The organism is Pseudoalteromonas sp. APC 3358, from assembly GCF_030408075.1.
GTDB lineage: Bacteria > Pseudomonadota > Gammaproteobacteria > Enterobacterales > Alteromonadaceae > Pseudoalteromonas > Pseudoalteromonas arctica.
Genome location: NZ_JASDCE010000001.1, coordinates 115,344 through 173,014 on the forward strand (window position 1 = coordinate 115,344; position 57,671 = coordinate 173,014).

Genomic DNA, 57,671 nt, shown 5'->3' on the forward strand with positions numbered 1-57,671 from the left:
TTTTTACTTGCGGTTCCTCGTTTAAAACGTGCTAAATAATTAAAATTAACGGTAATGTGGATGGCGTAAACCAGCCGCCCACATTATTATTAAACTTTGCTGTTTAAAGTAATACTCGCCAAACCATCGCAAGCCAAATTGAAAACACACAAGCACAACCTAGTAAAAACACTTTAAAACGTGCGCGTACGTTATTTTCATCTAAATGAATAACACTATGCACAATACGTGTTGCTACAAATAAACAGGCCAGTATAGCCACAAGTGTACTGGCGCTATTTAGCTGTAGTGCAAGTAAACACCCCGCGTAAAAAAGCACAGGTATTTCAAACTGATTTGAAAAGTTTCTATCTGCAACCCTAATAGTGTCGCCAGCCTTATCTAATTGCATTGTTTTAAAATCGCTTAAATCTAATTGTTTGTTTTTAGCTGCTGCAAAGCGCCTTTTACCCATAATGAGCATGACAACCAGTGAAAGCGTAACTTGTGCAAACATGGCAAGTATGATGATTTTTTCCATTGTTTTTCCTTATTATTATTTAGAATTTGCGTATCTTTTGATATTGAATGATTTTTAATCTCGCAAGGTTGGCAGACTCCCAACTAATATCCGATTATGAAGACATTTTTCACAATGTGTTACACAAAATAGCGTTATTTTGTAGAAAGTTATTAATTGAAAATGTTAGTTTAGCTTAACTATATTGCTTTGAATTGGCGCACGCTATTTTGCGCAATACTTTTTAATGGAAAACAAAAATGAAAAAGATTATTGGTTTTAGTGCTATCGCACTTGCAGTTTTAAGTGGTTGTTCAAATACAGCTTCGGTTTCTGTGGCGCCTCCGGCCTCTTTATTATCAGACACGTTAGTTGTAAGTCCTAACGATAACCGCGAATATAAAACACTTAAATTAGCAAACGACATTGAAGTTATTTTAGTGTCTGATCCTGGTGCTGAAAAGTCAGCAGCGGCACTAAGTGTAGGTGTAGGTTTACTACACGACCCGATGTCGCAACAGGGTATGGCGCATTATTTAGAACACATGCTGTTTTTAGGCACTGATCGTTACCCAGATACAAAAGGGTATTCTGATTTTATGACCAAAAATGGCGGCGCGCACAATGCATATACTTGGCTCGATATTACTAATTACATGTTTAAAATTAATAACGACGCGTTTGATGAAGGGCTAGACCGTTTTGCCGACTTTTTTAAAGCACCTAAGTTATACCCTGAGTACACAGACAAAGAAAAAAATGCAGTAAACGCAGAGTGGTCAATGCGTCGCGAAATGGACTTTTTTGGTCAATTTAAACTAGCGCGTAAAATGATGGGCGATCACCCGGCTAATCGCTTTTTAATTGGTAATCTAGAAACACTTGGTGACAAAGAAAATAGTTCTCTTCATAAAGAAACGGTTGATTTTTATAATAAATATTATTCTTCAAATGTCATGAAAGTAGCGCTTATTTCTAATTTACCTATTGCTGAAATGGAGCAAAAAGCACAAAAATACTTTGCTGATATAAAAAATAAAAACATCGAAAAACCAACAGTAACTGCAAAACTTGATTTTGATAACGCTGGCGGAAAACGCGTGTTTTATGCACCAAATGAAGATGTAAAACAGCTACAACTTGATTTCACCATTGCTAATAATAATAGCGAATTTGCCCTTAAACCAAACCGATTTGTAGCGTATTTACTAAGTAATGAAATGCCGGGCAGCCCAGCGCAATTGCTTCGTGACAAAGGGTGGGTATCTCAGTTGTCAGCTTCAGCTGCACCAAATCAATATGGTAACTACGGGTCATTAAACGTAAACGCAGAGCTTACAGATGAAGGCATGAAAAATCGTGACGAAATAGTTGCGACTATTATGCAGTACATCGATTTAATTAAAAAAGAGGGCGTTGATAGCAAGTACTTCAACGAAATTCGTACATCACTAAATAATCAATTTAAGTTTTTAGAAAAAGGTGATGAGTTTAGTTATGTAAGTTCACTTACGCAAAGCATGCAAGACTATCCGTTAAATCACGCTATTAATGCACCTTACTATTATGCAAAATTTGACGCTGATGCTGTAAATAAAGTACTTGAGCAGTTAAATGCCGATACTCTTCGTATTTGGTATGTATCGCAACAAGAAGAGACTGACTCGCAACTACACTTTTACGACGGCAAATACCGCATTAGTGATATTGGCGATGATGAAATTGCCAGCTGGAAAAAACCAAGCGAATTTAAGTTAGCACTACCAACTGTAAACAATTTATTGCCTGAAAATTTTGCAATAAAAACTCAAGCATTTAAAGAGCAAAAACACCCTGAGCTTGCTTACGATAAAAATGGTGTAAAAGTATGGCGCCAAGCAAGTCAAAAATTTGCAGAGCAGCCAAAAGGGCTTGTCGAAGTTTATATAAATACTCAACCAGGTTTGAACGATATTAAAGCAGAAGTACTTTATTCTGTTTGGGCTGATTTATACAATATTCAACAAAGTCAGTTAAGTACCGAAGCAGCAATCGCTGGTATGAGTGTAAGCCTTGCGCCGAGTAATGGTCTTGTTTTATCTATGAGTGGTTTCACAGATAAACAAGATGTATTGCTTAAACAAGCTTTAACCGGATTAAAAGCCGATGAAACAGCACAAGCATTTAGCCAAGCAGTTGATCGTTTTAAACGTAATTTACTAAACCAACAAAAACAGTTTCCTTATGCACAAGCATTTGGCGAGTATTCAAAACTAACGCGTACAGGTGGTTTTGATACAGACGCACTTATTAAAGCCGCTGACTCAGTGAGTGTTGCCGACTTAGCACAATTAAAAACAGCTACGTTTGCACAAAACGATTTACGCGTATTTAGTTACGGTAACTACAATCAGCAAGATATAGACGCGATTGCAGACGAATTAAGTGCAACGCTACCAAGCAACCATAAACGCAGTGAATTTGCGCGCAGCAAAGCGTGGTTGCCTCAACCGGGCGAAACGCTGGTACTGCAAAAAGATATAGATGTAGCTGACGTAGCTGTAGTTGATATGACCGTTCACCCTGTTGCGGGTTACAAACAAAAAGCAGAAGCGGCTGTATTACAAAGCCACTTTAGAACAGTTGCGTTTGATAAAATGCGTACTGAGGAGCAACTTGCATACGCAGTAGGTGCATTAGCTCGCCCAATCGAGGATTACTCAGCAATTGGTTTGTATATTCAAACACCGGTTAAAGGTCCTAAAGAAATACAAGCTCGTTTTGATAAGTTTAAAAAAGAATACGCAGTTGAACTTGATAACATGAGCGAAGAGACTTTTGAGCAGCTTAAAAATTCAACCCTAGTATCGCTTAAAGAGCAGCCTAAAAACTTAAGTGACGAAATGAGCCCACTTATAAACGATTGGTACCGTGAAAATTTTACCTTTGATTCTAAGCAAAAGCTGATTGATGAAGTTGAAAAAGTAACGCTTGCAGATATAAAAGACTACTACAAGCAAACAATGCTTAATCCTAATGCGGCACGTTTAAATGTGCAATTACGTGGTACTAAGTTTATAGAAAGTGACTTTGCCGATTTACCAAATCAAACTAAAATCACAACGCTTGATGCCTATTACAATGGTATTAAACTACAAAAATAAGCTTTATTTATACAGCTAAAAATAAACCCCAATGTATTGCTACATTGGGTTTTTTATTTAAGCAAATTTAAGCCATTATTAAAAAGCCTATAACAGCTAATGCCGCAGCAATTAGCGTGTAAGGCAATTGTGTAACGGCATGGCTCATTAAATTACAACCAGAGCCTTGCGCTGCGAGTACGGTTGAATCTGAGTAAAAACACGCTTGGCTACCAAAAGAAGAAGCCGATAATAGCGCACCAATGACCAGTGGTATGTTTGCATCAACCGCATTTGCCAGTGGCATAACAATCGGAATTGATACAGCAAAAATACCCCAGCTAGACCCTGTTGCAAACGCTAAAATAGCCATTGAAATAAATACCACGGCTGGTAAATATGCAGCAGTCATATAAGGGCTTAAGCTGCCAATAACAAACTGAGGCAAACCAATTAAGTCGCATACATCTTTAAATATAAACGCAGCTATAACAGTACCAATCGCGGGGATCATACTTTTAAAGCCATCAAGCATGCGTTCAATCATTTCACTTACGCTCATTAATTTTTGTAGCGCATAAAACGGGAGAGTGACCGCCATTGTTGCTAGTAAGCCTTTGTATACGTCTATTTCAAAGTAAACAGTAAATGCAACCAGTAAAATAATCGGCACCAAAAAGTTACGTAATTTACCTTTAGGATCAGCATCTTCAAAGTTTTCTTCAGCTGCTTTTACTGCATATTCATCCGCTGTTTGAACGTCATTGTATTGAGCAGGGTCGACTTGAGCTTGCTCAATTTGTGCCATTTGTTCTGCTTTTTTCATTGGACCAATCGCAGGAATAATACCCAGCACAACAAGTAAAACAACAAGCACTGCAAACCACGCATAAAACATATACGGTATGGCTTGGATATAAACTGCAATCCCTTTGCCTTCTTCAGCAATACCGTTATCTACGAGTAAGCCACCAAAAAAAACCGCCCAGGTAGATAAAGGGACAAGTACACAAATTGGTGCAGCAGTAGAGTCTACAACATAGGCAAGCATCTCACGGCTCACTTTAAATTTATCGGTAATGCGTTTCATGGTTTCACCCACGGTAAGCGCATTTAAGTAGTCATCAATAAAAATAACTACACCCAAACAAAAGGTCATAAACAAAGATGAACGCTTACCTTTAGTGTATTTAAGGGCTAACTTGCCAAAAGCCGATGCGCCACCTGTGCGCACTAATAGCGCGATTAAAGCGCCAAAGCCACCACATACAAGTATTAGCCAGCCAATGGTTTCGTCTGTCATTACTTTTAGCGATGTACTCGCAAAGTTAGTAAGTACCTGTGTAGGATCGGCTATAACTAAACCAACTAAAGCACCAATAAGTAAAGATAAAATAGGGCGGCGTAATACAACAGCCAATACAACCACCACTAACGGTGGTAGTAAACTCAACGCAGAAGATTCAAGCATTTAAGTATTCACAAAATTAAAAGCATGCATAAAAATTAAATTAATTTTCAAGCCGCTTATACAAAAACAAAGAAGATGATAAGTTTGTTGTTAAATCATTTTCCAAGTCACTGCTTTTGTACGCGTGGGAGGGACACATAAACAGTTATGTTAAATAGCTGTTTAAATGAAACGCGTTGGCTTTGGCGCCAGACGGTGCAAGGAGTGCAAACCGCTATTGTTGTGCCTGTAAAAACATCGGCGCAAAAATAATCCGCTTTTTAATTTCAGTCAACAAAAAGTTACATGCAAAACAAAGTTTTTTAGAGGAGCTTACATTGAACGCTGTATTTAAAACAAATCGACTGTTGTTGCGCCATGCAAATGAGCTTGATGCAGCTATTTTACTTAAGCTAGTTAATCAGGCGAGTTTCATAGAGCATATTGGTGATAAAGCAATCTATACCCTTGATGATGCCAAGTCGTACATCAATCAGTCATTTATTGCTTCTCATGTACGCCAAGGCTTTGGGCCTTACGTTATTACTTTGCATAATGCTGTAGTGGTTGGCGTTGTTGGGTTTTATAAACGAGCAGCGTTACAACAACCTGATTTAGGTTTTGCTCTTGTAAGTGGTTTTGAAAAAAAAGGCTATGTTTTTGAAGCGGCCAGCTCACTTTTGCACCATAAGCATGAATTTGGAATTACAAAACTGTGTGCAATAACATCACCTGATAATAGGGCATCGCAGAGTGTGTTGTTAAAATTGGGCTTTAAAATAGAGGGCAAGGCGGTTATCAATAATGATAAAACCGCCGTAATTATATTTTCACTTAATGATTAAAGTCTTGCTTGTTCTATTTGTTTTGCAACATTTAGGTTTATATTTAGCCATGTTGCTTCAAGCGTTGAAACTAAACCGTCGTATCCATCATCATCTATAGGCACTAGGTTTGAAAAATTATGAATACTTATAAGACGTCGGCCTGTTTCAGGGTGTGTGTAATATAAACGCCAAAGCCCTGAAATATCAGCGTTACCTTCCATGTCGCCATTAAAGTGGTGAATTTCGTATTCAAGCTCATAAAACGTTTGTTGATCGAGTTCAGTAATTACCGGCAAGCCCTTTATTACCATCCAATTTGGCATAGCATTAAAAAGAGTTTGCTGGGCTGTTGCAGTGAGCATTACATCCGGCGATTCGCCCCACAGGTTGTAATTTGCGGCATGAATTTGGTTGCTATCTATTTTCATAGCAATACCTAAATTATTTAAAGCACCTCTAAGTACAACTGTTTGTATTCTTAATTGTGCGTCTGTGTCTGTCACATTTCGAGAAGAGGCACCAATAGGCTGCTCAAACTGGTAATACTGTGTCGCAGTTTGTATTGATGAACTACAACCTGCCAATAGTAATAATAAACTTGCAGTTAAAAATAACGATTTCATTATTGCTTCCTTGGTTTTGGATCTGCTGGTAATGATTTATCAAAAATTAGCATATTAGGTTGCTCGTTTAATCCGCGAGTTAGAGGCTGTAGGCCCTCGCTTAAACGTTTAAACTCTTTTAATGTTTGCTGTATTTGATGATGAAGTTCAGAACCTGCTTGGTAACTGGCCATGGTTTTATCAAATTGGCGCATAGTTACTTCAAACTGCTCCATACTTTTTGTCATCTTTTCGAAATTACGATTAAAGTCGCCTGGTAAGTTTTGTGTATCTTTTTGGCTTAGTAGCTCTCGCATTTCATTAGCAAGCGCTCGGTAATCGGTAAATGTGGCTTGCATTTGTTCTAAGCTATCTTCAACTTTTAAGTTATTTACTTTATTAAGTACGTCAGAGACTTGGTCGGCTAATACGGTTATGCCGCTAGAAATACTCGGAAAAACATCATACTGCACAAGTTTACCTAGGTGCGCTTGCGGTGCATCTGGGTATATATCAAAATCAACGTACACTGCACCCGTTAATAAATTACCAGGCTTTAACGAGGCGCGCATACCACTTTCAATCCAGCCTTTTAAACTACCTTGCCAATACTCTTTAGCTGAGGCACTGTCGTGATACAAGCGTCCGTATTCTACTTTTATAAGTACTGGAACCGCCGTATTATGGTTTCTAAAGTGGGCAGGTTTACCGTCAATAATTACATTGGCAGGGGTTTCAACAACAGTACCTACACGCATACCTCTATATTCGACAGGAGCACCTGTGCGTAGTCCTCGAACTGATTGTTCAAATTCAATGAGGTAGTAATCAAAATCGTAAAAGCGCTCTTCTAGCGCTTCTTTATAGCTTTGACTTAATGAAAAGCTATGCCCATCTTGTGCTATTTCACCCGGGGCCTGTTGTTCAGGTAAGCCAACCGAAATACCGCCTTTTAAAAGTTTACTTAAAGAGCCCGTATTAATATTGATGCCATCGGCAGATAGGTCAATTTCAATCCCTGCGTTCACCCAAAAAATAGAGTTCATGGTGATGAGATTTTGATAAGGTTCTTTAATAAATACGCCGTACTTCATTGCTTGGTTTTCCCAATCAAAAGTGGCGGTTTCTATTTGCCCTATTTTATAATTTTTGAAAAATATACCGGTACTCACATCAAGCACTTCAGCGTTGTAACTCATTAATTTGAAACGGCCACCTTTCACATCTTTACCAATGAGGGCGGGTTCGTCTTGTAATTTAAAACGCTCTTTTAGCTCTTTACTTTCACCGGGTGAAAACTCTAAATATACACCAGACAATAGCGTACTCATTCCGCTAATACCCGTTTCATCAATGCGTGGCTTTACGACCCAAATTTTGGCATCGTCAGTTAATAGGTTATTGTAGTTTTTGTCTATTTGCGCACGGGCAATAACGCTGTCTTGGGTGTCTGATAGTCGAACATGATCAATTTGACCTATTTTTACACTGCGCACTTTTATTTCAGTTTTACCTGCAATAATGCCCTCAGCTTGTGGCATTTCGATAAAAATTGTAGGGCCTTTATTAGCTTGGTATTGGTATAACATCCACATGCCCACTAACAGCGCAATTGCCGGAATGATCCAGATAGCGGAAATTTTCGGTTCTTTTGTTATTTCGGCAGTTTCGGTCATGCTTTGTTCTCTGATTTTTTGTTTTTAGGGGAATCCCACAACAAGCGTGGGTCAAAGGCATGGGCAGCCATCATTTGGCATATTACCATAACTGTAAAAAATACAATGCCTAATCCTGGTGTTACTGACATTAAATTACCCAGTTGAACTAAGGCAACTAAAATAGCAACCACGAATACATCTATCATCGACCATTTTCCAATAAACTCAGTCAGTTGATAAATTCGGGTGTAACTTTTTGTATGTCTATTGGCAGGTCTCGTTACCATAAAGCATAAAAAGCTCAATACAAAAGCTTTAGCAAGTGGCACCACAACGCTGGCTAAAAATATAATAGCGGCAATAGGGTAGGAGCCACTTTTCCAAAGAGTAATAACACCACCAATTAAAGTCGAAGGAGATTCATCCCCAAGACTAGTGGTATGCATAATAGGCAAAACATTAGCTGGAATATAACAAACAACAGAGGTAATTAGCCAAGCTGCTGCTTTTTGTACGCTGTAAGGATTTCTAACGTGCGTTTTTGTATGGCAACGCTGACAAATATTACCGGTACATAGTTGATGGCACACATGGCAGGCTTTAATATTTTCATCTATTGCACGTTTAGCATGCTCTGCGCCTTCGAGTACTTTTACAGGCTTTATTTGAGCCCATAAGCGTGGGCGATTTAGGTGAACAAGCGCGGCTATGTATAAAATAACAAACCCCACATAAGCCCAAAAACTCGTGCCAAAGCTAATATCAGCCAGCGACATGATTTTAACCATACTAACAAGTACGCCAATTAAAAATATTTCCGACATAATCCACGGTTCTAACGCAAGGGTGAACTTTAGTAGTCGCCTTGCTATGCCCTCTGGTAATGTTTTTAAAAGCCCAAGATGCAAAGGAATTAAAATAAGAAGCAAACCCATAGGCAGAGCAATAATGCTTAAATCAATAAATAAGCCAAGCAGTTCACTATCGTAATTAAATAAAATTCGAGCCGCGTCGGGCAGTGTAATAGTTTGAGTAATACCACTACTGCTAAAAGAAATAAAAGGGTAAAACATACTGCTCAGCAGCATTAATAGTGCGCTAAAGCTTAGTGCAACTATACGACTATCGTGATTAACATCGGCTTCGCAAAGTTTATGGTGGCAATGTGGGCATATCGCCATTTGTTTTGCGATTATGCGAGGTATATCTATGATCAGATCGCAGCAGGGGCATACAGTTTGCAATTTAATACCAAGCAAGAAGAATATTTCTTCAATTTTGCTATATTTAATACATTAATACAACGCGTTCTGCTATCAAGCTGTTCGTTATATAAAGGAAGCGTGTGAAATATTATTTTTACTACATATTAATGTGGCTCTTTATTTGCTCGAAAAATGCTGTGGCTATTAATAAAGAGCGAGAGGTAATGATCGCTGCGAGCGCATCAATTCCACCCTATGTTTTTGTAAAAACGGACTCGGGTATACACCTAAATTTAATAAAAGCCGCGTTAAAGGCCAATGGATTTGCTAATATTAATGTGCAATATATGTCGAATAAACGCGCTGAGCATCAATTACATAATAAAGGAGTAGATATACTTTTAAATTATGCTGGAGGAATTAGTGCCGGTATTTATCCAAGTAAAACGGTACTTAGTTATGAAAATGTAGCTATTACACTCAAGCGAAATAAATATAACATTGATAAAATAGAAGACATGTTTAATAAAAACGTTCTTGCTTTTCAAAATGCAACGGCATATCTGCCTCCTATATTTAAAAGGAATGTTAAACACTTTAGCTCATATCAAGAGGTTATTAATCAAAAAGCGCAGGTAGATAAGCTGTTAAAAGGTTGGGTTGATGTAATTGTGTTAGATAAGCGTATTTTTTACTATTATTATAATCAACATAAATCCCCCGAAGCTGTACAAATTTACACTTTATTTCCAAAAGCAGATCGACCTGCTTATTTTAATAACCTCGTTTTAGCTACTGAGTTTGATATTGGTTTGGCGCTCATCAAGCAAAATGGTACTTATAAAAGGATTGTTGATGAAGGCCAAACCCATTCATCAATCAAATAAAGCCACTGTTTGACGTGTAAGCGCTATTAGCTCACCCGACTGCGACCATATACAGCCATCCTCTAAACCGTAACCATCTTTTGAATGATGAGTGATTGCTTCAAAGCCAAGCCATTCTCCAGGTGTTAAGTTTGGCTCTTGCACAAATTCTAAATACCACGACATGCTACTTGCAGGAGCGGGTTGTTTAAACATTTGTAAAAGTGTTGGCGGCCATGCATCGGTAAGTGCAATCACATGGGCCTCTGTAATTTGCTCTGGGGTGTGCTTAAAGCGCATCCAGCCACCTAAGTGAGAGGTTTCTGCACTACTAAATGGCATACCCCCTTGCTGTGGGCATAAATCAACATGTTGGAAAAATTCAGGCATCTGACCTTTTATAAAAGGTAATGTATGGCGCTCATCTACTGGCTTTAAACCCAAAGACTTCGAAACAGGCACATTAATACCCGACTCTCTACTTTTAGCAAAACACGCTTGTACAATTACGCACACTTGTTCATTTTGAATCGCTTTGGCGAGTACCTGTGTACTGCTTTTACCTTGGCGCAGTATTTCAATTGATAAAGAAAAAGGAGTATCGGCAAGTAATGGTCCTACAAAATTAGTACTGAGTGAAAGTAAGCGACGATCATCCGTTACCTTACCTCTGATTGCTTGATACAACAGTGCGGCTGAAAGCCCACCAAAAGCAGTTCTGCCTTGGCACCAGTTTTCTGGAAATTGCATTGTACTATTTAATTGTTCTGTATTTTCGGCTTGACCAATTTTTTCCGCTTGTTGAAGTAGTTGCTCAAAATGCATAGAAGATATCCTTTTATAGTGCGATTTAATAAATTTATAACACAATCAAACTAGTCAGACCAGTAATTAAAAGCGTCCCTGGCGGTGTAAAAATCACCATTCCTTACAATTATTAGGGTTATTTTGTAAATAAATCACAAAAAATGAATTTTTTTTCATTTTTACAGTTGAAATAAGTTTGGAGCAACCCTATTTACTAGTCATCGAACGTTTAACGAATATTGAAGTTGGAGAGATTTCATGGGTAAAATTATTGGAATAGATTTAGGTACTACAAACTCTTGTGTTGCAGTACTTGATGGTGGCAAAGCACGTGTTATTGAAAACGCGGAAGGCGATCGCACAACCCCGTCTATTATTGCTTACACGCAAGACGGCGAAACATTAGTAGGTCAATCTGCTAAGCGTCAAGCGGTTACTAACCCGACAAACACATTATTTGCAATTAAGCGTTTAATTGGTCGTCGTTTTGAAGACGAAGAAGTACAACGCGATATCGGCATAATGCCGTTTAAAATTGTTAAAGCTGATAACGGCGATGCATGGGTAGAAGCGGGCGGCGAAAAACGCGCTGCACCACAAATTTCTGCTGAAGTACTGAAAAAAATGAAGAAAACAGCTGAAGACTTCTTAGGTGAAGAAGTAACTGAAGCCGTAATCACAGTACCTGCATACTTTAATGATTCACAACGTCAAGCTACGAAAGATGCTGGTCGTATTGCGGGTCTTGAAGTTAAACGTATTATCAATGAGCCAACGGCTGCGGCACTTGCTTACGGTATGGATAAAAACCGTGGCGAAAACGTAGTTGCAGTATATGACTTAGGTGGCGGTACTTTCGATTTATCAATCATTGAAATTGATGAAGTTGAAGGCGAGCACACTTTTGAAGTACTTGCTACAAACGGCGACACTCACTTAGGTGGTGAAGATTTCGATAACCGCGTAATCAACTACTTAGTAGCTGAATTCAAGAAAGATCAAGGCTTAGACCTTAAAAATGATCCGCTTGCAATGCAACGTGTTAAAGAAGCTGCTGAAAAAGCAAAAATTGAACTTTCATCTGCACAGTCTACAGAAGTAAACCTTCCGTATGTAACTGCTGATGCATCTGGTCCTAAGCACATGAACGTGAAACTAACACGTGCTAAGCTTGAGTCACTAGTTGAAGATTTAGTAACTAAAACAATTGAGCCACTTAAACGTGCACTTGCTGATGCTGATTTATCAGTAAGCGACATCAACGACATTATTCTTGTTGGTGGTCAAACACGTATGCCTTTAGTACAAAAAATCGTTGCAGAGTTCTTCGGTAAAGAGCCTCGTAAAGATGTTAACCCTGATGAAGCAGTAGCCGTAGGCGCAGCGATTCAAGGTGGTGTACTTGCTGGTGACGTTAAAGATGTACTATTACTAGACGTTTCTCCATTATCTCTAGGTATTGAGACAATGGGTTCAGTAATGACTGCATTGATTGAGAAAAACACGACGATTCCTACTAAGAAATCGCAAACTTTCTCAACAGCTGAAGATAATCAATCTGCTGTAACAATTCATGTACTTCAAGGCGAGCGTAAACGTTCAAGCGACAATAAATCTCTAGGTCAATTTAACCTAGAAGGTATTCGTCCAGCACAACGTGGTACACCACAAATCGAAGTAACATTTGATGTTGATGCCGATGGTATCTTACATGTATCTGCGAAAGATAAAGATACAGGTAAAGAGCAAAAGATTACGATTCAAGCATCTTCAGGCTTAAGCGATGACGAAATTGAAGCGATGGTTCGTGATGCAGAAGCACATGCTGAAGACGATAAAAAGTTTGAAGAACTTGTAGCTGCTCGTAACCAAGCTGACGCTTTAGTTCACGGTACACGTAAGCAAATTGAAGAAGCTGGCGATGCATTACCAAACGAAGACAAAGAAGCAATTGAAGCTGCTGTTGTAGATTTAGAAGCTGCAATTAAGAGCGACAATAAAGAAGAGATTGAAGCTAAAACTCAAGCTCTTGCTGAAAAGTCTCAAAAACTAATGGAAATTGCTCAAGCGAAAGCACAGCAAGGTTCAGCAGACGCTGGCGAACAACAGTCAACTAAGCAAGACGACGACGTTGTTGATGCAGAGTTCGAAGAAGTGAAAGACGACAAGTAATTGTTGCTACCGCTTCTCGCTAGCCAAAAACACTTAACTCAGTTAGGTGTTTAGGTTAGGATGAACAATTGAGGCGCGCGAGCAATAGCTTGTCGCGCCTTTTGCATGTATTCAAGGTTTAAAAATTCAATGATAAATCGATGCGATTTATCGGTTTATCCAGCAGCTTACGCTGTAAACAGAAAAGAGTAGTGTGATAGATATGTCAAAACGCGATTATTACGAAGTCCTCGGCGTAAGCAAAGATGCGAGTGAGCGAGACATAAAAAAAGCGTATAAACGCTTAGCGATGAAATATCATCCAGATCGTACCGCAGGCGATAAAGATCTCGAAATAAAATTTAAAGAAGTTAAAGAAGCGTACGAAATTTTAACCGACGATCAAAAACGTCAAATGTATGACCAACATGGTCACGCAGCCTTTGAACAAGGTGGTGGCGGTGGTCACGGTGGTTTTGGTGGCGGACATGGCGACTTTGGTGATGTATTTGGCGATGTATTTGGCGATATTTTTGGTGGCGGCGGTGGTCGACGTCAATCTCGTCAACAACGTGGATCTGATTTACGTTACAACATGGACTTAAGCTTAGAAGAAGCTGTTCGTGGTAAAGAAGTTGAAATTAAAGTACCTACATGGGTTGGTTGTGAGCCATGTGATGGCAGTGGTGCTAAAGTGGGTTCTAAGCCTAAAACATGTACTACATGTCATGGTGCTGGCCAGGTGCAAATGCGCCAAGGTTTCTTTGCTGTTCAGCAAACGTGTCCAACGTGTCAGGGACAAGGTCAAATTATTTCAGACCCTTGTAACAGTTGTCATGGACAAGGCCGCGTAGAAAAAACTAAAACGCTTTCAGTTAAAATTCCAGCTGGCGTTGATACAGGCGACCGTATTCGCTTAACGGGTGAAGGCGAAGCCGGAATGCATGGCGCGCCGTCGGGCGACTTGTACGTGCAAGTATCGGTTCGTGAACATGAAATATTTGTACGTGAAGCGAATAATTTATATTGTGAAGTACCAATTAGCTTTACTACAGCAGGCCTTGGTGGCGAAATTCAGGTGCCAACACTTGATGGTCGTGCAAAACTTAAAATACCGTCTGAAACTCAAACGGGCAAAATGTTCCGTATGCGTGGCAAAGGTGTTAAGTCTGTACGCAGTGGTGCACAAGGCGATCTAATTTGTAAAGTGGTAATCGAAACGCCAGTTAATCTTAACGAGCGTCAACGTGAACTACTTCAAGAGTTAGATGAAAGCATGGGCACAGATAGCTCTAAAAACCGTCCTAAAGAGCAAGGCTTTTTTGACGGTGTTAAAAAGTTTTTTGATGATTTAACTAAATAAATTTAAATTATTATGAACAAAAAAACGACGCTTTTAGCGTCGTTTTTTTTGCTTTAAACTTAATTTTTGTTACTGTGAATAAAAAAGATGAAACAGCATGACACCAGCAATAGATCTACTTAAAAAGCAAAAAAAAACCTTTGAAGTACTCAGTTATGAGCACGATAAGAATAATAGCCACTACGGGCTTGAAGCCGTTGAAAAGTTAAATTTAGACAGTGCACAAGTATTTAAAACCATAGTACTTGAAACACATGAAGGGCAACTGATTGTTGCTGTAACGCCTGTATCTCAACAAGTTAATTTAAAACAGTTAGCTAAATTATGTGGGGCTAAAAAAGTAATTATGGCTGCCCCACAAAAAGTACAAGTTAGTACCGGTTATATTTTAGGAGGGGTGAGTCCGCTTGGACAAAAAAAACGTCTAGCTACATTTATTCATAGTAGTGCTTCTCTCTTTGACACTATTTATGTGAGCGCCGGAAAAAGAGGCTTAGAAATAGCACTCTCGCCAACTGATTTAGCCTTATTGACCAATGCAAAATTTGGCGATTTATAAATTTTATTTTTATAATTACCTTCTATACCAAAAATTAATTTAAGTAAGGCCATTTGCTCAATCCCCTATTTATAACTACATTGGGAGTATCTTTATACCGTTAATATTTAATACCAAACGGTATTACACTTTTTGTATACGGCTATTTGTATGAACCTTTTAGATGTAGATTATTTTGCGATACTAGTGGCTGCACTGTCTTCTTTTATGCTTGGTGGTATATGGTATTCAAAAGCTCTCTTTAAAAATGCCTGGCTAGAAAGTATAGGCTTAACTGATCTGGATTTACAATCGGCTAACCCTAAGTTGATATTTGGTGGCAGTTTTTTTTTAGTTTTTATAGCGGCTTTAATGCTATCTCTTTTTTTAGGTAAGGATGCAAGCGTAGGTGAAAGTATAGGAACCGGCTTCGTGATCGGCTTTTTTTGGATCAGTAGTTCATTTGGATTGAGTTATATATTTGAGCAACGCCCTCTAAAGCTTTTTTTAATTAACGGGGGGTACCATATTTTACAATTTTCGTTAATGGGGCTCATTTTAGGGATATGGCCGTAAGATTTAAATAATCAGCAAATCCAAATTTGATCCTTATCTACGAGTAGAGTAGTTTTATATAATCCCATTATACAATTGGTAAAGAAACTAATGAAAATATTAGTTGTTGATGATATGCCACTCATGCGACACGTATTAATTAATATGCTTAGAAAACTAGAGTATAGCAATATCGTTGAAGCAACTGATGGATTGCAAGCTTTGGTATTTCTGCGTAATCAACATTTCGATTTGGTTATTACTGACCTTCATATGCCAAAAATGGATGGCGTTAGTTTACTTACTAACATTCGAAAAGATAAAGAACTTGCTGATATTCCCGTTTTAATGGTTACTTGTGAAGACAGTACAGATAAAGTTAAGCAAGTTATTGCAGCTAAAGTATCAGGATTTATAGTCAAACCTTTTAATATGAATGTATTGTCATCTCAGTTAAACCGCTTCTTTTTTAAAGATTAGGATGTGTTTATTTTATAAAGGTTATATGTAATGGGGCTTTATAGATTAAGTCTGCCGTATCTAAATTCTAAGTCAGAGGTGGTAACCTTCACCCATCTAAACTGATATAATTGCTAATTACTCTTTATATAATACCGCAGGACGTAATGGCAAAACCCAACAAAAAAGGCCCTACTAAAACGGTTGATATTTTTTGCTCTGCTTGTAAAGCCTCTTTATTTAAATATCGAAAAGGGGGGAAAGGAGCATTAGTTAAGTGCTTTAAAGAGCGTATTAGCCAAGACTTTACAACAGAGGCTTGTATTTGCCCTAACTGTAGCCGGCCATTTGCCCGAGAAGCGATTATTCGCGGTGCGCCGGCCTATAAAATAATTGGCGGCAAAGTAACCTTTAAATAAGGTATATGAAGTAATACTAAACCGCAATAATACTTAATTAAGCGAATAAGTATAAAGCCTTGTGCATGCGGACATATGGCCTTGTTAGAATTTACTATATTGATAGAATCGCCCGGTTTGCTGTTTCAATGAATGAAAAAATACCCTCCCCATGGATCGGGCCAGTTTATTGGGTTATTTAAAAATGGATAAAGGATAGTTTCGTGATAGCACTCTTATTTGACATCATAGGCATGACAGGTACTTTTTTAGTAGTTGGTTCATTTTTTTTACTGCAGCTAGGTAAAACATCTCCAGCTAGCTTAACGTATAATATGATGAATTTAACAGGGGCAATTTTACTGTTAATTAGCCTTTGTTATAACTTTAATTTAGCGAGCTTTGTAATCGAGATATTTTGGATTGCAGCGTCGTTAATTGGCTTATATAAATATGTTAAAAATAGATCAACATTAGCTACAAATTAATTGTTTTTTAATTTAATGCTAAACAGATCGCTGTAAACATAGTTGTTTACGGCGATTTTTGTTTTTAAACACTTTAAAACTGTTGTTAACAAAAAGTTTATATCTCTGCTAGAGATTAGCCGTTACACTAGCGCCCTAAAATTTTCTTGGCTATTTTTTGCGAGTTCTTCATGTTTTCTTTTTCTAAAAAAATCATTACTGTTTGTGTGTTACTCGTACTTATATTAGTTGTTACGTTTTGGCTTGGTCGTTCTCATGATGTTGAGCAAGCAACCTACCAGGCTGAGCGCCAAGTTACGCAATTAAATAACTATATTGATACTGAGCTTGCTCGTTTTTCTGCTATTCCCCAGTTACTTACCTATAACTCGTTAATGATAGACTTTGTAGATGCGCAGCCACAGCACTATAACGCTATTAATAACTACCTTGCTGATATTCAACAAGCCAGCGGTGCCTCAGATATTTTTGTTCTAAATACTCAAGGCGAAGTTATTGCCAGTAGTAATTGGCAAGCAGATTATACTTTTTTAGGTAGCAACTTTGCGTTTAGACCTTATTTCAAACGTGCATTTGCAGGCGAAAAAGTAGCGTACTTTGCATTAGGCATGCGCTCTAAAGAGCGTGGTATTTACTTTTCACAAGCAGTATATCGCGACAATAAAGCCATTGGTGTTGTTGTGTTAAAAGTGAATGTAAGTAAATTTGAGGATGACAGAGAGCTTCTAAATACTTCAAAGGGTAGTCACTTTTTTTTGCAGCTTGCAGATGAGGTAATTGCAATGTCAGATATGCAAACGTGGCGATTAAACAGCTTCACTGAACTTGATATAACTATGCGCAGAGATATTAAATCTCGTCGGGCTTATTTAGATCATCAGCCTTTGTATATTAAGCAGTTTCAATTTTCTAATGAAGGTATTAAACATTTAAAAATAGATAAAAAACTTTACGTAATGTCGCAAAGACCTTTACGATATTTTAATGCCACGATGAACGTACTCGTTGATATAACAAAAGTTAATTCAGCTCAACTGCCTCGCTTATTTTGGGTATTTATTATCTGTAGCTTAGTTATTATTATTAGTTATATTTTATTAACTCGGTTTGCGGGTTATAAAAAGCTGGTGTACTCCAGACATAGCCTTGAACTTGAAGTCCTTGAGCGCACTCAGGCTTTGGAAAAAGTACAAACGGCTTTAGTGCAGTCTGCAAAGCTTGCGACAATAGGACAGCTAAGTGCAGGAATCAACCACGAAATAAACCAGCCGCTCAGTGCTATTAATACTTATTTAGCTTCAGCAAAGCGTTTATTAGCTAAAGGAAATACTTCAGCACTTGGTGAAAGTTTAGTCGTGATTGAGGGATTAGTTGATCGAGTGCACCAAATTGTAGGTCAGTTAAAGCACTTTAGTAAGCCTTCAAAAATGCAACTTAGACCTTACCCTCTTGCAGGGCTTGTTAATAACGCTTTAATGATTTCTAGCGCACAGTTAAAGCAAGATAACGTACAAGTAGAGCCTCCTCAGTTTGATGAAACAGTCGTTGTATGGGTCGATTCGCTTAAGTTTGAACAAGTACTCGTTAATTTAATTACTAATGCTAGCCAAGCTATGAATGGCGCAATTATTCGTAACTTAAGTTTTCAGCTGGAGTGTTTTGAAGAGCGAGTAAAACTGTCGATTTTAGATACTGGCTCTGGTATTGAGCAACATGCATTTGGTAATTTGTTTGAACCTTTTTATAGTACTAAATCAAGTAAAGGTTTAGGCCTTGGTTTATCTATATCAAAACAAATAATAGATTCGTTTAATGGTTGTTTGAGCGCGCACAATCGAGTTGAAGGCGGGGCTGAATTTATAATTAGCCTCTCTAACAGGCAGGAAAATAAAGATGATTGATAGCTCCCCATGTAATCACATAATAGTCATTGATGATGAAGCAATGATCAGAGACTCTTTAAAGCAATTGCTCACTCTCGAAGGATACACCGTTGAGTGCTTTAATGACGCAAGTACCGCTCTTAGCAAACTCAATAGGCGCTTTGCTGGAGTTGTGCTGAGCGATATAAATATGCCGAACATGGATGGCTTAACACTTTTAGAGCAAATAACGGCTTTTGATAGTGAGCTCCCTGTAATATTTTTAACTGGTTACGCTGATGTATCGATAGCAGTTAAAGCGATGCAATTAGGTGCGTATGATTTATTTGAAAAACCAGTTAACGAACATCTTCTTGATTGCATAGCACGAGCGTGCGACAAACGAAGCCTTGTTATGGAGAACCGCGCATTAAAAGTGGCTGTACAGAAAACCTCAGCCCCAGGTGTACGCATACTAGGTGACACACCTAAAATGCAACACATGATGCACTTATTAAACACAATTATAGATACCCCAACCGATGTAATGATTGAAGGTGAAACTGGCACAGGTAAAGAACTTGTAGCGCGGTATCTACACGATCAAAGTAATCGCTCTAGCTGTAATTTTGTTGCTATTAACTGTGGCGCAGTACCAGAGCAGTTAATAGAAAGCGAATTGTTTGGTGCAGCAAGTGGTGCATATACAGGGGCTACTCAAAGTCGAAAAGGTAAGTTTGAATATGCACAAGGTGGTACGGTCTTTTTAGATGAAATAGAAAGCACTCCAATGGCACTGCAAGTTAAGTTATTACGCGTATTAGAAGAGCGAAAAGTAACACCTGTAGGCGATAACAAAGCAATTGATTTAGACATCAGAATTGTTGCAGCTACAAAAGTAGACTTACTTGCGTTAGTTGAAAAGGGTGATTTTAGAGCTGATTTATACTACAGACTTAGTTTGGTTAACGTTAATATTCCGCCATTACGAGAGCGAAAAGCTGACATATTACTTTTGTTTAAACACTTTAGCTCTATTGCTGCAACTCGCTATCATAAGCCGCCGGCGGCAGTAAATTACGAAATACAACAGCGGTTAGTTGCCTATGACTGGCCGGGCAATGTGAGAGAGCTAAGAAATCAAGCAGAGCGAGCTGTATTACTTGGTGCCGAACTTGCCTTTGCTGAAGTTAAAACACAACAATTAGGTGGCTTATCTCCCGATTTAAGCTTATCTGAAAAAGTCTCTTTTTATGAGCAGTCACTTATTGAGTACGCGCTTGAGCAAAACCACGGCAGTATTAAAAACACCATGGAAACACTGCAAATTGCCCGTAAAACACTTTACGATAAAATGAGTAAATACAATCTTAATAGAGATATGTTTACTGACTAAATGTGTGGGTTTGGTGACAGGACCTACTTTCTTATGTGTGGTAATTCACACGTTTTTATTTAAATCAAACGATTTATTTTAGTAAGCTATTGAAATAGATTGCTTTTATACACTTGGCAGTAAAGTTGCCTTATTAGCGCTACAACAAGTAGATTCTAATAATTAGGGCACACGATGACAAAAACTACACACACCTGTATTTTATTTCTATCCTATGGTTGCTTAGCTACGTTTTCACACACATCTTTTGCTGCAGAGTACGCTGTATACGGTAAAGCTGAAGTACAAATTGCCAGTACTGATACGGGCATAATGCGTTATGCCGAAGAGGGTACTCAAATTGAAGCGCCATACTCGCGTATTGGTATTAAGGGCGATCATAAACTTAACGAATATTTAAGTGCTGTTTTTAAATATGAGGTACAAGTTAAAGGTTTTGAAGAAGATGATACGCAAGAGCCTTTCACAGCACGTAATACTTACTTAGGTTTAAAAGGTGCTTTTGGTGAGGTAGTTGTAGGTCGAAACGACACTCGCTTTAAATACTCTGAAGGAAAACTCGATAACTTTAACGAGACTCAAGCCGACATAGCTCAGGTTATTGCGGGGCAAGACCGCCTCGGTGACACGATTACTTATACTTCAAATTATTGGTATAACACGCAGTTTTCACTTACGTATGCCCCAAAAGATGATAATAAAGATAATGAAGCAGGTTTTGCTGCTACGCTTATTTATGGCGATCGTAATTTAAATAACACCCCGTATTATGTGTCATTAAGCCATGTTGATTCACTTAATAATATAACAGCAAGTAGAATCGCAGGCGTTTATAAGTTTAAGCAATTACAATTAGGCGCCCTATACCAGCATTCAGAATCAGTAGATGGTACTAAATCTGGTAATGGTTATGTATTGAGTGCAAGTTATACGTTTGATAAGTGGGTGCCAAAAATTCAATTTGCTAAAGATGACTCAACTCTTCGTCAAGCATCTGAGGCAACGCAATGGAGTACGGGCCTTGACTATGTATTTGATAAGCAAACAACAGCTTACCTTTTATATACCGATCTTAATTTAGAAGAACAAGACGACAGCAGTGTTGCGCTTGGTCTTAAATACAAGTTTTAGAGGCTAGCCATGACAGATAATATATTGACGCAAGAACCAGGTAAGAACAGACATTTTCAATGGCTTTTTTTAGTACTGGGCCCTTTAGTAATGCTATTAACATGTTTACTCGATCCACCAACGGGTATGTCTGTAGCCGCATTTAAAACCGCAGGTTTAGCGTTTTGGATGGCATCGTGGTGGGTAAGTGAAGTTGTACCAATTCCGGCAACTGCATTGCTACCACTGGTAATATCACCACTGGCTGACATAGCAGCAATAAAAAGTGTGGCCGCGCCGTATGCACACCCGTTAATCTTTTTATTTTTAGGCGGGTTTTTAATCTCAATTGCTATGGAGCGTTGGGGGTTACATAAACGTATTGCGCTAAGCACTATGCTATATGCGGGTAAAAAACCAAGTTTACAAATTTTAGCTATGATGCTGGTAACCGCATTTTTGTCGATGTGGATGTCTAATACGGCTACAGCCGTAATGATGCTGCCTATTGCACTTTCGATTACCAGTTTAGTTAAGCAATCAGACCCGAGTAATGAAGGGTTTGGTAAGGCTTTACTGTTATCAATCGCTTATGGTGCAAGTATTGGTGGTATTGCTACTTTAATCGGTACTCCGCCTAATGCCTTAATGGCTGCTTACTTGTCAGATAGTTACCAAATAGAAATTGGCTTTGCTCAGTGGATGATTGTAGGTGTACCTCTGTCTTTAAGCATGCTAATTATTAGCTGGGTTTGGCTTACTAAATTTGCGTATAAAGTAGATGCTAATGTTAAAAACGATCAAAAAATTGATACGAAAGCGGTATTTTCAACGCAGTTAAAAAACCTTGGAGTAATGCAACGTGCAGAAAAAGGCGTGTTGTTTGTATTTGTACTTGCTGCACTTTGTTGGATATTTAGACCTTTATTAGGTGATATAACAGGTCTTAATATTTCAGATACTACAATTGCAATTGCAGCGGCATTGCTGTTGTTTGTAATGCCAGCGAATAAAGACAAAGATGAGCGTATTCTTGATTGGCATCACGCGTCAGAGGTACCGTGGGGTGTGCTACTTTTGTTTGGAGGCGGATTGACATTAGCATCTCAAATAAAATCATCAGGTCTTGCTGATTTTATTGCCCAAATGATAGAAGGTGTAAGTACTATTCCACTTGTTATGAGCGTACTTGTTGTTGTGGCATTAATTACGTTTTTAACGGAGATCACGAGTAATACAGCGACTGCTGCTGGCTTTCTTCCTTTGTTAGGACCCGTTGCAGAATCTATAACAGGTTCGCCACTTGTATGGGTTATTCCTGCCGCTATTGCATGTAGTTGCGCATTTATGATGCCAGTAGCGACACCACCAAACGCTATCGTTTTTGGCTCTGGGCAAATTCAAATGCGCGACATGATAAGAGCAGGGTTTGTGCTAAATATTGTCGCCATTGTATTAATTACGCTAGTGACAATGACTATCGCAGCGCAAGTATTTGGCTTTTAAAGCTGTGCTAAATTAGTTCCAACCAGTAGTTTTGTTTATATTTACAATTTTAAACAAAGCTACTCTTTATACTTATTTATATTGCTCAAGAAGCTCTTTTTAGATAATTAGTGTTATTGCTCGAAAAACAGAACAAGGTTATAGTCTGCGGTAACTTTAAAAATTGAGTAATCTATTTTGAGCACCGACACATCACAGGCAATGCCTTTAATTCCCCAATTTGATGAATTGCAAAAAAGCTTTCTCGAAACACCTTACTTGCCAATTGATAAACGTCTCGTTTTATTAAAAAAACTCCGTGTACGTATTGTTGAACTTGAGCAAGAGCTAGTGGATGCTGCTTCAAAAGACTTTGGTTACAGAACTGCTTTCGATACTCTACTTGGCGATATATTGCCTACGGTTCAAACCCTCACGCACATTATCAAAAAGCTACCAAAATGGGCAAAGCCAAGTAATCGCTCTGTAGGTTTAAGTTTGTGGCCTTCAAAAGTAAGTGTTAATTACCAACCTAAAGGTGTGGTTGGTATTATTGCACCGTGGAATTACCCGATTCAGTTAGCGTTAGTACCTGTGCTTACTGCCATAGCTGCTGGTAATAGAGTGATGCTCAAATTAAGCGAGTTTACACCGCATACAAACGTCGTTATCGAAAAAATATTTAAAGACGACATGCAAACGCATTGCAAAATAATACAAGGCGGTAGCGACGTAGCCGCGCAGTTTTCATCACTGCCATTTGCTCATTTATTATTTACGGGGTCATCGGCCGTTGGTAAATTAGTAATGGCTTCAGCGAGCCGTAATTTAACACCAGTAACGCTCGAGCTCGGTGGTAAATCGCCAGTTATTATTACGCAAAATGCCGATATTAAAAAAGCGGCGCAAGCTTTACTGTTTGGAAAAATGGCCAACGCAGGGCAAATATGCGTTGCTCCCGACTACGTATTTGTACCCAAAGAGCTTGAGCATCAGTTGGTTCAGCAATTATGCGAGCTTTATAAAAAGCACTTTAAAGACGGTGTTGAAGGTAAAAACTTAACTTCTATTATTAGCGATGCACACTATAAACGTTTAGCAACCTATTTAGAGCAAGCCCAAGAGCTTGGCGCAAACATTATTAAGCCACTTGAGCAAAACCAGCAAGATGAGCAAAAACATCGTATGGGGCTGCACTTAGTGACTCAAGTTACTGACGAAATGCAGCTTATGCAAGATGAGTTATTTGGCCCAATACTACCAATCATGAGCTATGACAAACTTGATGATGCAATTGACTATATTAAAGCCCATCACCACCCGTTAGCGCTTTATATTCTAGGGCAAGATAAGCGCGCTCAAGAATACATTATGAAGCAAACAATCAGTGGCACTGTGGCAATAAACGATACGTTAGTGCAAGTAACTGCTGACGATGCCCCTTTTGGTGGTGTAGGGCACTCAGGAATGGGGCATTATCATGGCATAGAAGGGTTTTTAACGTTTAGCCATGCTAAAAATACGTTAGTATCGGGCTCGTTTAATCCTCGTATTGTTATGCTGCTAAAACAAAGCAAACTTCTTATTAAGCTACTAAAGTGGCTTTACATAAAATAAGAGGGTGTTGATTTTGTAAAGTTGAATAGATTTTGAATCTGCTAAATCAAGATATATTAAAAAGGCTGAATTACGTTATGTAATTCAGCCTTTTTAGATTAGTTTCAAACTAAGGTCTTAAACTCTTAAACTTTAAAATAAGACTTTAAAATAAGACTTTAAAATAAGCGACCTTCGCCAGCATAGGTACCCACTTGTATTTTTGCATAAATGGCATCGGCTTTTTCTTTAGCTTCTTCAATTTCTTTAGGCAGCATTTTACGCTCATCAAGTTTGCGGCTATGACTCGCTTGCATATTGCCGTTGTACTCAGCGATAGTATTCCAAATGTATGACTTTTCTAAATCTTTTGGCATACCTAGCCCTTCAAAATACATTAGCGCTAAATTGAATTGTGCTAAAGAGTAATTGTTTGCAGCTGCTTTTTCGTACCAGTTGCGTGCCGCTTCATAATCTCGCGTAACGCCCACGCCATTAGAATACATTACACCTAAATTAAACTGAGCCGCAGGCAGGTTTTTATTGGCTGCTTTTTCAAATAAGGTAACAGCCATTTGGTGATCAAGCTTTACGCCTTTACCTTCGTCGTATAAAACAGCTAACGCAAACATTGAATCCGGATGGTTCTTTTTAACGCCTTGTTGATAAAGCGCAGCTGCCTTGCGGTAATCGCGTGTTACACCGTATCCACCTTCGTATAATTTAGCTAGTTCGTAAATTCCTGGCGCAAAACCTTTATCTGCAAGGTATTGAAATTCTTTTAGGGCGACTGCAAATTCACCTTCGTTAGCTGCTCTTATGCCATCTTCTAATGTTGCATGAGCGAAAGGGCTGGCAAGTAAAACGCCAGCAAGAACGAGTGCTTTCAAATTAAACTGTGACATATTAATGTCTCCAATTAGTAATAGTTACGATAGGTTTTAGGGCCAGTATATCTTGCCGCGATTAAATAGCGCCTAAATAGAACAAGTTTTAATCCCGAAAGGTAAACAGACTTTAGTTAAATGCTAAATTATTAAATTTTTGCACTATTTACGCATTTTAAACGTTTAAATACTCAATGCATTTAAGTAGAGACTAAATCGGTTATTATAAATAGATGCAAAAAAGGGTGTCTACTGTTATGTTTTACGCCAGCTTTAGCGCAAACGCAAGGCGATACCTTATCAGATCGTGCGTATAAAATGTAAATAATAGCGCGGTGGACTTTTAAGGTAAGTAAACGAGTTTAAGAAGTGTAAGATACAGATTTTATAGAAAATTTAAAGAAATAAAAAAAGCCCGTTAGGGCTTTTTTGAGTCATATTAACCGTCACTAATATGAGCAATGTAGCAAGTAAATGTGATATTTGATGTTATTACTTGGGTCGAGTAAGTAATAACACGAAGCGGCACGCTCTTCTTTTAATGTGTCAGCATCCTTGCTGAATATTCTTCCGTAGGCACTGAGGTCGTTACACTGTGTTTGTGCGAACGATTATCAGTTAGATCTAAATGCAAGTCAATACTTAAATGATAATTATTATCAAATGAGTTTTGAGCTTTGCCATAATCTAAATAATAGAGAAGGTTATGCTTAATAATTTCAAAGCAAAAAAACTAAAACAGATATGCCTTGCTGTAAGTATGTTGTTTTTATGTAGTTGTTCGGCATCTTTTACTTACAATAATTTGAGTTGGCTTTCATCGTTTTGGGTTGACGATTATGTTGATTTAAATAAAAAGCAAAATACACAGCTAAAAAACATAATTACAACAACACAAAATTGGCACCGAACTACCCAGTTACCCGCCTACAGACAAGACATACAAAATATAAAAGTATTGTTTAACCAAACATTGGAGGCTAAACAATTAAAAACACAGGTTGTGCTTGCAAAACAACATTGGCAGAACCTACTTGGGTACGCAAAACTGCCTTTAGCTGAGCTTGGAGCAACCTTATCAAGTGAGCAAAGAGGTGAGCTTTTAGACAATATCCAAATAAAAATTAACGACGAACGCGAAGAATTTAACGAACAAACCCCGCTTGAGCGAAAAAGTGAGCGTTTGGAAGAGCAATTTGAATACTACGAGCAGTGGATAGGCAAGCTTAATAAACAACAAAAAGCACTGATTAAATCAACTAATGAACAACATCAAGATGCAGGAGCGCTGTGGTTAGAGTACAAGCAAAACCGTTTGAATGCAGCCAAACAGGTATTTACAAATGCTGAAATTACAAAAAAAGAATTTATAAATCAGTTAAGTACGGTTATTGAAGAGCGCGAACTTTATATGAGCGACGCACTATTGAAAAGCAATGAAGCAAACTTAAATTTATATATAAATTTACTCTACGAATTAAACCTAACTCTAAATGATAAACAACGCCAAAGCGTTAATGATCAATTTGATGAGTTAATTGAGACCTTAAACGATATAATAGAAAACTAAATTGTGCGTGAATTATTAAGTTTTAAATTAGCTGTTTAGGCTGGCTTGTTTTTAAACGCAAAAAATGCTTTTTAAAGGGCAATATATGGTTACAGATTTGAAAAGTATCTTAAACACTTGGTATCTCAATAGGGACAACCAAGAATGGGTTTTAGCTACTTTGTACAAAATTGAAGGCTCTAGCTACAGAAAACTAGGGGCTATGATGCTTATTTCGAGCCTAGGCGAGCGCTTGGGCATGCTTTCAGGAGGCTGTTTAGAAGCTGACATACAGCGCCACGCTAAACAAGTAATGAGTACTTTAACCAGTAAAACCATTAGTTATGATGCCACCGATGAAGACGATTTAACATTTCAACTTGGCATTGGTTGTGGGGGCATAGTACACATTTTACTGCAGCCCATTCACAAAGCTAATGACTATTTACAGTTAGAGCTTGTATCTAAAGCACTTAATGAGAATAAACCAGGGCGATACCTTCAACAAGTAAGCCCCATTTTGCCAGCCGGCAGTGGTGTATTTACGCAAGATGATGAGTTACATGGTTTATCAATGAACCGCAAAGCGCAGTTGGTAGAATTACAAGGCGCTACGTGCTTGCAAACTTCTATTTATCCGCCGCCTCATTTATTAATAGTGGGTGGTGGCGCAGATGCAGTTCCGGTTTATACATTTGCCAAACAACTTGGTTGGAGTGTAACTGTATGGGATACACGCGCTGCCAATGCAAAAAGGCAATACTTTAAAAATGCAGATGCTATTTTGCGCTCCACACCGAGTGAGTTAAAAGAATATTGCATAACTAATAAAGTAGATGCTGCTATTTTAATGGCTCACAGCGTTGAACTTGACGCCAGTACGTTGGCTCAATTTAAAGATGTTCCATTTAAATACATAGGGTTATTGGGACCTAAGCACAGACGTGAACAAGTTTTAGAGCACGCAAATACGCGTGTTTCACAAATAAAGTCTCCTGTTTTTGGGCCTGTCGGTTTAAATTTAGGCGGCGACTCGCCAGAGAGTATTGCACTATCGCTGATCAGCGAAATACATGCAGTGCTGTGTGATAAAGATGCCCAATCACTAAGTCATTGGGGGCAAGAGGCGTGCTAATTGCAAAAGTTGTTTTAGCCGCAGGTCAATCATCTCGCTTTAACGGCTGTAAATTAACGGCTGATATCGGGTTTGGCAAAACAATGATTGAGCATGCAGTAAATACACTTCAAGCACTTGATGACACGCCGGTGTATGTAGTTACCGGGGCATGGCATAAAGAAGTATCACAAGCACTGGCAGTTTATAAAAACATAGAGCTCATTGAGAACAAGCAATGGAGCCAAGGTTTAGGTAATTCAATCGCGATAGCTTCTCAAACAGTGTTTAAAAATAAGTCCTTTGATGGGATTTTATTTATGCTTGCGGATCAGGTTGAGCTAAAAGTAGCGCACTTAAGTGAGCTAGTTACTGGTTTTACACGTAATCCATCGCGCTGGTGCGCAAACTATGGCGAGCGTTTAGGTGTACCCGCTATATTCCCAGTGGTTGATTTATCTCAGCTTGCAAGCTTAACTTCAGATAGAGGTGCACAGCAATTACTGCGCTCCAGCAGTGAGGTCGTCAATACAATTAGTTTACGTAGTGCGAGTTTAGACATAGATACTCAAAAGCAGCTAAGTAATTTTATAGCTAAAAATGAGTGAAAAAGTATTAGTAGGGCAAAATAAGTTTTAGCTGCGCTAACGCTTTAGTGCAGTGGTTATGGTATTTAGCTGTTAATGTAGCTGATGCGGTAACTATATGTGTTATGGATTAGTAGTTACAACAATCTTAACTGTTATAACTTGCGTTTAGATTAAATAATTTAAACACGGGTTATAAAGCTTAATCAAGGGGCAAGCTATGGTGACGTTTACAATTAATGGCAAGGTGGTTGAATCACACGCAAGTGAAGATACACCATTGTTATGGGTTATTCGTGATGAAATTGGATTAAAAGGTACGAAGTTTGGTTGCGGTATTGCAATGTGTGGTGCGTGTACGGTGCATTTAGATGGGCAAGCAACTCGCTCATGTGTTTTACCAATTGGCGCAATTGCAGGAAAAAACATTACCACAATTGAAGGGCTTAATAACGAACACCCACTTCAAAAAGCATGGGTTGAAGAGCAAGTACCACAGTGCGGTTACTGTCAGTCGGGACAAATAATGCAAGCTGCTACATTACTGGCAGCTAATCCAAGTCCTTCAGATGAAGAAATAGTAAGCCATATGAATGGTAACTACTGTCGCTGTATGGCTTATAAACGTATTAAAACTGCTATTCAACGCGCTGCAGATGAGTCACAAAGTGTAGTAAATATATTTGATCCAAATGCACAAGACGCTTAACTGGAGCCGATAATGAAAAAATTATTTCAAAAAAATAGCGAAACCGTTAATTTAAATCGTCGCTCGTTTATGATTGGCACTGCTAGCGCAGGCTTAGTCATGGCGTTTGCCCCTGCGTTATTTTCGGGTTCGGTCAGTGCAAAAGAATCAATTGCGCAACAAGCTTTTTCACCCACTATTTGGTGGACTATGAGCACCGACGGCGCCGTAGAAGTGAGTATTGCTAAAGCTGAAATGGGTCAACATATTGGTACTGCTCTTGCGCGCATTGTGGCTGATGAGCTTGAATGTGATTGGGATAAAGTATCAATTACCTACGTAGATACCCATGAAAAATGGGGCTTTATGGTAACGGGTGGTTCGTGGTCTGTATTTCAAAGCTTCAAGCCATTATCTCAAGCCGGCGCTGCGGGTCGAATTGCATTAATAGAAGCCGGAGCTAAAATGCTCGGCGTGCCTGCAGACAAATGTCGTGCTGAAAAGGGCTATATTATTGCAGGCGAAAAATCGGTTAGTTACGCAGACATAGTTAAAAAAGGCGAGTTTAATCGTACATTTACCAGTGATGAAGTTGCAAACCTTCCACTAAAACCTGCTAATAAACGTCATTTAACTGGGCTTAAACAAGACTTTAAAGCGCTTGATATACCAGCCAAAACAAATGGTACCGCAGTATATGGGATAGATGTAGAAGTTGAAGGCATGCTGTACGCGCGACCAGTAATACCGCCAACCCGTTATGGCAGCACAGTAACAAACGTTGACGATAGTGCAGCAAAAGCTATTAAAGGTTACAAAGGCTATGAAATTTTAAATGACCCTAGTAACACAGTGCAAGGCTGGGTTGTTGTATTAGCTGATAGTTACCCAAGTGCCATTAAAGCAGTAGATGCTTTAAAGGTGAGTTACAAAAAGGGTGAGTCAGCAAATATATCTGAAGCTGATATTCAAAAAGAAGGTAAGCGATTATGCGAGCAACGCGACTCGGGTACTTTATTTGTTGATCAAGGCGATATAAAGAAAACTCAAGCAGATGCCAGTGAGTCGTTAGAATCAATGTATACCACAGCGACAGCAAGTCATTATCAGCTAGAGCCATTAAATGCGGTTGCAGAATTTAAAGACGGAAATTGGATTATTCATACAGGTAACCAGTGGCAGTCACTTACGTTACCAGCGCTTGCTAAAGCACTCGATATAGAACAAAACAAAGTAATTATTCGTCCTTATTATTTAGGTGGTGGTTTTGGTCGTCGATTATTTGGTGACTGGGCTGTACCTGCAGCTCTAACTGCAAAAGCAGTAGGTAAACCAGTAAAGCTGGTATTTACACGAGCAGACGATAGTTTATTCGATCAGTCTCGTTCTGCATCTGCTGCAAAAATGACAGCGTCGTTTGATAAAAACGGTACTTTTACTGGTTTAGAGCATGCATTTGCTGCAGGTTGGCCTACTAAAGCAATGGCACCAGCGTTTTTATCACCGGGTGTTGATGGTAAAGGTAAATTTGATGCATTTTCGGCATCAGGCGCTGATCATTGGTACAGCATGAGCAGTCATCGTGCACGCGCTATTAATAACGAAGTTGCACAAAGCACCTTTACTCCAGGTTGGTTACGTTCAGTAGGGCCAGGTTGGATTGCATGGAGTCTTGAGTCGTTTATTGATGAAATTGCCCATAAGCAAGGCAAAGATCCAGTTCAATTTAGAATTGAAATGTTAGACGGTAAAGGCAAGCAAGCGGGTAAAGCACCTGAGAGCGTTGGCGGAGCACTGCGCTTACGTAATGTGCTTAAAACGGTGTCTGATAAAGTAGCTTCTGTTAAATTAGCAAAAGATGAAGGCATTGGCTTTTCTGTAAGTTCAGGGCAAGAACGTACTATGCCAGCATGGCTTGCAACCGCAGCGCATGTTCATGTTAACCGTGATAGTGGTAAAATAACGCTCAAAAAGCTCTATGTTGTTGTAGATGCTGGCTTAATAGTTCACCCAGATGGCGCACTGGCGCAAATTGAAGGGTCGTTACTATGGGGCAGCAGCCTTGCATTGCATGAATCAAATACGTATAAAGATGGACAGGTATCAGCGACTAACTTTAATACTTATTTACCGCTAAGAATGCAAGATGTGCCAGATATTGACATTGAATTTTTACAAAGCGATGAGTTTCCAGTTGGTTTAGGCGAACCTGGCGTTATAGGGGTTGCTCCTGCGATTGGTAATGCTGTATTTAATGCAGTAGGCGTACGTTTACGTGACCTACCAATGAAGCCAAGCGAACTTAAAAAAGGCTTAGAAGCGTAAAACAAAAATAACTAAAGGGGTATGCTTTATGCTGCTCCTTTAAGTTATTAAATATATTTATGTAATTATTATTTATGTATCAATAAGTAGCGTTGTTTATACCAATTTGCTTAATTAAATGATTAAGTATTATTGCAAATTGGTATTAGGTTGTTATTACGTGTTGATATTAGTTAAGGTTTATTTATGCTAATCGACCCAACAGGGCGAGAGTTTAGTTACTTACGTTTGTCTATTACTGATGTATGTAATTTTAAGTGTGTTTATTGTTTACCAGATGGTTATCAGGGCGGGCCAGACCGTGGTTTTCTCACAATTGATGAAATTAGCAACACGCTTAAAGCGTTTGCACACCATGGTATCGAAAAAGTAAGGATCACTGGCGGAGAGCCAACGCTTAGAAAAGATTTTATAGATGTTGTTCGCGCGGCAAAAGATGTCGCGGGCATAAAAAAAATTGCAATGACTACCAATGGTTTTTCTCTTCATAAGAATATTCATGACTGGGTGGATGCAGGCTTAAACGCCATTAATGTAAGCATTGATAGCTTAGATTCACGCATGTTTAACACCATTACTGGGCATGACAAATTTACCTCAGTAATGAAAGGTATTGATACTGCGCTTGAAACGGGTATTGATTCGGTAAAAATAAACAGCGTGCTGATGAAGCAATACAACGCAAAAGAGTTTGATACATTTTTAAATTGGGTTAAACACCGTCCCGTTACCATCCGCTTTATAGAATTGATGCAAACAAACGACAACAAAGCCTTTTTTGATGCTAACCATGTTTCTGGGCAAGTTTTAAAAACTCAGTTATTACAAACGGGTTGGCAGCAAGTTGCGCGTAGTGCATCAGCAGGTCCTGCCCAAGAGTTTGCTCATCCTGATTATCAAGGCAGAATTGGTTTGATCATGCCTTACAGCAACGACTTTTGTAGTACCTGTAACCGATTAAGGGTTACAGCAAAAGGGAATCTGCACTTGTGTTTGTTTTCTGAAGAGGGTATTTCGCTAAGAGAATATATGAACGACAGTTCAAACAGCGAATTAATGGCATTGTTATCTCGTTATATTAAAACCAAAAAGCCAACTCACCTTTTACACCAAGGTAATACAGGTATTACTACTAATTTATCCATGTTAGGTGGCTAGTTGTTAAAGCCACTTAGTGATATTAAAGCATCAAACGTGTTTCTAAAACACACTACATTATCCCTAAAATGTAAATAACTGGTTGTATCTACATGGTTTTATATCAACAAGGCTTGTTAAATTGTATTTTCACGTTAAACTTACTTTTTATTTTTATTAAGTGATTAGAATGGATATCGCGGCTCTTAATAGCACTAAATCATTAAGAAAGGACGTTCTGAGAGGGATGTGTCTTTGTTTTGGTTTTTTATCGGTAGGATTTGCGGGATTTAATTTAACCGTAAATAACTTTCCATTGCTTGGCTATATCGAAATCTGTTTTTCTATTTATTGTATATTTACTTATATTTCACTTATACGCCGTCCACTACAGTTTTGGCAATCCTTAATAATGTGTGTACTTATAACGTTAATTGTTATTTTAGGTACATCCTTAGCATCGCCTCGTAATGGTGTGTTTGTATGGTCGTTTGCATTACCTATTTTGTACTACCTGTTATTAGGTAAACAATATGGTGTAATTTTCTCTGCAAATTTATTAGTTATCCAAGTGTTTATTTTAGGGAGTAAGTCTACACTTGCCCCCTTTGAAACTTTTAACTTATCCCTTAATCTACTCTGTGCTTATTTAAGTATTTGGGCGATTTCTCATGTTTTTGAAGGGAGCCGCTCACACTTTTCAAAGCGCCTTAAAAATTTAGCGTTACTTGACCCATTAACGGGTGCAGGTAATCGCCTTTCAATGAACCACTACTTTGAAGTTGAACTACAAGATAAGTCACAGTTATATTTGTTTTTACTCGATTTAGACTTTTTTAAGCAGATAAATGATGAGCATGGCCATGGTGTCGGTGACCAAGTACTTATCGAAGTGGCCACTTTACTAAGAGTTGTGCTTGGTAGAGGGTATGTATTTAGAGTAGGCGGTGAAGAGTTTGCTTTATTTAGCTCTTTTGCAAATGAAGAGGCTGCACTTAATACCGCTGAACAAATAAGAGCACGTTTTGAAAATACCACATTTGACATTGACGGCCTTGCAATTAATGTTACAACCAGTATTGGTGTTGCAAAATTTAAAAGTACTAATTCATTGGAAAGCTTTGTAAACCAAGCAGATAAACAGTTATACAAAGCAAAACAATTTGGCCGCAATAAAGTGTACTGTAAGTTTAAAAAAGAACACACCTATGAAACGGTAGTTGCTTAAGCAGGGTTACTTAATACATTTGCTCAAAGTTGGGGATCCCGTTTTCCCAAATCGGTTTATCTTTTCCTAAATGCTCGCGCACAGCATCAAAAAACAACCGGGTCCTCACTGGTAAATCTCGGTGCGGATATACGGCATACATCGCACTAAACTCCATCAGTTTTACATCGGTCAATAAAGGCACTAGCTTACCTTGTATTATTTCATCACCAATAATAAATGCAGGGGCAACAAAGTAAGTTGTTCCCGATAATGTTTTCATTAACAATGACTCGGCATCATTAGCACGAAACACACTTTTTATTTTTTGCTCGCAGCGTTCACCCTTACTATCGTAGTAATCTATGGTTTCTACTCGAATAGAATTACTGGCATAGCTTGCTGCTGGTAATTGCGCTAACTCTTCGATTGTTTTTGGCATACCGTAAGTTTCAATAAACTGCGGTGCAGCTAAAATTAATAATCGGTTACGCGCTATTTTACGTGCAATAAGTGACGAATCTTTAGGCTCACCTACACGAAAAGCCAAATCAAATCCTTCAGAGACTATATCTACTAATCTATCGTCTAAACGCAGTTCAACTTCTACTTGAGGAAAGCGTTTTTGAAAGTCATTAAGTACAGGTTGTAAATAACGACGACCAATAAGTGTTGATGAAGTGATTTTTAATACGCCACGCGGTTCTAAATGGTAGTTTTCAGCCATGCGTACGGTTTCGCCGAGCAGCTCTCTAAGCTCAGCGGCTTTTTTGATCATTTCGGCACCCGCCGCTGTGAGCGAAAATGAACGCGTGGTTCGGTTAAGTAACCTAACGCCTAACTCATCCTCTAAACGGCTAATTTGTTTAGATATAACAGAGCGATCTATGTTGCGTATTTCTGCAGCTTTAGCAAAAGAGCCTTGCTCAACCACTTCAAGTAACATTAAAAGTCGACTTGTTGTATCCATTATTACACCTTAACTAATCTATTGATGCCATTTTGGCATTAATGAATTTAAAAATCTATGGTTTTTACACACGGGTTTAATCCGTATTATGCGAGGCTAATCAACAATGGAGCGTCTTCATGAACAAACATCTAATTGCTGCTGCACTTACTGCGGCATCTTTAACACTTGCGGGTTGTGCTGATGAGAGCACAGCTCAATCAGCACCTGCACAGCAACTTCAACCAATTGATGTAGCACAGGTGCTTGTTAAGCCGGTACAAAGCTGGCACACATATACAACTCGTTTAGAGTCTCCACAAGAAGTTGCCTTAATGCCGCGTGTATCGGGAATCATCGATAGCATTGAATTTAAAGAAGGCGATGTGGTTAAAGAAGGCGATGTTTTATTTCAATTAGATGCTCGTCCATTTGCGGCCGTGGTTGCTAGCTTAAAAGCACAGATTAACAGCGCAGAAGCTGCCTTAGAGCAAGCTAAAAGTGAAGACAAACGTGCGGTACGCTTATTAGACCGTAAGGCAATCTCAACTGAACAAGCACAAGCGCGTACTTCAACACTACGCCAACGCGAAGCACAGCTTTCTGCACTTCAAGCACAACTTACTTCAGCAGAGCTTGATTTAGAGTTTACGTCAGTAGTATCACCAATTGATGGCATTATTTCTCGCGCAAATATTACTAAAGGTAATAACATACTTGCGGGTCAAAGCGTATTAACGTCAATTGTTTCAAACCAAGCTATGTATGCTTATTTTGATGTTGATGAACGCACATGGAATAGCTCTTTTAATGATGTTACTGCTGCGAGCCACCAAACTGTTGTAATGCAAAAAGTGGGTCAAAGCGATTTTGCATACAAAGGCTACATTAACTTTATTGATAACCAAATTAATTCATCAACGGGTACATTACGCGTACGTGCGGTATTTAATGAAGACAATAACCAATTACGCGCAGGCTCGTTTGCACGTATCAAGCTTGCAGCCAATTCTATTAGCGACGCTATTATTATCCCAGAACGTGCAATTGGTACTGACTTAAAAAATCGTTTTGTATTAACCGTTGGCGAAAACAACGTACTTGAATACAAACTAATTACTATTGGTGAACGTTACGGTGCATTACGTGCGGTTACTTCAGGCCTTAACGAAGGTGATGTAATTGCTGTAAATGGTCCTGCTCGCGTAGGTCCTGGTATGCCAATCTCTCCGCAAACAGTAACAATTGATACAAGCGGTGTGGCATTTACATTGTCAAACGACAACGCACAACTTGTGGCTAAGCAATAAGGTTTATTGATGAAATTCTCGCATTTCTTTATACAGCGTCCAATATTTGCGGCCATGCTGTCATTGGTTATTTTAATTGCTGGTGGTATATCACTATTCCAATTACCAGTAAGTGAATACCCAGAAGTAGTTCCTCCAACAGTTGTTGTTACCGCTAACTACCCAGGTGCTAACCCTACCGTTATTGCGCAAACAGTAGCAACACCGCTGGAGCAAGAAATCAACGGTACTGAAAACATGCTATATATGTTTTCGCAAGGTACCAGTGATGGCCGCATGACACTAACGGTAACCTTTGCGTTAGGTACCGATTTAGACCGTGCTCAAGTACAAGTACAAAACCGTGTAAACAGTGCACTTCCGCGTTTGCCAGAAGAAGTACAACGTTTAGGTGTTGTGGCTGAAAAGTCATCACCAGATTTAACCATGGTAGTGCATTTATACTCACCTGAAAAAACGCACGACACAGCTTACTTATCTAACTATGCTGATTTAAATATTAAAGATGAAATTGCGCGCTTACCAGGCGTAGGTGATATTCGCATGTTTGGTGCTGGCAAATACTCAATGCGAGTATGGCTAAACCCAGATGCACTTGCTGCACGCGAATTAACAGCAACAGATGTAGTGACAGCACTTCGCTCGCAAAACCAGCAAGTTGCTGCAGGTAGCTTAGGTGCGCAACCAATTTCAAACGACAGTCAATTTCAAATACTGTTAAACGTTAAAGGTCGTTTAAACAGTATTGAAGAATTTGAACAAGTTATTATTAAAGTAGGCGACGAAGGTCAGTTAACGCGTTTATCTGATATAGCCCGTGTTGATTTAGGTCAAGACACTTACGCACTGCGTGCAGAGCTTGACAACCAACCAGCTCTTGCAATGCCAATATTTCAACGCCCAGGTTCAAACGCTATTGAGCTTTCCGATCAAGTACGCGAAACAATGGCGCGCTTATCAAAAGATTTTCCTACCGGTGTTGAATACGACATTGTGTACGACCCTACGGTATTCGTTCGCGGCTCAATTGACGCGGTAATTGCCACGTTGCTTGAAGCAATTGTACTGGTAGTTATTGTTGTTATTGTATTTTTACAAACGTGGCGAGCATCAATTATTCCGCTAATTGCTGTGCCTATTTCACTTATTGGTACATTTGCCGTAATGCAGTGGTTAGGTGTCTCAATTAATACCTTGTCGTTGTTTGGTTTAGTATTGGCCATAGGTATTGTTGTAGATGATGCGATTGTAGTTGTTGAAAACGTAGAGCGTAATATTGAAAAAGGCTTATCGCCACTTGAAGCAACCCGCGTTGCAATGAGTGAAGTAACAGGCCCTATTATTGCTATTGCGCTAGTACTAAGTGCTGTATTTATTCCTACTGCGTTTATTACCGGTTTATCAGGTCAATTTTATAAGCAATTTGCACTTACAATTACAATTTCGACGATTATCTCAGCGTTTAACTCATTAACGTTATCGCCTGCGCTTGCTGCATTGTTATTAAAATCGCATGATGCAAAACCAGATGCATTTACGCGTTTACTTAATAAATTGTTTGGTCGTTGGTTGTTTAAACCATTTAACCGCGTATTTAATCGTGGTGCTAAAGGTTACGAAAAACTGGTACAAAAACTAATTCGTATGACCGTTGTTGTAATGGTGGCTTACATTGCACTTGTTGGCGGCACAATTAAGTTATTTGATACCGTACCAGGTGGCTTTATTCCACAGCAAGATAAACAGTATTTAGTGGCTATTGCGCAGTTACCTGACGCATCAAGCCTTGATCGTACTGAAGACGTACTTGCTCAAATGCAGCAAATTGCATTAGAAGTACCAGGGGTTGCACATACTGTTGCTTTTCCTGGCTTATCAGTGAACGGTTTTACGAATAGCCCTAACAGCGGCATTGTATTTACACCACTTGAAAGCTTTGACAAACGTACCGACCCAAGCCAATCAGCGATGGCGATAGCGGCGCAGTTGAATAAACGTTTTTCCGCCATTGATGAGGCATTTGTAGCGGTATTTCCACCGCCGCCAATTCAAGGTTTGGGCACTACCGGTGGTTTTAAACTGCAAATAGAAGACAGAGCTAATAAAGGGTTTGAAGCATTATTTAATAGCCTGCAAGCAGTTATTGGTAAAGCGCAACAAGACCCTGCATTAATGGGCCTGTACTCAAGTTTCCGTATCCAAGTTCCACAAATGGATATTGATATTGACCGCGAACAAGCGCTTATTCAAGGTATTCCACTTGATGAAGTATTTAATGCACTGCAAATTTACTTAGGCTCTGTGTACGTAAATGACTTTAATATGTTTGGCCGTACGTACCAAGTAAATGCACAGGCTGATGCTGACTATCGCTTAGACCCTGATCAAATACTTAATTTAAAAGTACGGAACCGCTCAGGTAATATGGTGCCATTAGGCTCTGTATTAACAGTAACACCAACAATTGGTCCTGACCGTGTTATGCATTACAACGGTTACCCAAGTGCAGAACTAAATGGTAGCCCAGCGCCAGGTTATAGCTCTGATCAAGCACAAGTTGCTATTGAAAAAGTACTCGCAGACACACTACCAACAGGTATTGAGTATGAGTGGACTGAAGTAACGTACCAACAAGTACTTGCCGGTAACACCATGGTTTATGTATTCCCGTTAGTTGTATTACTTGTATTTATGGTACTTGCAGCGCAGTACGAGAGCTTACGTTTACCACTGGCAATTATATTAATTGTACCAATGACTATCTTCTCAGCCTTGTTAGGTGTGTGGTTTGTTGGCTCTGACAACAACATATTCACCCAAATAGCGTTAATAGTACTGGTCGCGTTGGCTTCTAAAAATGCGATATTGATGGTTGAGTTTGCAAAAGATAGACACGACTCAGGCTTATCGCACTTAGAGGCAATACTTGAGGCATGTCGTATGCGCTTGCGCCCAATATTAATGACGTCAATTGCATTTACAGCAGGTGTTGTACCGTTAGTACTTGCCACCGGTGCGGGCGCCGAAATGCGACACGCAATGGGTAACGCAGTATTCTCAGGGATGATAGGTGTAACCGTGTTTGGCCTATTGTTTACGCCGGTATTTTATATGTTAGTGACTAACAAAAAAGAGAAAGCGCAGGAGAATACTCATGACTAAATTAATGCAAAAAAGACTTAAAACAAGTCTGACTGCCAGTGCAGTATTAGTCGCTGCGTTTTTAGCCGGGTGTGCGAGTAAAATAGACACCATGAGCGAGCAAAAAGCCGTTAACGAATTTGTTGCTAAAGCTAATATTGCTAGTAACGTTAGCGTTGCTGATGAAACAAACTGGTGGAAAAAGCTTAATTCTGATCAACTAAATGAGCTTGTTACTGGTGCGCTTGCAAATAACTATAATTTGCAAACAAGCCAGCTAACACTTAAAAGTGCATTAGCGCGACTAGGAGAGCAAAAAGCCCAGTACCTTCCGCAAGGTGGCGTAAATGTTGGCGCAGCTCGAAGCGATGCACCAAGCGTGTTTGACCGCCAATCAAGTGCAAACGTTGCACTTGATTGGCAGCTAGATTTATTTGGTCGCATAACAGCGTTGGTTGATGCTGCAAATGCATCAGCCATGAGCCAAGCAGAGCAAGTACGCTTATTACAAATTGAAGTAGTTTCGTCAGTTGTTAAAGGCTTTGTAAGTTATCAAGGGAATGTTGAAAAACAACACATTGTTACGCTTCAAATTGAAGCGCTTGAGCAAAGTATTGACGTTCTTCAAGCCCGTGTTGACGAAGGCGTCGCAAACGAACTTGATTTAAACCGTACGATGGCGCAGCTTAGGCAGCAACAAGCATTAATGCCTGCTATTGAGTATGCAAAATACAGCGATTTATCTGCTCTTGCAGTACTAAGCGGTAAGCTAGCGCAAAATATTGCTATTGAAAACGAGCAAGGCGTGCTTGAACGTGACTTTAGCGTAGCACTAAAAAACGCTAATAATGCCATTGCCTTACGTCCAGATATTAGCCGTGCACTGTTTGACTTTAGCCAAGCAAATAGTTTAAGTGTTGCAGCTAGTAAAGCGTTATTACCCGATATTAGCTTATCTGCATTTGCAGGGGTTGTGAGTATAGATAGCACAGGCTTAAAAAATACCGACCAACAGTGGCAAGTAGCGCCGCAGTTGCAATGGTCGTTATTAAGCTACCCAGCATTATTAGCACAGCGCGACGCGCAGCAGTTTTTAAGTGAAGCCGCTTACAGCGATTATCAACAAGTGGTATTAACTGCACTAAGTGAAAGTGAACTTTCACTGCAATTGTTGGTCAATCAAGCACAGCAAAAACGCTTTGCCGATGAGCGCTATGACTTTGCTAATAAAGCATTTTTACAAGCACAAGCAATGTACGAAGAAGGTCAAATTCCTTACCTTGAGTTGTTAGATGCGCGCCAGGATGTTTTAATAGCACAAGAAAATGCTGTTGAAACAACAATTTCTTCACTGCTTGCCAAAGTAAATGCTTACCAGTCATTTAATGGCCAATGGAGTTATGCGTTAAACGACACTAATAAGTAGAGTTATATTGATGCCAAATACTGAAAATTTACATGAATACATTATCCCGCAAACGATGCGCGCTATTGTACTGCCAGAACCAAATGAAGCAATTGACTTAGCGGATGCTGAGCTGCCTGTTCCTATTTGTGCAGATAACGAGCTGCTTGTAAAAGTAGAGTACGTTGGTTTAAATCCAGTTGATGGTCAATTTGCTAAAACAGGCTTTTGTAAATGGCAGTATCCACACATTTTAGGCTTAGATGCCGTAGGTGTTGTGGTTAAAGCTAATAAAGGTGTGTTTCCAAATGTTGGCCAGCGCGTTATGTGGCATGCCAACATTGGTGAGCAAGGTGCTTTGAGCGAATACACCAAGGTACCTAACTTTGCAGTGTCGGTTGTGCCAAGCGGTTTAAATCCGGCCATTGCAGCAACACTTCCATGCGCCGGTATGGCAGCACTTATTAGCTTAGATAAAATAGGCATTAGTGAAGGCGATACTATTTTTATTGAAGGCGGAGCCGGAGCGGTAGGGCAGTTTGCTATTCAATATGCAAAACAGCGCGGTGCAGATGTATTTACCACGGCATCAAAGCGTAACCATAAATTGGTTAAGCAGCTAGGCGCTGATGTGGTTTTTGACTATAGCGATAAAAAGCTATGCGAAAAAATCCGCAGAGAACTTGGCCCACAAGGTTTTGACGCGGTTATTGATACGATAGGTGGTGAGTGTACTCAGCGTAATATTGAGTTAATGCGTTTTTGCGGACGTATTGCCTGCTTAAATCCGCTACCTTGCTTTGATCAAGACTTAATGTATCACCGAGCGCCCAATATTAGCGTTGTATCGATTGGTGGTGCATGGCTTGCTAATAGTTTATGTGCACAACAACGTTTGAGTTTTATGGGCAATCTGTTACTTGAAGGCGCTGTTAGTGGCGACATTAAACACCCAGAAATAACGCCCGTAGATTTTAGTGCTGAGTCAGTATCGCAAGCGCTTAATAAACAACTTACTGGTGGTTTTACCGGCAAGCAAGTTGTTAAAGTTGCTAAGTGAAGCGCTTATACAATTTGATTTAAATTTAGGTAGTTTTAGCTAGATTAACTGATAATGTAGCCTCTACAAATTGAATAAAAACGTAGCCTATTTGTGCTGCGTTTTTTTATGCCCATAAAAAAATAGATACAGCGCTAGAGCTTTTGCTGTTTTATTCATCATTTTAGCTAAAATACTTTTTTTCAGCGTACAACTGTAAGCCTTTGTGTTTCAACAGTTTACGTTCAGGTAAAGAAAATAAATTGAAAAAACTGTTAATTAATTGAATAGAGCAATTGATCTAAACGATTTTTTATGACGTAATGTAGTTATTATTTAGCTGGTCGGATGAGTTCAATCATGAGTTTACGTACAAAACTAAAAAAAGTATTACCAAGTATTTCTATCACAGAACAAGAAGCGCTAGACGCGGGTGATGTATGGCTTGAAGGTTCTATCTACCAAGGTAAACCTGATTTCAGTGCACTTCGCGACGTACCTGCTGCTACATTAAGCGCAGACGAGCAAGCATTCTTAGACGGTCCAGTAAAAGAACTACTGGGCATGATTGACGATTCAGTGATTCAAAACGGCATTCATTTACCAAATGACATCTTAGAATTCTTGAAAAAAGAGCGTTTTTTCTCGCTTATCATTCCTAAGTCGTTTGGTGGTTTAGAGTTTAGCCCTTATGCAAACTCTACTATTGTTGGCACAATTGCGACTAAAAGCTCAGCAGTTGCGGTAACCGTAATGGTTCCTAACTCGTTAGGCCCGGGTGAGCTATTACTTCACTTTGGTACGCAAGAGCAACAAGCACATTACTTACCACGCCTAGCAAATGGTACAGACATTCCATGTTTTGCATTAACAAGCCCAGAAGCGGGTTCTGATGCAGGTGGCATTCCAGACATTGGTACAGTTACTAAAGGCATGTATAAAGGCGAAGAAGTACTTGGCCTTGAGATCACATGGGACAAGCGCTACATAACGCTTGCACCTATTGCTACCGTACTTGGTTTAGCTTTTAAAGTAATGGACCCTGATGGTTTATTAGGTGGTAAAGAAAGCTTAGGTATTACCTGTGCACTTATTCCAAAAGAGCACCCAGGTGTAGAGCTTGGTAATCGTCACGACCCAATGGGTATTCGTTTTTACAACGGTACTACACGTGGTAACAAAGTATTTGTACCAATGGATTTTGTTATTGGTGGACAGAAAAATATCGGCCGTGGTTGGCAAATGCTGGTTAGCTGTTTAGGTGCTGGCCGTGGTATTTCATTACCTGCGCTAGGTGTTAGTACAGCACAAGTTGCATTTAAATCAGCATCTGAATACGCAGCAGTGCGTGAACAGTTTGGTTTAGCCATTGGCCAGTTTGAAGGTATTCAAGAAAAACTAGCTGACATTGCAGGTAAAACATACCTACAAGAAGCAATGCGCGTACTTACAACTGAAGGCTTAGGCATGGGCTTAAAACCATCAGTAGTAACTGCAATCGCTAAATACCACATGACAGAGCTTGGTCGCGACGTGCTTGATTCAGCAATGGATATTCAAGCGGGTAAAGCGATTCAAAATGGTCCACAAAATACATTAGCAAGTGGTTATGTTGCTCAGCCGATTGCCATTACGGTAGAAGGCGCGAACATTCTTACACGTAACCTAATGATCTTTGGTCAAGGTGTTATGCGTTGTCACCCATATTTACAATCTATGGTTGAGTCAATTCACAGCGAAGACAAAGGCGCAGATAAAGAATTTAACGGCATTTTACGTAAAACAATTGGTTACAGCACAGCAAACAGCTTCCGTGCTTTTCGCCTTGGTGTTTTACCATTTACAGCAAGTGCAAACTCTGAATTACCAGAAGTACGTGACTACGAAAAAGCAGTACATAAATTATCTGCAAAACTTGCAGTGTACGCAGACTTTTCGTTACTGGTACTTGGCGGTAAGTTAAAACAAGCAGAAATGCTATCGGCACGTTTAGGTGATGTAATGAGCTTCTTATATGCAGCTATGGCATCAATTAAATACTACGAGCAAAAAGTATCAAGCAGTGACCGTGAGCAAGCAGCGCCGTATTTCCATTACGCGACTCGTTTTGCACTACAAAGTGCTGAAGAAGCATTGCATAAGTTTTTAGATAACTTCCCTGCAAGTGGTACACGTAAGTTTATTCGTTTCATTACAATGAACTACTCAACTAAAATGCCAAAAATTAGCGATGATTTAATCCGCGAACTAGCTAAGCAAGCTCAGCTAGATACCGCATTTAAAGCGCAAATCACGCATTTAGTTAAACCAGTAGTGGGCGATGGCCATCATATTAATGAGCAAGCTTACAAAGCTAAAATGGCATCACTTGGCGAACTGGCTAAAGTTAAAAAAGCATTACGTGCTAAAGTAATTAAACCAGGTATACGCTTTAACATCACGCTTGATAACGCACTAGCGGCAAACGTAATCACACAAGCTGAACACGTTCAGTTAATTGATTACAACATCAAACGTGAAAAAGCGATTCGTGTAGATGAGTTCGATTTTGATATGAACCTACTAGACGATAACGCACAGCCGATTAATCCGCTTAAAAGTGTAGTTAATCAGTAAGTTAAAGTAATTAAATTCAATGATGCAAAGCGCCCGCAGTATCGGCGCTTTTATTCTTGAAAAGTATTAGTGTGGAGCCCCGCTTGTGTAAAAACAAGCGGGGCTTTTTTTATGTTTTTAAAATGGAAATAGATGACGGTATTGGTTTGAAAGTGAATATGTATCTGTAGAGTATTAAAAAGAGACGCTTATAATCTTGAAAAAGGGCTAACAACCCCGTTAGCACCTTGCTGTAGTACATGGGTATATATTTGCGTAGTACGCACATCACTGTGACCTAGCTGTGTTTGTACTGTACGAATATCAGCGCCGCTTTGCAGTAAGTGCGTAGCAAATGAATGGCGCAAAGTATGTGGCGTAACGTGTTTATTAATATTTGCATCAAAAGCGGCTTTTTTAACAGCGCGTTGTAATTGCTTTTCATCAATATGATGGCGCCTTAATTGCTTACTCTCAGGATCAAGACTTAATTTATGTGATGAAAATAAATATTGCCAGCCCAGCTGTCTATTGTGGTTTGGATATTTTTTACGTAATAAATGAGGCATGTAAGCGCCGCTATACAAGGGGTTTTTCAAATCTAATTGCAGGTAACTATCAACTAATTGTATTTGAGAACGTAATTGCGGTGTGAGCTCTACTGCAAGCGTTACAACACGATTTTTGCCTCCTTTGCCATCCCAAATTCGAATGCAGTTATAGTCAAAGTCAATATCGTGTATCCGTAAACGCAGTACCTCCATTAAGCGCATACCGCTACCATAAAGTAATCCACAGGGTAAATAATGCTTTGCAGAGCACACTTTAAAAAAATTATTTATTTCTTGCTGCGTTAAAACTACCGGTAGTTTAGTTGCTCGTTTGCTCTTAATAAAACCTAATGATAATGAGAGTGGTTTTTTAATCACTTCTTTAAATAAAAAGCTCAACGCATTTAAGGCTTGCGCTTGAGTGTTAGGAGCAACATTTTGTTGGTTGACAAGGTGGTTTAAAAAAAGTTCGACCTCATTGTCTCCCATCGTTGTTGGGTGCCTCATAGAGTTAAAGCGAATAAACGAAGCTATCCAGTATAAATACGCTTTAACGGTACTTTTAGCATAACGCTTTAGATACATTTGTTCGGCTATCATAGTTAAAAAAGGTGATTTCATGATATGAATCTCTAGCTAAAGTTAACTGTATATATAGACAGTGCTTGTTGTTTTGTCCAATATTACTGATCTCCACCATTTCGGTACATTTTCGCACTGATTAAAAATAATTTTCAGTTAACTAATTGTTTACAGGTGTTTATTTGATGGTTAAGATAAATGCATTGTAATATATGGACATTTGTCGGTTTATAAAACGACAAATGTCGTAGACAAAATTGTTATGTGACTCTCAGGCTATGAAGTATAAAAATATAATTTCGGCGATTCATAATTTTGGACATAGCTTTTCGAGTTATGAAAATTATGTCGATGATGACTTTGTAATTGATGAATTAAGAAACATTCGAAGAAATGGATATGATATTTCCGTTAATTGGCTTACTCGTGAATTTGAGCCATCTCAATTACTGAGTGAACGAATCACTAAATCAATTGGATATTGGGCAGATTCCCTTGAAGAGCATTTAGTTAAACACAATGTTGAGCCTTCTGCGATCAAAAGCCTTGTGTTTAAATGGCCCGTAAAAACTATGCATTATATTGTGGCAATTGACGACCGCGATATAGAGCATAAAAAAGTAATTAATTATGCGAGTTAAGTCACATAACAAGCTAATTAATAAGGACAAAAAACAGTTGGCTGTTTTCGTTCCTCAACATTTTAGCCAACAATTTTTTGCCTGTTATTAGGGCGTTAAATTTTTAAGCGAGGATGCATAGTTATATGTCTAAGCCAGCAAGGATGATCATGCTAGACGAAAATGATCCAAAAACTATAAAACTCGCCAATGAGTTCGAATCAGCTTTGAAAAAAGAATTCTATGTGTGCGTTGCCTTGTTGTTAGTTACATTGGGAATATTTAGCTCTCTAAACTTTGTGTCATTTATGCGTCCTAGTTTTGAAACAGCTGGTTCATGGCTTGAAAGGTCAGGAGCGTTAGTTGGTGTAATGGCAATGTTTATCGAATACCGTTCCAGGAATATTAGTAATCTATTGGATAATGCTACACCTCGACTACCGCCATTGCTATTTCAACAAATAAACCATTATGCTTATCACGAATCAATCATACATAAAGTAGTGCTTTTCTTAGGTATATCGGGTGCAGTTATCTGGAGTTATGGTTCCCCCATACTTAAAGGATCACAAGGCATATTACAGTAATAAAAATTTAACAAGTTGCTTAAACGGACACAAACAGCTGGCTGTGCTCGTACCTCGCTATTATAGCCAGCCATTTTTAGCCGCTTAGCAAAGCGTTATGTGTTCGAAGATTATGAAAATTAAATGGTGGTTGATGAGTTGCAGCTTTCCTGACTTAAATTGGGCAAGGCAAGCGCTTCTAGAAGATGGCACAGCAGAGGTACTCGATTGCGATGGTAATCTTCATAAGTTTGAAACGCATGAGCAATCGAAGTTCTGGTTGCTTGAAGACGAATTTATATCTTATGAAAATATGGATGTTGAGGACGAGCGAGAATATGAAATATCTCTTTCCAAAATTCATCCACCAAAGTCTAATGTTTTCTATGTTAAAAACACATAACAAGAACATGAATGATCGCCAGCAAAGCTGGCTGGACGCGCAAAAAGCCGCGCGCCCATTATATTGGCGTTAGGCATCAATGAGAAACATTTTGGCAGCAGTATTTGCTTCAACAGTTATTCAAATTCCACTCGCATATATTCTTTTTTCACGAGAATCTCTTGTGCTGGGGCAAGGATTTTTGGATTTTTCAAATGAGCAACAGCTTTTAATATTGGGGTTTGTTTTATTTGTAGCGCTATCTTTTATTTTGTGTGTTGGATTACCAGCCTTCTTTTTACTTAAAAAACTAAAACGTAACTCATTATTTTATCTAACTACTATTGGCGCTGTTGTTCCTATTGCATTCTTGTTACTAATGGAATTGTCGACCGATACTAGAGCCGGTTTTAGTTCTGGTGAAAACTATTACGGAACATATAGAGCGATGGTTGAAAATGGACTAAGGACTAAATGGGGGGTGATAAAATACACCGAAGAGATGGTAGTCTATTCCATTCATGGTTTCTTCAGTGCATTGGTATTTTTTAAGATTGCAAATCGAGGCGTTGATGCCTAACAAAAACATTATTTCGCTCGCAGGCTCGCTGGGACAATTACTCGCTGGCTGGCGCTTCGCGCAGTATAGCCAGCAAGTAATTGCCCCATATGTTAAGCGTTAGAGCTACCTCAATCAAGGAGTCAAGATGAAGCAGTTTGGTGTAGGATGCTTGCACTTTTCAATTAGTGACAAATTAAAAAATAATATAACTGTTGAGGACTATGCAAATGAAATTGTCGAATCCTTAGAAAAGTTAACAACTATTTCAAACGTTATTATGTCTTTTAATAGTGAAGATAAAGATGCAGAAATAAGCATCGCTGACACAACCAAAATGCGCGATGGCGAACCATGTTTTCCGTTACTTTATGGTTTTAATTTATCATTCAATATCTATATTCCGAAAAGGGTTCAGGCATCTTCAATAAATGAAAGTGAAGACTATATTGATACAGGCACCGAAAAATTTAAAGTCAATTTTATTCACTCGTGGCATGGACCTCTTACTTACATTGAGTGTGTTGATGCAGGTAATAATACATCGCCGTCAAGCGCTGTTCGAGTAGTTAGAGAATATTTAATTAAAGAGTTTTCTTCATTAGATACATATATTTATCTTGATTGTATTGGACCTTCCCCTTTTCATGCAAACTTTTCGCTATGTGATAATGAGGAGCCTCTCGAAAGTGAAAATGCCTTTATCCTTGAACATGCTAAGTTAAGGGGCTATGACCAATTAAGCTTCAAATACCATAATCCTAAAGTAGAATCTGAAGACGAAGCACTTGAATATTTATTTGATTCTTTATCGGATGAGCTGTCCTTTTACTATTTTTTGCAAATAAATAGAAGTTCTGAAATTCATGATTGGTCAAATATTCAAGAATTAATGCACTCCTTACTTGAGTTCGAAGATGATTCGATTAAAAAAACGATTAAAGATAAACTAATTAAAAAGCCTAAACTTTTTAAAAAAGCGTTTAAAGAAGTTGGTTTGTTTAAAGGTGAAGTAATGTATAGCAAAAGCATTATGGAACAACAGTTCAGAGATATATACACCAGCGGTAAACATACAGTTTATCTTAAGCCGGTACTTGAAAGGGTTATCAATGAGTGGCAGGTATATCCAATACAAGAAACAATTGATTTGTTACTATATTTCGATCAAAAAAATAGTAAATCATTGGAGCTTTCAATAGTGTTTACAGCTGCAGTAGTTGGCGGTGGTATTGGCGGTGCAATCTCTGTACTTTTCAGCTAATAGCTCTAACAAGTTACTCAAACGGACGCTAAACAGTTGGCTAGCACTCGTTCCTCGTACATTTTAGCCAACTATTTTTCGCCGCTTAGTAAGGCGTTATGTTTCAATCATGGAAGGTGCAAATAAATATGTTTGGTTTTATATTTAAATATATATTCTTTAGTATTATTAACGTCGTTTTATTCCTTCTAGCAAGTTTTGCTTTAATGGCGTTGCTACCTGAAACTATCGTAAATGGAGATACATTCGAGTTGGTCTATGGAATAGTTTTTATTTCTTTTTTAGTTCTAACTGGCTTTGTAGTAAACCATCAAATCACCCCAAAAGTTGGCTTTATCGAAGGCTGGAAACTTGGGTTTCTAAGTATAAAAATGTATATTAAGCCCTGAGTAACTGAAACATAACAAGAATTTCAAGCAGGACAAAATATAGTTGGCTTTTTGTTCACTCCGTTCACCTATTTTAGCCAACTATATTTTGCCTCTTAAATGGGCGTTATATGAATCGGAGGTTTTGTGTCAGACGAAAGAAAAGCTCGTTATAGGGATATATCAGATGGATTATTGCGCCAGAGGCGGAACTTTCTTCTTCTTTCTTTATTGATGCCTTTGTTTTTTTTAAGCGGTGCTACTTTTGAAAAAATAAACTTGCTAGGAACGTTAATTCTAGTTAAAAATCCAGATGTAGTTAAGTACTCCCTTGTATTGCTTTTTTCATACTTTAGCCTTCGATATTGGCAGTATTACCAAGAGGAAACATATGTAAAAGATATGCATGACAGGATTCATGAACATTTATATTATAAAGAAGAAGTATACTTAAATAAGAGAGCACGTGAAAAGTCAAAATTCTTAAACTCAGATTTTGTTCGTATCTGCCTTACTGATCCTCGGTATTCACGTAGAAGTGGGCGCTTCACTGCAATACCAAATAAAAAAGATCAGGTTACTTTTCCTTTCATGCGAAAATGTGAGTTTTATATCTATCCTGCAGATAATGGGCAAGGCCATAGCGAATCAGATATTACAAATTTTCACTCAACATTAGCATTACCTGAAAATTCTCATTGGGAGCCCATAAGTGCTTCTGGAGGTGCTGATAAACCAGCTCACTTTTATCGACAGTATTTAACTTACAGTATTTTTAGGTTCAATATGCTCAGGGTTCTGGGTTGGTTTAGGTATATGTTAAAAGAGTCATATTTTACAGATTATCAGTTGCCTTTTATTATTGGAGCAATATCAGTCGCTGCTACTATCAGTGCTAAATTCATATAACAACACGCCCTGAGGTGGACGACTAGTAAAATTTAGCTATTAACTGCAAATTTTAAAAGTGGTGAGCCTCTGCGTTTTAAGGCCGCTAAATACGTCGATTCATTGTAGGGTGTATTCGTTTTCCAACACCTAAATACAATCCTTATCCATTTAAATGTTAGAATAAACAAGACACCCATCTAAAATTTTCCCTGTACTCTAGGGGGGGCAATCGTTTCTGCTGCGATTGATAGTGTAGTCGCAGTAGATCAAATCGTCCAAGGTGATATGTTAGGGGCTGTGATTACAATGGCCCCATTGGGTGCAAGTAAAATAGTTACGGGGCCATTAAAAGCTGGAAAAACGATCACAAAAAAAGAAATTGCAAAAAGAGAAGCTGGAACAGCTATCTTAACTAATCTGACATTAAATGGTTCGAAAGAGTGATGAAAAATTCAATTTTTATATTGATTGCCGTAATTTGGTTCGTGTTTTCTGGCTTGTTCATTGCTGAAAGATTTGGAATTGGAAATTGGATTGGGAGTCTTATTTTATATTCAATGGGATTTTATTGGATTTATCCATATATATTTTCAAAAACAATGTATTTCCCTTACAGCGCAGAAGCTTTTACAGACAAAGAAGAGAATAATACTAAACGTATGATTTTATTTGCACTCGGTTTACTGTTTTCGAGCATGGTTTCTATGCTATGAATAAAATTAATGTATAAAGTTAAATGGTATATGTGAGTTACCATGTGAATTTTGAAACCTGTATTTGAATTAAAAGCCAAAAAAAATAAACTAGACACCCATCCTACTAATAATTAGGATGACACCCATCCTAATTATTACGAAAAAAGCCCATTAAAACAGGGCGCAGGTGCAGTTTATAAATAATGAATCGCGCAAAAAGATGAGCTATGTCGATAAGATGAAAGTTAAAATAGACAGCCCAATCGGACGACGACAGCTGTTTATTAAAGAATGGCAAACGATTCGGCAGTATTGAACCGGCTTTCTTTTAAATAAAAAGCGGAATATTACGGTGAATAAAGGGATGAATAAATTGACCTTACGGGGTCAAACGAAAGTGAATACGCAATGGCAACTGTATTGCCTTGTTCATAATATAGAAAAGCTGCAAAATACGATACATTAAGAAGGGTAAGCCCTTTTAACCTAAAATAAAGTCACTAAAGCACCCGTAATCCCCTCCAAAACGCCAATTAAAACAATATCAAACACTTCTATATTCTGCGTAAAAATACAGTAATCAATTGAACCAAAATAGGAACTCAGCTATGGTTTGTTTATCAATAAAAACAAATTTAAAAACGAGTTAATCTACAGGCTCGTTATGTTTCAATCATGGAAGGTGCCAATAAATATGTTTGGTTTTATATTTAAATATATATTCTTTAGTATTGCTAACGTCGTTTTATTCCTCCTAGCAAGTTTTGCTTTAATGGCGTTGCTACCTGAAACGATCGTAAATGGAGATACATTCGAGTTGGTCTATGGAATAGTTTTTATTTCTTTTTTAGTTCTAACTGGTTTTGTAGTAAACCATCAAATCACCCCAAAAGTTGGCTTTATCGAAGGCTGGAAACTTGGGTTTCTAAGTATAAAAATGTATATTAAGCCCTGAGTAACTGAAACATAACAAGACGTTCTAACGGATAATGTTCCTCACCCGTTTTAGTGGACACCTCCTCATCACTTTGAGGAGGCTAAAATGCCTAGATATACTCAACCTAGGAAGACATGGTTTTACCCAGTTAATTTCAAAATCAAAGTGTAGTGGCATAGTGATTTTGGCGACTATTTACATACAAACTTGTATAAAACCAAGTGGGGCTTTTTTATGCCTTAGTTTTATTAAAAACGCCCACTAATGTTAAACTACAAAAAATTTAATTACTTAATATAGCTATGGCATTTTACATTCCTTTATTACAACCTCACTTTAAGCACATTGAAATTGGCGATACGTTAACATCACTTTGGAGTGGGTGTGGCAATATTGTGCAGTGCCAGCTTGATGATAAGCCATGTGTTATTAAAGCGATTAAAATACCCAGTTATATACACCATCCTAAAATTAAACAAAGTGAATTTGCGCTTAAAAGAAAGCAGCATTCCTATAGTGTTGAATACACATTTTATAAGCTTTATAGCCAGTATTTACCAGTACATGCGCAAAGTATTGAATGTATAGGTGCAATTAATAAAGATGATGAATATGCGCTGGTGTTTAAGGATTTCACCAAACATGGGTTTACTCAAGCAGGGCCACAACATGTTAAAGCTATATTAAGGTGGCTTGCACACTTTCATGCGTTTAACTTAAGTAAACCCGCTGATGGGTTATGGCAGCAAGGCAACTACTGGCATTTAAGCACGCGCCCAGATGAGTTTAATAAACTAAAAAATAACCTTGATAAAAAGTCCGATATTAAAAATGCTGCACATAAAATAGATGAGCAACTACAAAGTTGTGCGTATAAAACGCTGATTCATGGCGATGCAAAACTTGCTAACTTTGCAGCAAATGAGCGCGATGAAATACTCGGTTATGATTTTCAGTATATAGGTGCAGGTTGCGGGATTATTGATGTAATGTATTTTATGACCAGTTGCTTAAGTGATGCACAATTACACGGATGCGCTGATAAGTACCTTGCGTATTATTTTGATAATTTAAAGGCTGCTATTACTATTTATCATCCTACAGCACCAGCAGGTAAAATAGCTGACGATTGGCTCGTTTTATGGCCTGCTGCATGGGCTGACTTTTATCGATTTTTAGCTGGCTGGAGCCCCGATCACCAAAAAATAAATAGTTATATGCAACAGCAAGTAAACAGCTGGTTAGCGAGTAACATTTAATAAACACAACGGGTTGATGGCTTGCATAAATATCAAGCAAAACAATACATTTTGGCACGATGTATGAAAATCTCTTTAAAACTACAGGTCAAATGACCTTTTTTAATATAAAATACTGCAAATTCTTGTATCAGTAGGTTTATATCATGGCAATTCACGTTATTTCTCACCCTCTTGTTCAACATAAACTAGGCCTAATGCGAGCGCATGGTATTAGTACTAAAAGCTTTCGTGAATTATGTTCTGAAGTTGGAACTTTATTAACTTACGAAGCAACTAAAAACCTACAGTTAGAAGATAACGAAATTACAGGCTGGGATGGCAATAAATTAAAAGTAGAGCATATTAAAGGTAAAAAAATTACCGTAGTGCCTATTTTGCGTGCTGGTCTTGGCATGATGGACGGTGTTATGCAGTTATTACCAGCCGCTAAAGTGAGTGTTGTTGGTCTTGAACGTAACGAAGAAACACTAGAGCCAGTACCATATTTTGAAAAGCTAGTAGGTAATATTGATGAGCGCCTAAGCTTAGTTATTGACCCTATGCTTGCAACGGGTGGCTCAATGATTGCCACAATCGATATGCTTAAAAAAGCAGGCTGTAAAGAAATCAAAGTAATTGTACTAGTTGCAGCACCAGAAGGTGTTGAAAGAACACTTTCAGCACATCCAGATGTAGAAATATTTACAGCCTCAGTAGATAGCCACTTAAACGAAAAGGGCTATATTATCCCTGGTTTAGGCGATGCGGGCGACAAAATATTCGGTACTGTTTAGGAGTCTTAAGTGCAAAATAATGACACCTTTTCAATAAAAACTATTTTAACGGGCGCGCAAATGCTGTTTGTAGCATTTGGTGCGCTGGTATTAGTGCCGCTTTTAACGGGCTTGGATCCTAATGTTGCGCTTTTTACCGCAGGCATGGGTACCTTGCTGTTTCAGGTAGTGACTAAAGGCCAAGTGCCTATATTTTTAGCTTCATCGTTTGCCTTTATTGCACCTATTATTGCCGCTGTGCAAATGTGGGGCGTGCCGGCCACTATGGGCGGCTTAATGGTGGCGGGTTTTGCTTATATGCTTTTAAGTTTATTAGTAAAATTTAAAGGCGTTGCAACGCTTCATAAAATTTTACCGCCTGTGGTTGTGGGCCCAGTAATTATGGTTATTGGTTTAGCGCTTGCACCTGTTGCTGTAAATATGGCGATGGGTAAAAGTGGCGACGGCAGTATTCAAATTATTGATTACACCAGCGCTATTTATATTTCGTTGTTCTCGTTAGTGGTTACGCTTATTTTTGCAGTATGGGGAAAAGGCGTATTTAAGCTTATACCTATTCTGGCAGGGGTTGTAGCGGGTTATTGTTTATCGCTCGGCATGGGCGTTGTGCAATTTGACGCAGTGACTAACGCACAGTGGTTTGCTGTACCAAACTTTACTTGGCCTGAGTTTAAATGGCAGGCTATTTTGTTTATGGTACCTGTAGCAATAGCACCTGCAATTGAGCATATTGGCGATATGATGGCTATTAGCCAAGTAACCAATAAAGACTTTTTGAAAAAGCCTGGGCTTCATCGTACTTTGTTTGGTGATGGCCTTGCGACTTCTGCGGCATCATTATTTGGTGGCCCGCCTAACACTACTTACTCAGAAGTAACGGGGGCAGTTATGCTTACCAAAAACTTCAATCCTAAAGTAATGATGTGGACAGCTGTTATTGCCATTATTTTAGCGTTTGTAGCTAAAATGGGATCTGGTTTGCAAACTATTCCTGTGCCAGTAATGGGCGGAATTATGATCCTACTCTTTGGCTCTATTGCTGTAGTGGGTTTAAATACACTGGTTAAGTCGGGCGATGATTTAACCGCGCCGCGTAACTTAAGTATTGTTGCGCTTATTTTGGTGTGCGGTATTGGTGGTATGCATATTGGTGGTAGCCAATTTAGTTTAGAGGGCGTAAGCCTCTGCGCTATTTTAGGAATAGTACTTAACTTAGTATTACCAAAAGCAGAACCTGAAAAAGTTTAATTTTGCACATTAGCTAAATAGATTGCACCATAATAGCGCATTTTTAATGCGCTATTTTTTTAACTTGTTAATAAATATACAAAAATAATAATGGTCTAGTATCTGCATTTAACTTCCAGAACGCATTGTATGCAAAGGAGTTACTATGTCAGAGGCCAATATTGTGGATATAACCCCGTTTTTAGCAAAACACCAACTGCCTTTAAAGTATCAATATTTGAGTGAGCAATATTTTGTTCCACTCGCGCATGACATCCTCGAATCTAAAAAAACAAATACTCCTATTTTTGTTGCCATAAATGGATGCCAAGGCTCAGGAAAAACAACACTCGCTGATTTTTTAGTTACCTGGTTTTCTAAAAACACACCACTTAACAGTGTTGCATTGTCTATTGATGACTTTTATTTAGCAAAACAAGCACGTAGTGAACTTGCCAAAGACGTACATCCTCTTTTTACTACTCGCGGAGTACCGGGTACTCACGATGTAGCGTTAATGAATAGCACAATAACTAACTTACTGGCAGGAGAGGTAAACGTACCGCTTCCACGTTTTAATAAACACGAAGACGACTGCGTGCCAGCAAGTGATTGGCTAACAAACGAAAAGTCAGTTGATATTGTTATTTTAGAAGGGTGGTGCGTGGGCAGTGAGCCACAACCGTTGTTTTCATTGAGTGAGCCGCTTAACGAGTTAGAGCAACAATTTGATAAAGAAGGCGTTTGGCGCCGCTGTGTAAACAGCTGTTTGGCAAACGAATATAAAGCTGTTTTTAACCTAATTGATTATACCGTTATGCTAAAAGCACCGAGTTTTAGTGATGTTTTTACATGGCGACAAGAGCAAGAACAAAAGTTAATAGCCAAAAAAGGTGAAGGCTCAGGCACCATGACTAACGAGCAATTGGTGTATTTTATTTCTCATTTTGAGCGCATTACGCGTGAGAACTTAAACACACTGAGCGCTAAAGCAAACGCTTTAATTGAACTTGATAGCAACCGCGATATTAGCGGTATGCACCTAACGAGTGATGACACCCTTCAACCTATTATTTTTACAGATTTGGACGGCACATTACTCGATCACGCCGATTACAATACAAATAATATCAGTGAGTTATTACAGCAGCTGCAAAATGCACATATTCCTGTGGTGTTTAATACCAGCAAAACTTTTTGCGAAGTTATAGAGCTTAAAAACGATTTAAACATTCAGCAGCCTTTTATTGTAGAAAACGGTGCTGCGGTATTTATTCCAGAAGATTATTTTGAACTTAAGCCTATAGGTTGCAAAAAAATAGGCGCGTATTGGTGCTACGCAATGGCAAAGCCGCTATCGAGTTTATTAAAGGACTTAAATACTTTAAAGGCAGATTATAAAGCACATTACAAATTGTTTAGTGACTTATCGAGTGAGCAAATATCAGAACTTACCGGGCTAAACGATGCGCAAGCAAGACGCGCACAAACCCGCGATTATTCAGACCCTCTTTATTGGTATGGCAATGACGAATTACTCACAGCTTTTGTAAACGATGTTGAAGCACTCGGCTACGATATAAAAATTGGTGGGCGCTTCATTCATATTGCCAAAAATACCGATAAAAGCGCTGCACAGCAGTGGTTAGTTAAACAGTTTACCCATCATTTCAGAAAGCCTCTCACGGTCATTGCATTGGGTGATAGCGATAACGATAAGCAAATGTTAGAGCATGCAAATATCGCCATTATTATCGCCAATCCGGCGAGTAAAAAGCCGGTTAAATTGTCGCACAATAAAGCACGATACTCTCAATCGCCAGCACCGCTGGGCTGGATTGAAGAAATAACATCGTTGCCGTGCATTAGCAGTATTTTAAGTATTTCTGAGGAGCAAACATCTCATGGCTGATTTTTATCAAAATGGCATTATTACAACATTACATAATATTGCCGACAGACCAATAGAAGATCTAGAAAAAGAGCTACTTACTTTTAGCAAGCAGCGCCCAATGGGATTAATACTTCCTTCGTTATTTAGTGAACTCGAAGGCCCTGCACTGCAAAATATAGTTAGCGAATTACGCGAAGTACCGTATTTATCGCAAATTACCATAGGTTTAGATAGAGCCGACGAAGCACAGTACCGCCATGCACTTGGTTTTTTTAAAGAGCTAAACCAGAACCACAAGGTATTGTGGAACGACGGCCCACGCTTACAAGCACTTGATAAAGAATTACAAGAGCTAGGCGTTGCACCGCGTGAGCTGGGTAAAGGCCGTAACGTGTGGTACTGCATGGGCTATAAATTAGCAACAGCGGAAGTGGAATCTATCGCGCTGCATGATTGCGATATTTTAACCTACGACAGAAGCTTACTTGCTCGCTTAATTTACCCCGTTGCGCACCCGCGTTTTAACTATGAATTTTGTAAAGGGTTTTACCCGCGTACTGCGAATGGCAAAATTAATGGCCGTGTATCGCGCTTATTAGTAACGCCTTTGCTTCGCTCCTTTAAAACAATTTTAGGCAATACCGACTACCTTGAATATATGGACTCTTTTAGGTACCCACTTGCAGGTGAATTTTCGTTTAGACGCGATGTTTTAAACGATATTCGCATT

53 protein-coding genes and 1 pseudogene (2 of these 54 cut by a window edge) are annotated in these 57,671 nt (G+C 38.8%); 44 read left to right on the forward strand and 10 right to left on the reverse strand.

What is annotated here, in order from left to right:
• Positions 1–39, forward strand: partial view of a peptidylprolyl isomerase gene (locus tag QL995_RS00505; RefSeq protein ID WP_101163565.1) — the 3' end only. The gene continues 702 nt to the left of window position 1, outside the view; the window shows 39 of its 741 coding nt (coding positions 703–741); its start codon lies beyond the left edge, outside the window; its stop codon occupies positions 37–39.
• Between the two features lie 64 nt (positions 40–103).
• Here QL995_RS00505 and QL995_RS00510 read toward each other — a convergent pair whose 3' ends face one another.
• Positions 104–520 (reverse strand): MAPEG family protein, encoded by a 417-nt coding sequence (locus QL995_RS00510; protein ID WP_290291564.1) that lies wholly within the window; start codon positions 518–520, stop codon positions 104–106.
• A 239-nt stretch (positions 521–759) separates the two neighbouring features.
• Between QL995_RS00510 and QL995_RS00515 the strand changes: the two genes are divergently transcribed.
• Complete coding sequence (locus tag QL995_RS00515; protein WP_290291568.1) at positions 760–3,642, forward strand: insulinase family protein; 2,883 nt, start codon at positions 760–762, stop codon at positions 3,640–3,642.
• A 67-nt stretch (positions 3,643–3,709) separates the two neighbouring features.
• Here QL995_RS00515 and QL995_RS00520 read toward each other — a convergent pair whose 3' ends face one another.
• On the reverse strand, positions 3,710–5,092 hold the full coding sequence (locus QL995_RS00520) for a Na+/H+ antiporter NhaC family protein (RefSeq protein ID WP_290291571.1): 1,383 nt from the start codon (positions 5,090–5,092) through the stop codon (positions 3,710–3,712).
• Between the two features lie 317 nt (positions 5,093–5,409).
• Here QL995_RS00520 and QL995_RS00525 point away from each other — a divergent pair, with 317 nt between their 5' ends.
• The gene (locus QL995_RS00525; RefSeq protein ID WP_290291573.1) at positions 5,410–5,916 is read left to right on the forward strand and encodes a GNAT family N-acetyltransferase; all 507 of its coding nucleotides are present in this window, start codon (positions 5,410–5,412) and stop codon (positions 5,914–5,916) included.
• On the opposite strand, the gene QL995_RS00530 is transcribed toward QL995_RS00525, so the two are convergent.
• From QL995_RS00530 to QL995_RS00540, 3 genes are read right to left on the reverse strand one after another with little or no spacing between them, the layout of a single operon-like run.
• Entirely contained in the window at positions 5,913–6,521 is a 609-nt protein-coding gene (locus tag QL995_RS00530; RefSeq protein WP_007582431.1) for a PqiC family protein, read from the reverse strand. The genes QL995_RS00525 and QL995_RS00530 overlap by 4 nt on opposite strands.
• Positions 6,521–8,176, reverse strand: coding sequence for an intermembrane transport protein PqiB (gene pqiB / locus QL995_RS00535; protein WP_007582433.1), 1,656 nt, complete (start codon positions 8,174–8,176; stop codon positions 6,521–6,523). The genes QL995_RS00530 and pqiB overlap by 1 nt, the downstream gene beginning before the upstream one ends.
• Positions 8,173–9,339, reverse strand: coding sequence for a paraquat-inducible protein A (locus QL995_RS00540; RefSeq protein ID WP_010553945.1), 1,167 nt, complete (start codon positions 9,337–9,339; stop codon positions 8,173–8,175). The genes pqiB and QL995_RS00540 overlap by 4 nt, the downstream gene beginning before the upstream one ends.
• Before the next feature lie 221 nt (positions 9,340–9,560).
• Here QL995_RS00540 and QL995_RS00545 point away from each other — a divergent pair, with 221 nt between their 5' ends.
• The gene (locus QL995_RS00545; protein WP_290291580.1) at positions 9,561–10,250 is read left to right on the forward strand and encodes a transporter substrate-binding domain-containing protein; all 690 of its coding nucleotides are present in this window, start codon (positions 9,561–9,563) and stop codon (positions 10,248–10,250) included.
• On the opposite strand, the gene QL995_RS00550 is transcribed toward QL995_RS00545, so the two are convergent.
• Complete coding sequence (locus tag QL995_RS00550) at positions 10,239–11,054, reverse strand: thioesterase family protein (RefSeq protein ID WP_010553943.1); 816 nt, start codon at positions 11,052–11,054, stop codon at positions 10,239–10,241. The two genes, QL995_RS00545 and QL995_RS00550, sit on opposite strands and share 12 nt — an antisense overlap.
• A gap of 240 nt (positions 11,055–11,294) precedes the next feature.
• Here QL995_RS00550 and dnaK point away from each other — a divergent pair, with 240 nt between their 5' ends.
• The 12 genes from dnaK (at position 11,295) to QL995_RS00610 (ending at position 24,458) form a co-directional block, all read left to right on the forward strand.
• Positions 11,295–13,208 carry a molecular chaperone DnaK gene (gene dnaK, locus QL995_RS00555; protein WP_008171317.1) on the forward strand — a complete coding sequence of 638 codons (1,914 nt, stop codon included), beginning with the start codon at positions 11,295–11,297 and terminating at the stop codon, positions 13,206–13,208.
• A 202-nt stretch (positions 13,209–13,410) separates the two neighbouring features.
• Complete coding sequence (gene dnaJ, locus QL995_RS00560; RefSeq protein ID WP_290291585.1) at positions 13,411–14,550, forward strand: molecular chaperone DnaJ; 1,140 nt, start codon at positions 13,411–13,413, stop codon at positions 14,548–14,550.
• Between the two features lie 97 nt (positions 14,551–14,647).
• On the forward strand, positions 14,648–15,109 hold the full coding sequence (ybaK, locus tag QL995_RS00565) for a Cys-tRNA(Pro) deacylase (protein ID WP_007585460.1): 462 nt from the start codon (positions 14,648–14,650) through the stop codon (positions 15,107–15,109).
• Positions 15,110–15,259: 150 nt separating this feature from the next.
• Positions 15,260–15,664 (forward strand): DUF1761 domain-containing protein, encoded by a 405-nt coding sequence (locus tag QL995_RS00570; RefSeq protein ID WP_024591801.1) that lies wholly within the window; start codon positions 15,260–15,262, stop codon positions 15,662–15,664.
• A 90-nt stretch (positions 15,665–15,754) separates the two neighbouring features.
• Positions 15,755–16,123 (forward strand): response regulator, encoded by a 369-nt coding sequence (locus QL995_RS00575; RefSeq protein ID WP_010553939.1) that lies wholly within the window; start codon positions 15,755–15,757, stop codon positions 16,121–16,123.
• Positions 16,124–16,269: 146 nt separating this feature from the next.
• The gene (locus QL995_RS00580; RefSeq protein WP_007585454.1) at positions 16,270–16,521 is read left to right on the forward strand and encodes a hypothetical protein; all 252 of its coding nucleotides are present in this window, start codon (positions 16,270–16,272) and stop codon (positions 16,519–16,521) included.
• Positions 16,522–16,724: 203 nt separating this feature from the next.
• Complete coding sequence (locus tag QL995_RS00585; protein WP_010553937.1) at positions 16,725–16,988, forward strand: hypothetical protein; 264 nt, start codon at positions 16,725–16,727, stop codon at positions 16,986–16,988.
• Between the two features lie 170 nt (positions 16,989–17,158).
• Entirely contained in the window at positions 17,159–18,889 is a 1,731-nt protein-coding gene (locus QL995_RS00590) for a cache domain-containing protein (RefSeq protein ID WP_290291593.1), read from the forward strand.
• Positions 18,882–20,246, forward strand: a complete 1,365-nt coding sequence (locus tag QL995_RS00595) for a sigma-54 dependent transcriptional regulator (protein WP_010553935.1) — start codon at positions 18,882–18,884, stop codon at positions 20,244–20,246. Before QL995_RS00590 ends, QL995_RS00595 begins: the two co-directional genes overlap by 8 nt.
• Before the next feature lie 174 nt (positions 20,247–20,420).
• The gene (locus QL995_RS00600) at positions 20,421–21,377 is read left to right on the forward strand and encodes a porin (protein WP_290291596.1); all 957 of its coding nucleotides are present in this window, start codon (positions 20,421–20,423) and stop codon (positions 21,375–21,377) included.
• Positions 21,378–21,386: 9 nt separating this feature from the next.
• Positions 21,387–22,862 (forward strand): DASS family sodium-coupled anion symporter, encoded by a 1,476-nt coding sequence (locus QL995_RS00605; protein ID WP_169045128.1) that lies wholly within the window; start codon positions 21,387–21,389, stop codon positions 22,860–22,862.
• A 177-nt stretch (positions 22,863–23,039) separates the two neighbouring features.
• Positions 23,040–24,458: a coniferyl aldehyde dehydrogenase gene (locus tag QL995_RS00610; protein ID WP_290291599.1), complete on the forward strand. Its 1,419-nt coding sequence runs from the start codon at positions 23,040–23,042 to the stop codon at positions 24,456–24,458.
• 158 nt (positions 24,459–24,616) lie between these two features.
• Here the strand turns inward: QL995_RS00610 and QL995_RS00615 are convergent, their stop codons facing one another.
• A complete protein-coding gene (locus tag QL995_RS00615) occupies positions 24,617–25,342 on the reverse strand; it encodes a tetratricopeptide repeat protein (RefSeq protein ID WP_007582012.1) in 726 nt (241 codons plus the stop codon).
• A 688-nt stretch (positions 25,343–26,030) separates the two neighbouring features.
• Between QL995_RS00615 and QL995_RS00620 the strand changes: the two genes are divergently transcribed.
• The 7 genes from QL995_RS00620 to QL995_RS00650 all read left to right on the forward strand — a co-directional run bounded on the left by QL995_RS00620 (position 26,031) and on the right by QL995_RS00650 (position 33,952).
• Positions 26,031–26,894 carry a DUF6279 family lipoprotein gene (locus tag QL995_RS00620; RefSeq protein ID WP_290291601.1) on the forward strand — a complete coding sequence of 288 codons (864 nt, stop codon included), beginning with the start codon at positions 26,031–26,033 and terminating at the stop codon, positions 26,892–26,894.
• Positions 26,895–26,979: 85 nt separating this feature from the next.
• Positions 26,980–28,008, forward strand: coding sequence for an XdhC/CoxI family protein (locus QL995_RS00625; RefSeq protein WP_290291603.1), 1,029 nt, complete (start codon positions 26,980–26,982; stop codon positions 28,006–28,008).
• Positions 28,002–28,595, forward strand: coding sequence for a nucleotidyltransferase family protein (locus tag QL995_RS00630; RefSeq protein ID WP_290291605.1), 594 nt, complete (start codon positions 28,002–28,004; stop codon positions 28,593–28,595). Before QL995_RS00625 ends, QL995_RS00630 begins: the two co-directional genes overlap by 7 nt.
• A 199-nt stretch (positions 28,596–28,794) precedes the next feature.
• Entirely contained in the window at positions 28,795–29,283 is a 489-nt protein-coding gene (locus QL995_RS00635; RefSeq protein WP_007582016.1) for a (2Fe-2S)-binding protein, read from the forward strand.
• Positions 29,284–29,295: 12 nt separating this feature from the next.
• Complete coding sequence (locus QL995_RS00640) at positions 29,296–31,587, forward strand: molybdopterin cofactor-binding domain-containing protein (RefSeq protein ID WP_290291607.1); 2,292 nt, start codon at positions 29,296–29,298, stop codon at positions 31,585–31,587.
• A gap of 186 nt (positions 31,588–31,773) precedes the next feature.
• Positions 31,774–32,745 (forward strand): GTP 3',8-cyclase MoaA, encoded by a 972-nt coding sequence (gene moaA, locus QL995_RS00645; protein WP_024593165.1) that lies wholly within the window; start codon positions 31,774–31,776, stop codon positions 32,743–32,745.
• Between the two features lie 169 nt (positions 32,746–32,914).
• On the forward strand, positions 32,915–33,952 hold the full coding sequence (locus tag QL995_RS00650) for a GGDEF domain-containing protein (RefSeq protein ID WP_356947976.1): 1,038 nt from the start codon (positions 32,915–32,917) through the stop codon (positions 33,950–33,952).
• A gap of 10 nt (positions 33,953–33,962) precedes the next feature.
• Here QL995_RS00650 and QL995_RS00655 read toward each other — a convergent pair whose 3' ends face one another.
• Complete coding sequence (locus tag QL995_RS00655; RefSeq protein WP_007582020.1) at positions 33,963–34,901, reverse strand: LysR substrate-binding domain-containing protein; 939 nt, start codon at positions 34,899–34,901, stop codon at positions 33,963–33,965.
• Positions 34,902–35,020: 119 nt separating this feature from the next.
• On the opposite strand from QL995_RS00655, the gene QL995_RS00660 reads away from it, so the two are divergent.
• The 5 genes from QL995_RS00660 (at position 35,021) to QL995_RS00680 (ending at position 44,391) form a co-directional block, all read left to right on the forward strand.
• Positions 35,021–36,190 carry an efflux RND transporter periplasmic adaptor subunit gene (locus tag QL995_RS00660; RefSeq protein WP_290291612.1) on the forward strand — a complete coding sequence of 390 codons (1,170 nt, stop codon included), beginning with the start codon at positions 35,021–35,023 and terminating at the stop codon, positions 36,188–36,190.
• 9 nt (positions 36,191–36,199) lie between these two features.
• Entirely contained in the window at positions 36,200–39,352 is a 3,153-nt protein-coding gene (locus tag QL995_RS00665) for a multidrug efflux RND transporter permease subunit (RefSeq protein WP_290291614.1), read from the forward strand.
• Entirely contained in the window at positions 39,345–40,757 is a 1,413-nt protein-coding gene (locus QL995_RS00670) for a TolC family protein (RefSeq protein ID WP_101217022.1), read from the forward strand. The genes QL995_RS00665 and QL995_RS00670 overlap by 8 nt, the downstream gene beginning before the upstream one ends.
• Before the next feature lie 10 nt (positions 40,758–40,767).
• Positions 40,768–41,796 (forward strand): zinc-binding dehydrogenase, encoded by a 1,029-nt coding sequence (locus QL995_RS00675; RefSeq protein ID WP_290291619.1) that lies wholly within the window; start codon positions 40,768–40,770, stop codon positions 41,794–41,796.
• 339 nt (positions 41,797–42,135) lie between these two features.
• Positions 42,136–44,391, forward strand: coding sequence for an acyl-CoA dehydrogenase (locus tag QL995_RS00680; RefSeq protein ID WP_010553922.1), 2,256 nt, complete (start codon positions 42,136–42,138; stop codon positions 44,389–44,391).
• Between the two features lie 188 nt (positions 44,392–44,579).
• Here QL995_RS00680 and QL995_RS00685 read toward each other — a convergent pair whose 3' ends face one another.
• On the reverse strand, positions 44,580–45,542 hold the full coding sequence (locus tag QL995_RS00685; RefSeq protein WP_007582026.1) for an integron integrase: 963 nt from the start codon (positions 45,540–45,542) through the stop codon (positions 44,580–44,582).
• Positions 45,543–45,781: 239 nt separating this feature from the next.
• Here QL995_RS00685 and QL995_RS00690 point away from each other — a divergent pair, with 239 nt between their 5' ends.
• From QL995_RS00690 to QL995_RS00720, 7 genes are all read left to right on the forward strand, one after another.
• On the forward strand, positions 45,782–46,144 hold the full coding sequence (locus QL995_RS00690) for a hypothetical protein (protein ID WP_169061461.1): 363 nt from the start codon (positions 45,782–45,784) through the stop codon (positions 46,142–46,144).
• 125 nt (positions 46,145–46,269) lie between these two features.
• Complete coding sequence (locus tag QL995_RS00695; RefSeq protein ID WP_290291627.1) at positions 46,270–46,710, forward strand: hypothetical protein; 441 nt, start codon at positions 46,270–46,272, stop codon at positions 46,708–46,710.
• Positions 46,711–46,843: 133 nt separating this feature from the next.
• Complete coding sequence (locus tag QL995_RS00700) at positions 46,844–47,092, forward strand: hypothetical protein (protein ID WP_290291630.1); 249 nt, start codon at positions 46,844–46,846, stop codon at positions 47,090–47,092.
• Positions 47,093–47,171: 79 nt separating this feature from the next.
• Positions 47,172–47,651 carry a hypothetical protein gene (locus tag QL995_RS00705; RefSeq protein WP_290291632.1) on the forward strand — a complete coding sequence of 160 codons (480 nt, stop codon included), beginning with the start codon at positions 47,172–47,174 and terminating at the stop codon, positions 47,649–47,651.
• Between the two features lie 127 nt (positions 47,652–47,778).
• Positions 47,779–48,894, forward strand: coding sequence for a hypothetical protein (locus tag QL995_RS00710; RefSeq protein WP_290291634.1), 1,116 nt, complete (start codon positions 47,779–47,781; stop codon positions 48,892–48,894).
• A 128-nt stretch (positions 48,895–49,022) separates the two neighbouring features.
• The gene (locus QL995_RS00715; RefSeq protein ID WP_024592024.1) at positions 49,023–49,283 is read left to right on the forward strand and encodes a hypothetical protein; all 261 of its coding nucleotides are present in this window, start codon (positions 49,023–49,025) and stop codon (positions 49,281–49,283) included.
• 126 nt (positions 49,284–49,409) lie between these two features.
• Positions 49,410–50,171, forward strand: coding sequence for a hypothetical protein (locus QL995_RS00720; protein ID WP_282114038.1), 762 nt, complete (start codon positions 49,410–49,412; stop codon positions 50,169–50,171).
• 32 nt (positions 50,172–50,203) lie between these two features.
• On the opposite strand, the pseudogene QL995_RS00725 reads toward QL995_RS00720, so the two are convergent.
• A pseudogene (locus QL995_RS00725) lies at positions 50,204–50,332 on the reverse strand (IS110 family transposase); the annotation flags it as partial.
• A 127-nt stretch (positions 50,333–50,459) separates the two neighbouring features.
• Here QL995_RS00725 and QL995_RS00730 point away from each other — a divergent pair.
• The 9 genes from QL995_RS00730 to QL995_RS00770 all read left to right on the forward strand — a co-directional run.
• The gene (locus QL995_RS00730; RefSeq protein ID WP_206013370.1) at positions 50,460–50,597 is read left to right on the forward strand and encodes a hypothetical protein; all 138 of its coding nucleotides are present in this window, start codon (positions 50,460–50,462) and stop codon (positions 50,595–50,597) included.
• A complete protein-coding gene (locus tag QL995_RS00735) occupies positions 50,597–50,866 on the forward strand; it encodes a hypothetical protein (protein ID WP_282114039.1) in 270 nt (89 codons plus the stop codon). Before QL995_RS00730 ends, QL995_RS00735 begins: the two co-directional genes overlap by 1 nt.
• Before the next feature lie 346 nt (positions 50,867–51,212).
• Positions 51,213–51,314, forward strand: coding sequence for a transposase (locus QL995_RS00740; RefSeq protein ID WP_282114040.1), 102 nt, complete (start codon positions 51,213–51,215; stop codon positions 51,312–51,314).
• 228 nt (positions 51,315–51,542) lie between these two features.
• Positions 51,543–51,803 carry a hypothetical protein gene (locus tag QL995_RS00745; RefSeq protein ID WP_282114041.1) on the forward strand — a complete coding sequence of 87 codons (261 nt, stop codon included), beginning with the start codon at positions 51,543–51,545 and terminating at the stop codon, positions 51,801–51,803.
• A 284-nt stretch (positions 51,804–52,087) separates the two neighbouring features.
• Complete coding sequence (locus QL995_RS00750) at positions 52,088–53,044, forward strand: kinase (protein ID WP_290291650.1); 957 nt, start codon at positions 52,088–52,090, stop codon at positions 53,042–53,044.
• 146 nt (positions 53,045–53,190) lie between these two features.
• Positions 53,191–53,820, forward strand: a complete 630-nt coding sequence (gene upp, locus QL995_RS00755; protein ID WP_101217012.1) for a uracil phosphoribosyltransferase — start codon at positions 53,191–53,193, stop codon at positions 53,818–53,820.
• A 9-nt stretch (positions 53,821–53,829) separates the two neighbouring features.
• Positions 53,830–55,068 (forward strand): uracil-xanthine permease family protein, encoded by a 1,239-nt coding sequence (locus tag QL995_RS00760; RefSeq protein ID WP_166421572.1) that lies wholly within the window; start codon positions 53,830–53,832, stop codon positions 55,066–55,068.
• 145 nt (positions 55,069–55,213) lie between these two features.
• A complete protein-coding gene (locus tag QL995_RS00765) occupies positions 55,214–56,959 on the forward strand; it encodes an HAD-IIB family hydrolase (RefSeq protein WP_290291657.1) in 1,746 nt (581 codons plus the stop codon).
• Positions 56,952–57,671, forward strand: the 5' portion of a protein-coding gene (locus tag QL995_RS00770) for a glycosyl transferase (protein WP_002958673.1). The gene runs 501 nt beyond the window's last position; the window shows 720 of its 1,221 coding nt (coding positions 1–720); its start codon is at positions 56,952–56,954; its stop codon lies beyond the right edge, outside the window. The genes QL995_RS00765 and QL995_RS00770 overlap by 8 nt, the downstream gene beginning before the upstream one ends.

Excerpts from the sequence above, each read along its gene's own strand:
- QL995_RS00690 (WP_169061461.1), top strand. The coding sequence starts at position 45,782 with ATGAAGTATAAAAATATAATTTCGGCGATTCATAATTTTGGACATAGC.
- QL995_RS00650 (WP_356947976.1), top strand. The coding sequence starts at position 32,915 with ATGGATATCGCGGCTCTTAATAGCACTAAATCATTAAGAAAGGACGTT.
- QL995_RS00730 (WP_206013370.1), top strand. The coding sequence starts at position 50,460 with ATGGCCCCATTGGGTGCAAGTAAAATAGTTACGGGGCCATTAAAAGCT.
- QL995_RS00635 (WP_007582016.1), top strand. The coding sequence starts at position 28,795 with ATGGTGACGTTTACAATTAATGGCAAGGTGGTTGAATCACACGCAAGT.
- QL995_RS00715 (WP_024592024.1), top strand. The coding sequence starts at position 49,023 with ATGTTTGGTTTTATATTTAAATATATATTCTTTAGTATTATTAACGTC.
- QL995_RS00765 (WP_290291657.1), top strand. The coding sequence starts at position 55,214 with ATGTCAGAGGCCAATATTGTGGATATAACCCCGTTTTTAGCAAAACAC.
- QL995_RS00640 (WP_290291607.1), top strand. The coding sequence starts at position 29,296 with ATGAAAAAATTATTTCAAAAAAATAGCGAAACCGTTAATTTAAATCGT.
- QL995_RS00705 (WP_290291632.1), top strand. The coding sequence starts at position 47,172 with ATGAGAAACATTTTGGCAGCAGTATTTGCTTCAACAGTTATTCAAATT.
- QL995_RS00580 (WP_007585454.1), top strand. The coding sequence starts at position 16,270 with ATGGCAAAACCCAACAAAAAAGGCCCTACTAAAACGGTTGATATTTTT.
- QL995_RS00590 (WP_290291593.1), top strand. The coding sequence starts at position 17,159 with ATGTTTTCTTTTTCTAAAAAAATCATTACTGTTTGTGTGTTACTCGTA.
- QL995_RS00625 (WP_290291603.1), top strand. The coding sequence starts at position 26,980 with ATGGTTACAGATTTGAAAAGTATCTTAAACACTTGGTATCTCAATAGG.
- QL995_RS00620 (WP_290291601.1), top strand. The coding sequence starts at position 26,031 with ATGCTTAATAATTTCAAAGCAAAAAAACTAAAACAGATATGCCTTGCT.
- QL995_RS00540 (WP_010553945.1), bottom strand. The coding sequence starts at position 9,339 with ATGGCGATATGCCCACATTGCCACCATAAACTTTGCGAAGCCGATGTT.
- QL995_RS00745 (WP_282114041.1), top strand. The coding sequence starts at position 51,543 with ATGTTTGGTTTTATATTTAAATATATATTCTTTAGTATTGCTAACGTC.
- QL995_RS00710 (WP_290291634.1), top strand. The coding sequence starts at position 47,779 with ATGAAGCAGTTTGGTGTAGGATGCTTGCACTTTTCAATTAGTGACAAA.
- QL995_RS00605 (WP_169045128.1), top strand. The coding sequence starts at position 21,387 with ATGACAGATAATATATTGACGCAAGAACCAGGTAAGAACAGACATTTT.
- QL995_RS00520 (WP_290291571.1), bottom strand. The coding sequence starts at position 5,092 with ATGCTTGAATCTTCTGCGTTGAGTTTACTACCACCGTTAGTGGTGGTT.
- QL995_RS00660 (WP_290291612.1), top strand. The coding sequence starts at position 35,021 with ATGAACAAACATCTAATTGCTGCTGCACTTACTGCGGCATCTTTAACA.
- QL995_RS00615 (WP_007582012.1), bottom strand. The coding sequence starts at position 25,342 with ATGTCACAGTTTAATTTGAAAGCACTCGTTCTTGCTGGCGTTTTACTT.
- pqiB (WP_007582433.1), bottom strand. The coding sequence starts at position 8,176 with ATGACCGAAACTGCCGAAATAACAAAAGAACCGAAAATTTCCGCTATC.
- QL995_RS00670 (WP_101217022.1), top strand. The coding sequence starts at position 39,345 with ATGACTAAATTAATGCAAAAAAGACTTAAAACAAGTCTGACTGCCAGT.
- QL995_RS00740 (WP_282114040.1), top strand. The coding sequence starts at position 51,213 with ATGAATAAATTGACCTTACGGGGTCAAACGAAAGTGAATACGCAATGG.
- dnaK (WP_008171317.1), top strand. The coding sequence starts at position 11,295 with ATGGGTAAAATTATTGGAATAGATTTAGGTACTACAAACTCTTGTGTT.
- QL995_RS00570 (WP_024591801.1), top strand. The coding sequence starts at position 15,260 with ATGAACCTTTTAGATGTAGATTATTTTGCGATACTAGTGGCTGCACTG.
- QL995_RS00700 (WP_290291630.1), top strand. The coding sequence starts at position 46,844 with ATGAGTTGCAGCTTTCCTGACTTAAATTGGGCAAGGCAAGCGCTTCTA.
- ybaK (WP_007585460.1), top strand. The coding sequence starts at position 14,648 with ATGACACCAGCAATAGATCTACTTAAAAAGCAAAAAAAAACCTTTGAA.
- QL995_RS00595 (WP_010553935.1), top strand. The coding sequence starts at position 18,882 with ATGATTGATAGCTCCCCATGTAATCACATAATAGTCATTGATGATGAA.
- QL995_RS00735 (WP_282114039.1), top strand. The coding sequence starts at position 50,597 with ATGAAAAATTCAATTTTTATATTGATTGCCGTAATTTGGTTCGTGTTT.
- QL995_RS00575 (WP_010553939.1), top strand. The coding sequence starts at position 15,755 with ATGAAAATATTAGTTGTTGATGATATGCCACTCATGCGACACGTATTA.
- QL995_RS00675 (WP_290291619.1), top strand. The coding sequence starts at position 40,768 with ATGCCAAATACTGAAAATTTACATGAATACATTATCCCGCAAACGATG.
- upp (WP_101217012.1), top strand. The coding sequence starts at position 53,191 with ATGGCAATTCACGTTATTTCTCACCCTCTTGTTCAACATAAACTAGGC.
- moaA (WP_024593165.1), top strand. The coding sequence starts at position 31,774 with ATGCTAATCGACCCAACAGGGCGAGAGTTTAGTTACTTACGTTTGTCT.
- QL995_RS00680 (WP_010553922.1), top strand. The coding sequence starts at position 42,136 with ATGAGTTTACGTACAAAACTAAAAAAAGTATTACCAAGTATTTCTATC.
- QL995_RS00665 (WP_290291614.1), top strand. The coding sequence starts at position 36,200 with ATGAAATTCTCGCATTTCTTTATACAGCGTCCAATATTTGCGGCCATG.
- QL995_RS00685 (WP_007582026.1), bottom strand. The coding sequence starts at position 45,542 with ATGAAATCACCTTTTTTAACTATGATAGCCGAACAAATGTATCTAAAG.
- dnaJ (WP_290291585.1), top strand. The coding sequence starts at position 13,411 with ATGTCAAAACGCGATTATTACGAAGTCCTCGGCGTAAGCAAAGATGCG.
- QL995_RS00510 (WP_290291564.1), bottom strand. The coding sequence starts at position 520 with ATGGAAAAAATCATCATACTTGCCATGTTTGCACAAGTTACGCTTTCA.
- QL995_RS00655 (WP_007582020.1), bottom strand. The coding sequence starts at position 34,901 with ATGGATACAACAAGTCGACTTTTAATGTTACTTGAAGTGGTTGAGCAA.
- QL995_RS00600 (WP_290291596.1), top strand. The coding sequence starts at position 20,421 with ATGACAAAAACTACACACACCTGTATTTTATTTCTATCCTATGGTTGC.
- QL995_RS00515 (WP_290291568.1), top strand. The coding sequence starts at position 760 with ATGAAAAAGATTATTGGTTTTAGTGCTATCGCACTTGCAGTTTTAAGT.
- QL995_RS00550 (WP_010553943.1), bottom strand. The coding sequence starts at position 11,054 with ATGCATTTTGAGCAACTACTTCAACAAGCGGAAAAAATTGGTCAAGCC.
- QL995_RS00750 (WP_290291650.1), top strand. The coding sequence starts at position 52,088 with ATGGCATTTTACATTCCTTTATTACAACCTCACTTTAAGCACATTGAA.
- QL995_RS00530 (WP_007582431.1), bottom strand. The coding sequence starts at position 6,521 with ATGAAATCGTTATTTTTAACTGCAAGTTTATTATTACTATTGGCAGGT.
- QL995_RS00695 (WP_290291627.1), top strand. The coding sequence starts at position 46,270 with ATGTCTAAGCCAGCAAGGATGATCATGCTAGACGAAAATGATCCAAAA.